The organism is Azospirillum sp., assembly GCF_035627195.1.
Taxonomy (GTDB): Bacteria; Pseudomonadota; Alphaproteobacteria; order Azospirillales; family Azospirillaceae; genus Azospirillum.
The window spans coordinates 1-56,665 of the sequence record NZ_DASPMG010000437.1; the positions used below are offsets into that span (position 1 = coordinate 1).

50 protein-coding genes and 1 pseudogene (1 of these 51 cut by a window edge) are annotated in these 56,665 nt (G+C 70.9%); 25 read left to right on the plus strand and 26 right to left on the minus strand.

Features of this window, described 5'->3' with window-relative positions; all coding sequences use genetic code 11:
- Both VED21_RS37190 and VED21_RS37195 read right to left on the minus strand, forming a co-directional pair.
- Positions 1-251: pseudogene (locus VED21_RS37190) on the minus strand (flagellin); the annotation flags it as partial.
- A 266-nt stretch (positions 252-517) separates the two neighbouring features.
- A complete protein-coding gene (locus tag VED21_RS37195) occupies positions 518-1,342 on the minus strand; it encodes a response regulator transcription factor (protein ID WP_324891277.1) in 825 nt (274 codons plus the stop codon).
- A gap of 378 nt (positions 1,343-1,720) precedes the next feature.
- Between VED21_RS37195 and VED21_RS37200 the strand changes: the two genes are divergently transcribed.
- A complete protein-coding gene (locus VED21_RS37200; RefSeq protein ID WP_324891279.1) occupies positions 1,721-2,185 on the plus strand; it encodes a hypothetical protein in 465 nt (154 codons plus the stop codon).
- On the opposite strand, the gene VED21_RS37205 is transcribed toward VED21_RS37200, so the two are convergent.
- The 3 genes from VED21_RS37205 to VED21_RS37215 are packed head-to-tail and all read right to left on the minus strand — an operon-like array spanning position 2,127 to position 4,240.
- Positions 2,127-2,828, minus strand: a complete 702-nt coding sequence (locus tag VED21_RS37205; protein WP_324891281.1) for a DUF6064 family protein — start codon at positions 2,826-2,828, stop codon at positions 2,127-2,129. The genes VED21_RS37200 and VED21_RS37205 overlap by 59 nt on opposite strands.
- Complete coding sequence (locus VED21_RS37210) at positions 2,828-3,751, minus strand: aldo/keto reductase (protein ID WP_324891283.1); 924 nt, start codon at positions 3,749-3,751, stop codon at positions 2,828-2,830. The genes VED21_RS37205 and VED21_RS37210 overlap by 1 nt, the downstream gene beginning before the upstream one ends.
- A 9-nt stretch (positions 3,752-3,760) precedes the next feature.
- The gene (locus tag VED21_RS37215; protein ID WP_324891284.1) at positions 3,761-4,240 is read right to left on the minus strand and encodes a hypothetical protein; all 480 of its coding nucleotides are present in this window, start codon (positions 4,238-4,240) and stop codon (positions 3,761-3,763) included.
- Positions 4,241-4,442: 202 nt separating this feature from the next.
- Between VED21_RS37215 and VED21_RS37220 the strand changes: the two genes are divergently transcribed.
- The 4 genes from VED21_RS37220 to VED21_RS37235 all read left to right on the plus strand — a co-directional run bounded on the left by VED21_RS37220 (position 4,443) and on the right by VED21_RS37235 (position 8,032).
- Positions 4,443-5,336 (plus strand): pirin family protein, encoded by an 894-nt coding sequence (locus VED21_RS37220; RefSeq protein WP_324891286.1) that lies wholly within the window; start codon positions 4,443-4,445, stop codon positions 5,334-5,336.
- A 112-nt stretch (positions 5,337-5,448) separates the two neighbouring features.
- Positions 5,449-5,820, plus strand: a complete 372-nt coding sequence (locus VED21_RS37225) for a YciI family protein (protein WP_324891288.1) — start codon at positions 5,449-5,451, stop codon at positions 5,818-5,820.
- Positions 5,817-7,079 carry an RNA polymerase sigma factor gene (locus VED21_RS37230; RefSeq protein WP_324891290.1) on the plus strand — a complete coding sequence of 421 codons (1,263 nt, stop codon included), beginning with the start codon at positions 5,817-5,819 and terminating at the stop codon, positions 7,077-7,079. The genes VED21_RS37225 and VED21_RS37230 overlap by 4 nt, the downstream gene beginning before the upstream one ends.
- 119 nt (positions 7,080-7,198) lie before the next feature.
- Positions 7,199-8,032, plus strand: a complete 834-nt coding sequence (locus VED21_RS37235) for an FkbM family methyltransferase (RefSeq protein ID WP_324891292.1) — start codon at positions 7,199-7,201, stop codon at positions 8,030-8,032.
- Here VED21_RS37235 and VED21_RS37240 read toward each other — a convergent pair.
- The gene (locus VED21_RS37240) at positions 8,019-9,008 is read right to left on the minus strand and encodes an NAD-dependent epimerase/dehydratase family protein (RefSeq protein WP_324891294.1); all 990 of its coding nucleotides are present in this window, start codon (positions 9,006-9,008) and stop codon (positions 8,019-8,021) included. The genes VED21_RS37235 and VED21_RS37240 overlap by 14 nt on opposite strands.
- Positions 9,009-9,103: 95 nt before the next feature.
- Between VED21_RS37240 and VED21_RS37245 the strand changes: the two genes are divergently transcribed.
- Together VED21_RS37245 and VED21_RS37250 are read left to right on the plus strand one after the other, a co-directional pair.
- A complete protein-coding gene (locus VED21_RS37245; RefSeq protein ID WP_324891296.1) occupies positions 9,104-9,997 on the plus strand; it encodes a LysR family transcriptional regulator in 894 nt (297 codons plus the stop codon).
- Between the two features lie 76 nt (positions 9,998-10,073).
- The gene (locus VED21_RS37250) at positions 10,074-10,559 is read left to right on the plus strand and encodes an SRPBCC family protein (protein WP_324891298.1); all 486 of its coding nucleotides are present in this window, start codon (positions 10,074-10,076) and stop codon (positions 10,557-10,559) included.
- Here VED21_RS37250 and fghA read toward each other — a convergent pair.
- From fghA to VED21_RS37275, 5 genes are all read right to left on the minus strand, one after another.
- The gene (fghA, locus tag VED21_RS37255) at positions 10,543-11,397 is read right to left on the minus strand and encodes an S-formylglutathione hydrolase (protein WP_324891300.1); all 855 of its coding nucleotides are present in this window, start codon (positions 11,395-11,397) and stop codon (positions 10,543-10,545) included. The two genes, VED21_RS37250 and fghA, sit on opposite strands and share 17 nt — an antisense overlap.
- 11 nt (positions 11,398-11,408) lie before the next feature.
- Entirely contained in the window at positions 11,409-12,527 is a 1,119-nt protein-coding gene (locus tag VED21_RS37260) for an S-(hydroxymethyl)glutathione dehydrogenase/class III alcohol dehydrogenase (protein WP_349256350.1), read from the minus strand.
- A gap of 326 nt (positions 12,528-12,853) precedes the next feature.
- A complete protein-coding gene (locus tag VED21_RS37265; RefSeq protein ID WP_324891302.1) occupies positions 12,854-16,036 on the minus strand; it encodes an efflux RND transporter permease subunit in 3,183 nt (1,060 codons plus the stop codon).
- 54 nt (positions 16,037-16,090) lie between these two features.
- Positions 16,091-17,275: an efflux RND transporter periplasmic adaptor subunit gene (locus VED21_RS37270; protein ID WP_324891304.1), complete on the minus strand. Its 1,185-nt coding sequence runs from the start codon at positions 17,273-17,275 to the stop codon at positions 16,091-16,093.
- Positions 17,276-17,676: 401 nt separating this feature from the next.
- Positions 17,677-18,684, minus strand: coding sequence for a LysR family transcriptional regulator (locus tag VED21_RS37275; protein ID WP_324891305.1), 1,008 nt, complete (start codon positions 18,682-18,684; stop codon positions 17,677-17,679).
- A gap of 183 nt (positions 18,685-18,867) precedes the next feature.
- Here VED21_RS37275 and VED21_RS37280 point away from each other — a divergent pair, with 183 nt between their 5' ends.
- From VED21_RS37280 to VED21_RS37315, 8 genes are all read left to right on the plus strand, one after another.
- Positions 18,868-19,893 (plus strand): ABC transporter ATP-binding protein, encoded by a 1,026-nt coding sequence (locus tag VED21_RS37280; RefSeq protein ID WP_324891307.1) that lies wholly within the window; start codon positions 18,868-18,870, stop codon positions 19,891-19,893.
- Positions 19,890-20,855, plus strand: coding sequence for an ABC transporter ATP-binding protein (locus VED21_RS37285; RefSeq protein WP_324891309.1), 966 nt, complete (start codon positions 19,890-19,892; stop codon positions 20,853-20,855). Before VED21_RS37280 ends, VED21_RS37285 begins: the two co-directional genes overlap by 4 nt.
- A 35-nt stretch (positions 20,856-20,890) precedes the next feature.
- Positions 20,891-22,453: an ABC transporter substrate-binding protein gene (locus VED21_RS37290; protein ID WP_324891311.1), complete on the plus strand. Its 1,563-nt coding sequence runs from the start codon at positions 20,891-20,893 to the stop codon at positions 22,451-22,453.
- A gap of 13 nt (positions 22,454-22,466) precedes the next feature.
- Entirely contained in the window at positions 22,467-23,423 is a 957-nt protein-coding gene (locus VED21_RS37295) for an ABC transporter permease (RefSeq protein ID WP_324891313.1), read from the plus strand.
- On the plus strand, positions 23,420-24,292 hold the full coding sequence (locus VED21_RS37300) for an ABC transporter permease (RefSeq protein ID WP_324891315.1): 873 nt from the start codon (positions 23,420-23,422) through the stop codon (positions 24,290-24,292). The genes VED21_RS37295 and VED21_RS37300 overlap by 4 nt, the downstream gene beginning before the upstream one ends.
- A 31-nt stretch (positions 24,293-24,323) precedes the next feature.
- Complete coding sequence (locus VED21_RS37305) at positions 24,324-26,033, plus strand: AMP-binding protein (protein ID WP_324891317.1); 1,710 nt, start codon at positions 24,324-24,326, stop codon at positions 26,031-26,033.
- On the plus strand, positions 26,030-29,365 hold the full coding sequence (locus VED21_RS37310; RefSeq protein ID WP_324891319.1) for a carboxyl transferase domain-containing protein: 3,336 nt from the start codon (positions 26,030-26,032) through the stop codon (positions 29,363-29,365). Before VED21_RS37305 ends, VED21_RS37310 begins: the two co-directional genes overlap by 4 nt.
- A 66-nt stretch (positions 29,366-29,431) precedes the next feature.
- Positions 29,432-30,223, plus strand: coding sequence for a GntR family transcriptional regulator (locus VED21_RS37315; protein WP_324891321.1), 792 nt, complete (start codon positions 29,432-29,434; stop codon positions 30,221-30,223).
- A 30-nt stretch (positions 30,224-30,253) separates the two neighbouring features.
- Here VED21_RS37315 and VED21_RS37320 read toward each other — a convergent pair whose 3' ends face one another.
- From VED21_RS37320 to pyk, 6 genes are all read right to left on the minus strand, one after another.
- Complete coding sequence (locus VED21_RS37320) at positions 30,254-31,141, minus strand: formate/nitrite transporter family protein (RefSeq protein ID WP_324891323.1); 888 nt, start codon at positions 31,139-31,141, stop codon at positions 30,254-30,256.
- 185 nt (positions 31,142-31,326) lie between these two features.
- Positions 31,327-32,304, minus strand: coding sequence for a DMT family transporter (locus VED21_RS37325; RefSeq protein ID WP_324891325.1), 978 nt, complete (start codon positions 32,302-32,304; stop codon positions 31,327-31,329).
- 20 nt (positions 32,305-32,324) lie between these two features.
- Positions 32,325-32,588, minus strand: a complete 264-nt coding sequence (locus VED21_RS37330) for a hypothetical protein (RefSeq protein ID WP_324891327.1) — start codon at positions 32,586-32,588, stop codon at positions 32,325-32,327.
- 91 nt (positions 32,589-32,679) lie between these two features.
- Complete coding sequence (locus VED21_RS37335; RefSeq protein ID WP_324891328.1) at positions 32,680-33,906, minus strand: acetate/propionate family kinase; 1,227 nt, start codon at positions 33,904-33,906, stop codon at positions 32,680-32,682.
- Between the two features lie 11 nt (positions 33,907-33,917).
- On the minus strand, positions 33,918-35,360 hold the full coding sequence (locus tag VED21_RS37340) for a bifunctional enoyl-CoA hydratase/phosphate acetyltransferase (protein ID WP_324891330.1): 1,443 nt from the start codon (positions 35,358-35,360) through the stop codon (positions 33,918-33,920).
- 536 nt (positions 35,361-35,896) lie between these two features.
- Complete coding sequence (pyk, locus tag VED21_RS37345) at positions 35,897-37,393, minus strand: pyruvate kinase (RefSeq protein WP_324891332.1); 1,497 nt, start codon at positions 37,391-37,393, stop codon at positions 35,897-35,899.
- Between the two features lie 410 nt (positions 37,394-37,803).
- Here pyk and VED21_RS37350 point away from each other — a divergent pair, with 410 nt between their 5' ends.
- Positions 37,804-38,883: a LacI family DNA-binding transcriptional regulator gene (locus tag VED21_RS37350; RefSeq protein WP_324891333.1), complete on the plus strand. Its 1,080-nt coding sequence runs from the start codon at positions 37,804-37,806 to the stop codon at positions 38,881-38,883.
- Positions 38,884-38,943: 60 nt separating this feature from the next.
- On the opposite strand, the gene VED21_RS37355 is transcribed toward VED21_RS37350, so the two are convergent.
- From VED21_RS37355 to VED21_RS37385, 7 genes are read right to left on the minus strand one after another with little or no spacing between them, the layout of a single operon-like run.
- A complete protein-coding gene (locus tag VED21_RS37355) occupies positions 38,944-39,699 on the minus strand; it encodes a class II aldolase/adducin family protein (protein WP_324891334.1) in 756 nt (251 codons plus the stop codon).
- Positions 39,700-39,710: 11 nt separating this feature from the next.
- Positions 39,711-40,571 carry a VOC family protein gene (locus VED21_RS37360; protein WP_324891336.1) on the minus strand — a complete coding sequence of 287 codons (861 nt, stop codon included), beginning with the start codon at positions 40,569-40,571 and terminating at the stop codon, positions 39,711-39,713.
- Between the two features lie 33 nt (positions 40,572-40,604).
- On the minus strand, positions 40,605-41,354 hold the full coding sequence (locus VED21_RS37365; protein ID WP_324891338.1) for an ABC transporter ATP-binding protein: 750 nt from the start codon (positions 41,352-41,354) through the stop codon (positions 40,605-40,607).
- 14 nt (positions 41,355-41,368) lie between these two features.
- Positions 41,369-42,130 (minus strand): ABC transporter ATP-binding protein, encoded by a 762-nt coding sequence (locus VED21_RS37370; protein WP_324891340.1) that lies wholly within the window; start codon positions 42,128-42,130, stop codon positions 41,369-41,371.
- Complete coding sequence (locus tag VED21_RS37375; RefSeq protein WP_324891342.1) at positions 42,127-43,116, minus strand: branched-chain amino acid ABC transporter permease; 990 nt, start codon at positions 43,114-43,116, stop codon at positions 42,127-42,129. Before VED21_RS37375 ends, VED21_RS37370 begins: the two co-directional genes overlap by 4 nt.
- Before the next feature lie 2 nt (positions 43,117-43,118).
- Positions 43,119-43,988 carry a branched-chain amino acid ABC transporter permease gene (locus VED21_RS37380; protein WP_324891344.1) on the minus strand — a complete coding sequence of 290 codons (870 nt, stop codon included), beginning with the start codon at positions 43,986-43,988 and terminating at the stop codon, positions 43,119-43,121.
- Positions 43,989-44,024: 36 nt separating this feature from the next.
- A complete protein-coding gene (locus VED21_RS37385) occupies positions 44,025-45,245 on the minus strand; it encodes an ABC transporter substrate-binding protein (RefSeq protein WP_324891346.1) in 1,221 nt (406 codons plus the stop codon).
- Between the two features lie 164 nt (positions 45,246-45,409).
- Here VED21_RS37385 and VED21_RS37390 point away from each other — a divergent pair, with 164 nt between their 5' ends.
- Entirely contained in the window at positions 45,410-46,381 is a 972-nt protein-coding gene (locus tag VED21_RS37390) for a LysR substrate-binding domain-containing protein (RefSeq protein ID WP_324891348.1), read from the plus strand.
- A 10-nt stretch (positions 46,382-46,391) separates the two neighbouring features.
- Here VED21_RS37390 and VED21_RS37395 read toward each other — a convergent pair whose 3' ends face one another.
- Positions 46,392-47,618, minus strand: coding sequence for an MFS transporter (locus tag VED21_RS37395; protein ID WP_324891350.1), 1,227 nt, complete (start codon positions 47,616-47,618; stop codon positions 46,392-46,394).
- A 161-nt stretch (positions 47,619-47,779) separates the two neighbouring features.
- On the opposite strand from VED21_RS37395, the gene VED21_RS37400 reads away from it, so the two are divergent.
- Positions 47,780-48,061, plus strand: coding sequence for a hypothetical protein (locus tag VED21_RS37400; RefSeq protein ID WP_324891352.1), 282 nt, complete (start codon positions 47,780-47,782; stop codon positions 48,059-48,061).
- Here VED21_RS37400 and VED21_RS37405 read toward each other — a convergent pair whose 3' ends face one another.
- Complete coding sequence (locus VED21_RS37405) at positions 48,062-48,748, minus strand: hypothetical protein (RefSeq protein ID WP_324891354.1); 687 nt, start codon at positions 48,746-48,748, stop codon at positions 48,062-48,064.
- 269 nt (positions 48,749-49,017) lie between these two features.
- Here VED21_RS37405 and VED21_RS37410 point away from each other — a divergent pair, with 269 nt between their 5' ends.
- The 7 genes in view from VED21_RS37410 to VED21_RS37440 are tightly spaced (at most 36 nt apart) and all read left to right on the plus strand, a layout consistent with a single transcriptional unit that may run on beyond the window.
- Positions 49,018-51,111 (plus strand): ATP-binding protein, encoded by a 2,094-nt coding sequence (locus tag VED21_RS37410; RefSeq protein WP_324891356.1) that lies wholly within the window; start codon positions 49,018-49,020, stop codon positions 51,109-51,111.
- Between the two features lie 36 nt (positions 51,112-51,147).
- Positions 51,148-51,591, plus strand: coding sequence for a response regulator (locus VED21_RS37415; protein ID WP_324891358.1), 444 nt, complete (start codon positions 51,148-51,150; stop codon positions 51,589-51,591).
- A 10-nt stretch (positions 51,592-51,601) separates the two neighbouring features.
- Positions 51,602-53,137 carry a sensor histidine kinase gene (locus VED21_RS37420; protein ID WP_324891360.1) on the plus strand — a complete coding sequence of 512 codons (1,536 nt, stop codon included), beginning with the start codon at positions 51,602-51,604 and terminating at the stop codon, positions 53,135-53,137.
- Positions 53,138-53,139: 2 nt separating this feature from the next.
- Positions 53,140-54,912, plus strand: a complete 1,773-nt coding sequence (locus tag VED21_RS37425) for a sensor histidine kinase (RefSeq protein ID WP_324891362.1) — start codon at positions 53,140-53,142, stop codon at positions 54,910-54,912.
- Positions 54,848-55,306 carry a response regulator gene (locus VED21_RS37430; RefSeq protein WP_324891364.1) on the plus strand — a complete coding sequence of 153 codons (459 nt, stop codon included), beginning with the start codon at positions 54,848-54,850 and terminating at the stop codon, positions 55,304-55,306. Before VED21_RS37425 ends, VED21_RS37430 begins: the two co-directional genes overlap by 65 nt.
- A gap of 20 nt (positions 55,307-55,326) precedes the next feature.
- Positions 55,327-56,640, plus strand: a complete 1,314-nt coding sequence (locus VED21_RS37435) for a diguanylate cyclase (protein WP_324891366.1) — start codon at positions 55,327-55,329, stop codon at positions 56,638-56,640.
- A gap of 13 nt (positions 56,641-56,653) precedes the next feature.
- Positions 56,654-56,665 carry the beginning of a response regulator gene (locus VED21_RS37440; protein WP_324891368.1) on the plus strand. The gene runs 2,028 nt beyond the window's last position, so the window shows 12 of its 2,040 coding nt (coding positions 1-12); it begins with the start codon at positions 56,654-56,656; its stop codon lies off the right edge, out of view.

The following is a 56,665-nucleotide window of genomic DNA, read 5'->3' on the forward strand; positions in this document are numbered from 1 at the left end:
ATGTTCTTGGCGGCCACCGACGCGGTGTTGGTGGTGCCGGTGCCGAGTTCCAGCGACTCCTTGACCGCCTTGAAGCCGGCGACGTCGGCCTTCATGGTCGTCGCGATCGACCAGTAGGCGGCGTTGTCCTTGGCGTTGTTGACCTTGAGGCCGGTCGAGATGCGGTCCTGGGTGGTGTCCAGATCGCCCGTGACGCGGCGCAGGGTCTGCAGCGCGGTCATCGCCGACGCGTTCGTCATAATCGAGGCCATGGGGTATCTCCATTCGTGAGATGCAGGGCGCCTTTCTGACGCCGGGGCCGGTGGCGCGGGCCTTCCCGTTCGTATCCGCGGGCGCGCCATCGGCAATTCGACTGTGACCGACCCGGTTTAAACCTGGGTAAAAGGATTCAGGTAAAACCGAGCCCCAAGTCCTGCCTTGCCGAAATAAAGACTGCTTTTGAATAAATGGATTTTTAAGAAAAAGCCGCACCCGACGGCGGAGGGCGGCGTCGTGGTGCCGCCCGGAACGCGGCTGCTCAGCCGCCGACCGCCATCAGGCCGGTCTTCGCCAGCGCGCGCCCATACGAGGCGGGGGTGAAGCGCACCACGTTGCCGGACCGTCGGGTCCGGTCGGCGACGGCGTCGCGCGCGGCGGGCTGGGTTACGGCCGCTTCGTGCTCCGGCGGGGCCTCGAACTTATAGCCGCGGCCATAGACGGTCTCGATGTACTTGGCGCCACTCGTGGCGGTGGCGATCTTCTTGCGAAGTTTGCAGATGTACACGTCGATGACCTTGTCCAGCGGGTCGGTGCCGGTCAGGCCGTAGACCTCGTCGTAGATGTGTTCTTTCGACACGACGCGGCGGTGGTTGGCGGCCAGCACCGACAGGATGGCGTGTTCGCGCTGGCTGAGGCGCAGGCGCTCGCCGTCCACCTCCGGGTCGCGGCCGTCCAGGTACACGGTCAAACGGCCGACCTTGACCATGTTGGAGGTCATGCCGCGCGACCGGCGCCGCGTCGCCTCGATGCGGGCGCACACCTCGGCGCTGACCACCGGCTTCACCAGCACGTCGTCCGCCCCGGCGCGCAGCAGGTCCACGGTGGTGGCCGCACAGCGCCGCTCGATCAGGCAGAGGACGACGGTGGTCACGTGCAGGGCGCGCAGGGCCGCGACGCAGGCGGCCGGATCCGCCACGCCGCCCACGATGATCGCGTCGCAGGGCAGGGAATCCGCACCCTGGTCGCGCAGCGTGGCGTCCAGTTCATCCCATGCCATTCGATCGAACCTGATCTTGCCAAGGTCCAGCTGCCGGCCAAGGGCGGCAGCAATCAGGTCGTCCGGTTCGATCAGGACTGCGCGCATGGGATTCTCCACTTCCATCAGTGCTGCAAGGAAAGGTGGCAATTTTAGGTAATTGCCAAAACCCTTTCTTGTCACAGACTCAGAAAACCAATCCTCGGCCCCATCGTCAATCGAATAGCTTAGGACTGGCGGAGTAATCACAGCCAAACGTTAGGCCCCTTTTAAAATTCGTTAAACCGCTCACTTCCGCCCAGATTATTTCGACTTTCGAAGCATTTTCAGCCGGCGATGGAAGCAAACGGCGCCTTGATGCAAAGGAGTGTTCCCGCAGCATGCGATCCATTTGACGCGCCCGGTCCGCGGGCGGTGGGCGCGTTTGAACCGTGCTTTAACCAGACCGTGGTGGACTGGACGGCGCCTCAACGCCGGAGAGGATCCATGCTGCCGCGCACCCGTCCCACCCCGCTGCTGCGCACGCTTGCCGCCCTGGCCGGTGCCGTCCTCGCCGCCGGCTGCGCGACCGCCCCGTCCACGCCGGACTCCGACTACCGCCGGGCGCTGGAGGCAGCCATCTCCGCCGGGAAATGCGAGGGCCCCGCCGTACAGGCGATGTGGACCGCTTATCACCGCTGGTATTCGGTGGCGGCAAGCATGCCCAGCTACCACCGGGGATCGGAGGCCGACGCGCTGCTCCAGCAGGGGGAGATGTTCCACATCCTCGGCTGTCGGGACGTGGCGCGCGCCTCGTTCGACATGGTGCTGAAGCGCTTTCCCGGCCCGTCCTACACCCCCCAGCGCGAGGGGGCGACCCGCGCCCTCGCCGCCATCGACCCGCCGTTGCGCCTCAACCGCGATCCGGACTCCCACGACTTTCCACCGCCGCGCAAGACCTGGGGCCTGTGACGGCGCGCGCCAGCGCGACCGTGAGCGCCAGCCCGCCCGCCGCCGGCAGCACCCAGGCGTCCGGCGCCTCCATCGTCCACAGGGTGGCGCCGCCCACCGCGCACCACGCCAGCGGGAGGACGAACAGCTCCCACCGCACCCGCTGCGCCGCCAGCAGCACGCCCAGGGTCGCCACCGCCGTCGGGTCGGGCGCCAGCGCGAACAGTTCCACCTGCGCCCACGTGCGCCCCGCCAGCGGGCCGATCAGCGGCTGGACGGCCACGGCGAACAGCACGAACGCGATCCCCACCCACGGACGCTGCCCGAATCGGAGCCGGCCGCCCAACACGCCGATGGCCACGAGCAGCAGCGCCTGCCCGACGAAGGCCATCGCCATGTACTCCGCCGCCCAGTTGATGGTGGCGTAGCGCGTGTACAGGTAGCCCCACGCCACCCACAGCCAGCACACGGCCAGGATCGCCGCCGCCATCCGCCCGCCCCACGACACCCGCAGGACCGGCAGCGCGGCCAGCGCCCCGCCCAAGGCCAGCGCCGGAACCTGACCCGGCCAGACGGCGGCGTTGTAGAGTTCGAAGAGGCGGTAGTAGGTGCGCGGGGAGAAGAGCAGGAAGTCCGACAGGGCGTAGGTCCACCACTCGGACATCACAGCCCCGCGACGTGGGCGGCCATGCGGCGGCGCGCCGCCTCGTCCGGCACGCGTCCATAGGCGGCGCCCATGTTCTCGCGCACGTGCGCCACGCGGGTGGTCGCCGGGATGGCGCAGGTGACCGCCGGGTGCGAGACGATGAACTTCAAAAGGAACTGCGCCCAGTCGGCGCAATCGGCATCCGCCGCCCAGGCCGGCAGCGGGTGCTTCTTCAGACGGCGGATCAGCGGCCCCTCGCGGTACGGCCGGTTGGCGATGACGGCGATGCCGCGCTCGCGCGCCAGGGGCAGGATCCGCTCCTCCACCTCGCGGTCGAGGATGTTGTAGGTGACCTGCACGAAGTCGAGCGGCCGGCTGCGCATGATCTGTTCGAATTCGCGATGGCGCCGCCCTTCCGAGGTGGTGATGCCGACGTAGCGCACCCGCCCCGCCGCCTTCATGGCGAGCAGCGTGTCCAGGTGCTCTTCCCAGGCCAGCAGGTTGTGCACCTGCAGAAGGTCGAAGCGCGGCACGCCCCACAGCCGGCGCGACCGCTCGATCTGGTCCGGCCCGCGGGCACCGGGCGAGATCCACACCTTGTCGGCCGAGAACAGGACCGGCGGCGTGCCCAGCGTGCCAAGCCCGGCGCCGATCACCGCCTGCGCCGAACCGTACATGGGAGACGAATCGATCATCCGGCCGCCGGCTGCGAAGAACTGCTTCATGATTTCGGCACAGGCGGCGCGGGCCTCCGGGTCGTCGCCCACGTTGAAGGTGATCCAGCTGCCGAGCCCGACCGCCGGCACCGCCTCGCCGCTCGACGGGATCCGCTTGTCGACCAGGGCGCGGGATTGGGACCGGCCCGGCGCCGGGCGCAGGACCACGGCGGCGGCCATGGCGCCGATCAGGGTGCGGCGGTTCAGGCCCGGCGCGCCACGCATCGCCGGCCCTTACAACCCGTCGAGCTGCAATTGTGCCGGCGGTTCGGCCGGCAGCACCTTGGCTTCCAGTGCCTTCTTCACAGGCACCTTCTTCTCCGCCGGTCCCTTCTGCGATGATTTCGCTGCCTTCGGGCGGCGCGGGGCGATGCCGACGCCGCGCTTGGCACGGTCCACCGCCTTGTCGCGGGCCACGGCTTCGGGCGACTCTGGGTTCCCGTCCAGCCACTTGGCGCGCTTGATCACCTCGTTCACCCGGCCCTGGTTGACGCCCAGGTGGAAGGCGATCTCCTGCTGGGTCATGTTGGTGGTGCGGTGGAAGTACAGGATCTCCGCCGCCAGTTCCGGCGTCATCTTCCGCCCGGTCAGGCGCCGGGCCGGGCGGATGGTGCGGCTGGCGCGGTCGCGCTCGCGCAGCTTTTCCAGGATCTCCAGCGCGGCGGTGTTGCCCGCCGCCTTCAGCGCCTCCTCGAACTCCTTCAGGGTCGCCATCCGATCCTCCCGCCGACGGAGTGAACGATGCACAAGAAAACGATGCAGAAGAAAACGATGCAAAAGACATGGGGTTGCAGGCGGCCTTAGGGAATTCCCGTCCGGCAATTATTCGGCCGACCTCTCCCAATGGCCGGCTTGGCGTGCGCCGCCGCCGGCTTCATTGTGGAACGCCGATGATCCATTCAAACGGGAGAGAAGGATGCTGGAGTTGGTGATCGAGCAGCGCCGGAAGGACCTCGGCGGATTCGAGGTCGGCCGGGTGCTTCCCTTCGCGCGCCGGCGCATGGTCGGTCCCTTCGTCTTCTTCGACCACATGGGTCCCGTCGACTTCCAGCCCGGCCTGCCGCGCGAGGTGGACGTGCGCCCGCACCCGCACATCGGCCTGTCCACCATCACCTACCTGTTCGAGGGCGAGATCATGCACCGCGACAGCGTGGGCTCCGAACAGCCGATCCGGCCGGGCGAGGTGAACTGGATGACCGCCGGGCGCGGCATCACCCATTCCGAACGGTTCGAGCGCGCCCGGATGGAAGGCGGCCGGATGAACGGCATCCAGGCCTGGGTGGCCCTGCCTGGACGCGAGGAGGAGACCGACCCCGGCTTCATCCACTACGGCGTGGAGGACCTGCCGGTGATCGAGGACGGCGGCGCCTGGGGCCGGCTGGTGGCCGGGGAGGCGTTCGGCGTCCGCTCCCGCGTCAAGACGCACTCCCCCATGTTCTACGTGCACTGGGAGCTGGCCGAAGGGGCGCGGGTCGAACTGCCGGCCGACCATGCGGAGCGCGCGGCCTACGTCGTCTCCGGCACGGTGGAGGCGGAGGGGCAGAGCTTCGGCGAGGGGCGGATGCTGGTCTTCGCGGCCGGGCAGCCGGCCGTCCTCACCGCCCTGGCGCCGTCCATCGTCGTCGCCGTCGGCGGCGAGCCGCTGGGGCCGCGCTTCATCGAATGGAACTTCGTCTCCTCCTCCAAGGAGCGGATCGAGCAGGCCAAGGCCGACTGGCGCGCCGGCCGCATGAAGCTGCCGGACCTGGACAGCGGCGAGTTCATCCCCCTGCCCCCCGATCCGGCCGCACGGCCGAACCCAATGTCGTAGGGTCCGATGTCATAAGGCCGATGTCCTAGCGGAACCGGCGGACTTTTTTGCCGACGCCCCTGTCGGCTGCGGGCATACTCGTTCGTCCTGAGGCAAGACGAGGGACGCCCGCATGCTCTACGCCATCCTCTGCTACGATTCCGAAGACGTCGTCGGCTCCTGGAGCAAGGAGGAGGACGCCGCCGTCATGGCCAAGCTGGCCGTGGTGGAGGACAAGCTGAGCCACGAGGGCCGCCTGGGCCCCGTCGCACGCCTGCTGCCGACCACGGCGGCCACCACCATCCGCAAGGGGGCCGAGCCGCTGGTGCTGGACGGCCCCTTCGCCGAGACCAAGGAACAGCTGCTGGGCTTCTTCATCGTCGACTGCGCCGACCTGGACGAGGCCATCGACACCGCCAAGGATCTGGCGCGGGCCAGCAGCTCCGCCGGGTCCTATGAGATCCGGCCGCTGGCCGTCTTCAAGCCGGGGAGTGCGGCGCCATGACCGACATCGCCTGGATCGAGGCGGCGCTGACTGCGGCGCGTCCCCAGGCGATGGGCGCGCTGCTGCGCTATTTCCGCGACCTCGACACCGCCGAGGAGGCGTTCCAGGAGGCCTGCCTGCGCGCACTGGGCCACTGGCCGCGCAACGGCCCGCCGCGCGACCCGGCGGCGTGGCTGATCTTCGTCGGCCGCAACGCCGCACTGGACGCCGTGCGCCGCCACAGCCGGCACGAGGCGCTGCCGGACGAGGAGGCGCTGTCCGACCTGGACGACGCCGAGGCCGCGCTGGCCGAGCGCCTGGACGGCGAGCATTACCGCGACGACGTGCTGCGCCTGATGTTCATCTGCTGCCACCCCGACCTGCCGGCGACGCAGCAGGTGGCGCTGGCGCTGCGCATCGTCTGCGGCCTGACGGTGAAGCAGATCGCCCGCGCCTTCCTGGTGGGCGACAGCGCCATGGAACAGCGCATCACCCGCGCCAAGGCCCGCGTCACCGCCGCCGCCGTGCCGTTCGAGGCGCCGGGTGCGGTGGAGCGGGCGGAGCGGCTGGCCGCCGTCGCCACCATGATCTACCTGATCTTCAACGAGGGCTATTCGGCCGGCCCCGACACCGGCGGTGCCCGTGCCCCGCTGTGCGACGAGGCGATCCGGCTGGCCCGCCTGCTGCTGCGCCTGTTCCCGGCCGAGCCGGAGATCATGGGGCTGGCCGCACTCATGCTCCTCCAGCACGCGCGCACGCCGGCGCGCTTCGATGCCGGCGGGTCCGCCGTGCTGCTGGAGGAACAGGACCGCACCCTGTGGGACCGGCGCATGATCGCCGAGGGGCTGGCGCTGATCGACAAGGCCGTGCGCCACCGACGGCGCGGCCCCTACCAGATCCAGGCCGCCATCGCGGCGCTCCACGCCCGCGCGGTGCGCGCCGAGGACACCGACTGGGCGCAGATCGACCGCCTCTACGCGGCACTGGAGACCGTGCAGCCCTCCCCCGTAGTCACGCTCAACCGCGCGGTGGCGGTGGCCAAGGTGCGGGGGCCGGCGGCGGCGCTGGACCTGATCGAACCGCTGGCGCCGCGCCTGTCCGGCTATTTCTACTTCCACGGGGCCAAGGGGGCGTTCCTGCTGCAACTCGGCCGCGCCGGGGAGGCGCGCGCCGCCTTCGACCGCGCCATCGCGCTGGCCCACACGGCGGCGGAGGCCGCGCACATCCGCCAGCACCTGGACCGCCTGATCGCCGATGCGTGCCCTAAGGACGTGCCCTAAGGATTAGCGCCGGAGAGTCGCTCCGCCGGCGCTATCCCCGAATGCGCGGTAGACCGCCCGGGGGGACGCAATTCTAATCGGACACCCCTGTTAAGCGCGGACGGGAGTGGAGAGGGACGATGCACGGCTGGAAAGACGCCTTTCAAATGATGTTCGCCCGCAAGGAGCTGCAGGGCATGTGGAGCCGCCTGCACAGCCTGAGCACGCGCGGGCTCGGCTACGGCAACTGGAACCCGGAGGCGAACGGGGAATTCCGCCTGCTCACCGCGTGCGCCAACCAGTGCGCGGCGGCCGGCGTGGACTTCGTCTTCTTCGACGTCGGCGCCAACGAGGGCGAGTTCGCGCGGCTGGTCCGCCGCCTGAGCCCGGACGCGCGGATCCACTGCTTCGAGCCGAACCCGCACACCTACGCCCGGCTGGCGTCGCGCTTCGACGGCGATTCGCGCGCCCGGGTGCACAACATCGGCCTGGGCGACAAGCAGGACCACATGGTCCTGTACGAACCGGCGCCGAGGCAGGGCAGCACCGTCGCCTCCTTCTACCCCGACGTCTTCCGCAACAGCGGCGATCTGGCCAAGCACGAGGTGGCGGTGGAGACGCTGGACGGTTTCGTGGCGGCGCAGGGGATCGACCGGATCACCTACCTGAAGCTGGACGTGGAGGGGTTCGAGGGCGCGGTGCTGCAGGGGGCCAAGGACACCATCGGCCGCGGCATGGTCGACCTGATCCACCTGGAGATGAACCACCACAACTGCATCGCCGGGCTGAACATCTACAAGCTGTCGGGCATGCTGGCTGACTATTCGATCTACAAGATCCTGCCCAACGGCCTCTACCCCATGGTCTCGCCGCAGAGCCCCTACCACGAGCGGATCGAATCCTACCGCTTGATCAACCTCGCCTGCATCCGCAACGCCTCGCCGTTGCACGCCGCGCTCGTCAAGGCGCATTGAGCGTTGCCGGCAGGCAGCCGAGGCCGGCCAGCGTGGCGCGGACGGCCTCGTCCAGCGGGGTGTGCGGCTCGGCGCCCAGGGCCTGCACGAGGCGGGCGTTGTCGAGCCGCACCGGCCGCGTCCACAGGTAGCGCACCTCCCGCAGCTCCCGGAAGAACGGCACGAAGGGGGAGGCCAGCGCCACCGCCCACCAGGGCAGGGCGCGCACCCTGGCGCGCGGGTTGCCGGCCGCCCGGCGGATCGCCTCCACCATCCGCGTGCCGTCGGCGTCCCAGTGGCCGTCCATGTGGAAGGTCGCGAAGGGGGCCAGCGTCTCCTCCCGCTCCACCAGCCGCACCATGGTCTCGGCCACGTCCGGCAGGTAGGCCCACTGGTGGCCGACGCCGCGCCGGCCCGGATAGCCGATGCCGGCGATCGCCCGGCCGGGCGTCACCATCCCCTGCGAGAACCAGCTGTTGCCCGCCTTCGGCCCGAAGTAGTCGCCGGCCCGCACGATCAGCACGCGCACACCGGTTTCCGCGGCGTCGCGCAGGCGGCGTTCCATGTCGCGCCGGATGGCGCCCTTGCGGGTGACGGGGTTCTGCGGCGCGGATTCATCGATCAGCGGGAACGCGTCGGGGCCGTAGTTGTAGAGCGTGCCCGGCAGCAGGATGCGCGCCCCGGACGCGCGCGCCGCGGCGATGGTGGCGTCCAGCATCGGCAGCACCAGCGTGCCCCAGTTCCGGTAGCCGGGCGGGTTCACCGCGTGCACGATGAGCGAGGCGCCGCGCGCGGCAGCCACGACGTCTTCGCCACGCATGGCGTCGCCCTGGATCCAGGTGAAGCCGTCCGTATCACCGGTCTTGGCGCCGATTTTGGCGGTGGCATTGCGGTGCAGGGCGCGCACCGTCCAGCCGCAGTCCCGCAGCCGCCGCGCCACCTCCCCGCCGATGCCGCCGGTGGCGCCGAGCACGAGGGCGATCCGATCCTGGGTCATGAAAAACTCTCCGTTCAGCGCTGTCGGCGCCACCATCGCGCGGCCCGGCACTGAACGGAATGGACGGAAGACGTGGGGTTACTATACAAGAATGTATGACACACCCCGACCCGAGCTGGGACCTCTACCGCACCTTCCTGGCCGTGCTGCGGGAGGGGTCGCTGTCCGGCGCCGCACGCTCCCTGGGCCTGACGCAGCCCACCGTCGGGCGCCACGTCGACGCGCTGGAGCAGGCCGTCGGCTTCCCGCTGTTCACCCGCTCCCAGCACGGCCTCGCCCCCACCCCGGCGGCCGGGGAGCTGCGCCCCTACGCCGAGGCGCTGGCGTCCACCACGGCGGCCCTGCTGCGCGCCGCGTCGGGCCAGCGCGGCGCCGTCAAGGGCGTGGTGCGGGTGAGCGCCAGCGAGATCATGGGCGTGGAGGTCCTGCCGCCGATCCTGGCGGAGCTGCGCGAGCGGCATCCGGGCCTGACCATCGAACTGGTGCTGTCCAACGCCGTCGAGGACCTGCTGCGGCGCGACGCCGACATCGCCGTGCGCATGGTGGAGCCGGCGCAGGCCGCCCTGGTGGCGCGGCGGCTGGGGTCCGTCACGCTGGGGATGCACGCGCACCGGCGCTACCTGGACCGGCACGGCGCGCCGGACAGCCTGGACGACCTCGCCCGGCACAGCGTGATCGGCTTCGACCGCGAGACGCCGGCCATCCGCGCGCTGCTGCGGCGGGTGCCGGGGATCGACCGCGGCCGCTTCGCGCTGCGCGCCGACAGCGACTTGGCGCAGCTGGCGGCGATCCGCGCCGGCTTCGGCATCGGCGTCTGCCAGGTGGCGCTGGCGCGGCGCGACCCCGACCTGGTCCGCGTGCTGCCCGACGGCTTCGAGCTGAAACTCGGCACGTGGCTGGCGATGCACGAGAACCTGCGCTCCACCCCGCGCTGCCGCGCCGTCTTCGACGCGCTGGCCCAGGGGCTGGAAGGGCACGTGGAGCGCTGAAAATTTTTTCGCGGCCGATGTCGGGCCACGTTCCCTCCCTTCGTCCTATGGGCACAACAACCCAGGGAGAGAACGCATGTCCTGCACCGCCGTCGCCGCCCCGACCGGAAACCGCGAGCTGGTCCTGACCCGCCTGATCGACGCCCCGCGCGAGAAGCTGTTCCGGGCCTGGACCGATCCGGAGCTGCTGAAGCAGTGGTTCGCGCCGCTGCCCTACACGACGCCGCACGCCGAACTGGACGTGCGTGCGGGCGGGACCACCACGATCACCATGCGCTCCCCCGACGGGCAGGACATGCCGCACAGCGGCGTCTACCTGGAGGTGGTGGAGAACGAGAAGCTGGTCTTCACCGATGCCTTCACCACCGCCTGGGAACCCTCGGGCAAGCCCTTCATGACCGGCATCATCACCTTCGAGGACGAGGGCGGCCGGACCCGCTACACCGCCCGCGTCCTGCACTGGACGGTCGAGGACTGCGAGGCGCACGAGAAGATGGGCTTCCACGAGGGCTGGGGGCAGTGCGCCGACCAGCTGGAGTCCCTGGTCAAGACCCTCCCATAGCCGTGGCGTGGTGGCGGAGGTGGTCGTCGATGAAGCTGGCGATGAAGAAGTAGCTGTGGTCGTAGCCCGGCTGCAGGCGCAGCTCCAGCGGGTGACCGGCCGCCGCCGCCGCCTTTTGCAGGTTTTCCGGGCGCAACTGCTGCTCCAGGAAGCCGTCGCGGTCGCCCTGGTCCACCAGGATCGGCAGGCGCTCCGGGGCGTTGGCGATGAGGGCGCAGGCGTCCCATTCCGTCCAGCGCTCCCGGTCGGGGCCGAGGAAGCGGGTGAACGCCTTCTCGCCCCACGGCACCGCCATCGGGTTGACGATCGGCGAGAAGGCGGAGACGGAGCGGTAGCGGCCGGGGTTGCGCAGCGCGCAGACCAGCGCCCCGTGCCCGCCCATGGAATGGCCGGCCACGCCGCGCCGGTCGGTGACCGGAAACTCCTTCTCCACCAGGGCCGGCAGCTCGTGCACCACGTAGTCGTGCATGCGGTAGTGCCGCGCCCACGGCGCCTCGGTCGCATTGACGTAGAAGCCCGCACCCAGGCCGAAGTCCCAGGCGCCGTCCGGGTCGCCCGGCACGCCCTCGCCGCGCGGGCTGGTGTCGGGGGCGACGATGGCGATGCCCAGCTCGGCCGCCGTGCGCATGGCGCCGGCCTTCTGCATGAAGTTCTCGTCCGTGCAGGTCAGGCCGGAGAGCCAGTAGAGCACCGGCACACGGCCTCCCCCCTCCGCCTGCGGCGGCAGGAAGACGGCGAAGGTCATGGCGCAGTCGACTTCCGCCGACAGGTGCCGGTAGCGCCGGTGCCAGCCGCCGAAGCACTTGTTCTCGGACACCAGCGTGATCGCGTCGGCCATCGCCGGTCTCCCTACTGGTTGTAGAGGATGACGGAGCGGATGCTCTTGCCCTCGTGCATCAGGTCGAAGGCGTGGTTGATGTCGTTCAGGCCCATGGTGTGGGTGATGAAGGTGTCCAGTTCGAACTCGCCGCGCATGTAGCGCTCCACATACTCCGGCAGCTCCGAACGGCCGCGCACGCCGCCGAAGGCGGAACCGCGCCAGACGCGCCCGGTGACCAGCTGGAAGGGCCGCGTGCTGATCTCCTCGCCCGCCCCGGCCACGCCGATGATGACGGATTCGCCCCAGCCCTTGTGACAGCATTCCAGCGCCGCGCGCATCACCTGCACGTTGCCGATGCATTCGAAGGAATAGTCGACGCCGCCGTCCGTCAGCTCGACCAGAACCTCCTGGATCGGGCGGTCGTAGTCCTTGGGGTTGATCACGTCGGTGGCGCCCAGCTGCTTCGCGATCTCGAACTTCGACGGGTTGATGTCGATGCCGATGATGCGCGACGCCTTGGCCATGACCGCGCCGATGATGGCCGACAGGCCGATGCCGCCCAGGCCGAAGACGGCGACCGTGGCACCCGGCTCCACCTTCGCCGTGTTCATCACGGCCCCCATGCCGGTGGTGACGCCGCAGCCCAGCAGGCAGACCTTTTCCAGCGGGGCGGCCTTGTTGATCTTCGCCACCGCGATCTCCGGCAACACCGTGTATTCGGAGAAGGTGGAGGTGCCCATGTAGTGGAAGATCGGCTGGCCCTTGCAGGTGAAGCGGGTCGTGCCGTCCGGCATCAGGCCCTTGCCCTGGGTGGCGCGGATGGCCTGGCACAGGTTGGTCTTGCCGGACAGGCAGAACTTGCACTTGCCGCATTCCGGCGTGTAGAGCGGGATGACGTGGTCGCCCACCTGCACGGAGGTGACGCCCGGCCCCACCTCCTCCACCACGCCGGCGCCCTCGTGGCCGAGGATGCTGGGGAAGACGCCTTCGGAATCCATGCCGGACAGGGTGTAGGCGTCGGTGTGGCACACACCGGTGGCGACGATGCGCACCAGCACCTCGCCCGCCTTCGGGGGCGCCACCTGGACCTCCTCGATCTCCAGCGGCCGCTTCGCTTCCCAGGCCACCGCCGCGCGCGACGTGATCATCCCTCTCCCTCCCGTCGTTCCATGTCGTTGGGGTCGTGTTCTTGCCAGACCGCCGAGCTTAACATCATACGCACGCCAACATCCCCGGAAAGATGGCGAGGATCCTCGCCGATTTGGCCTAAGCGGTCGGGGGACGGTTGGCGCCAGCCGGGGAAATGTTACCCAATGTTACCGGATGATACGGTTTGGGTGGGGGTGTCGCATCCGGCCATTCGCTTCATTTTCCGCAGCCCCTCGTTCCGATCTACCACCGTCACCATGGCGGTCGATAGGAAAATTGTCAATTCGAGAACGACACGGGCGGGGGCAAGCGCGCGGCGGGACCGTCACTCCGCCGGCGCCACCCCCATCCCGCCATGCGCCGGGGCCGCCGCCGTCCGCCCTGCGCCCACCAGATGGCGCAGCAGCACGTAGAACACCGGCGTCAGCACCAGACCGAACAGCGTCACGCCGATCATGCCGGAGAACACCGCCACGCCCATGGCGTGCCGCATCTCCGCCCCCGCACCCGTCGAGGTGACCAGCGGCACCACGCCCATGATGAAGGCGATGGACGTCATCAGGATGGGGCGCAGGCGCAGCCGGCTGGCCTCGATCGCCGCCTGCACGGCCGTGCGGCCGTGGTGCTCCAGTTCGCGCGCGAACTCGACGATCAGGATGGCGTTCTTGGCCGACAGGCCGACCAGCACCATGAAGCCGATCTGCGTGAAGATGTTGTTGTCCCCGCCGGTCAGCCACACGCCGGCCAACGCCGACATCAGGCTCATGGGCACGATCAGCAGGATGGCCAGCGGCAGCGTCAGGCTTTCGTACTGTGCCGCCAGCACCAGGAAGACCAGCAGCACGCTGATCGGGAAGACCCAGAGTGCCGCGTTGCCGGCCAGGATCTGCTGGTAGGTCAGGTCGGTCCATTCGAACTTCACGCCGCGCGGCAGCACGTCGGCCGCGATGCGCTCCGCCGCCGCCTCGGCCTGACCCGAGGAGAAGCCGGGGGCCGGGCCGCCGTTGATGTCGGCCGCGGTGTAGCCGTTGTAGCGCACGACCATCTCCGGCCCATAACTCGGGTGCACGGTGACGAGCGAGGACAGCGGCACCATGGCGCCCTGATCGTTGCGCGTCTTCAACAGGCCGATGTCGTCGGCCTGGGCGCGGAACGGCGCATCGGCCTGCACCCGCACTTGGTAGACGCGGCCGAAGGCATTGAAGTCGTTCACGTACAGCGAGCCCAGGTAGATCTGCATGGTGTCGAACACGTCGCCGATCGACACGCCCTGCTGCTTGGCCTTCACGCGGTCGAGGTCGACGTCGAGCTGCGGCACGTTGATCTGGTAGCTGGAGAAGGTCGGCCCCAGCTCCGGCGTCTGCGCGGCGCGCGCGGTGAAGGCAGCCACCGCCTGGCTCAACGCCTCGTAGCCGAGGTTGCCGCGATCCTCCAGCTGCATCTTGAAGCCGCCCAGCTGGCCCAGGCCCATCACCGGCGGCGGCGGGAAGATGGCGACGAACGCCTCCTTCAGACCGGCGTAGCGCTTCTGCAGGTCCATGGCGATGGCACCGGCCGACAGGCTGGGGTCGCCGCGCTCGGCGAACGGCTTCAGCGTGACGAAGACGATGCCGGCGCTGGAGCTGTTGGTGAAGCCGTTGACCGACAGCCCCGGGAAGGCCACCGCGCTCTGCACGCCGGGGCGCTTCAGCGCGATGTCGGTCATCTCGCGGATCACGGCTTCGGTGCGGTCCAGCGAGGCGCCGTTGGGCAGCTGGGCGAAGCTGATCAGGTACTCCTTGTCCTGCATCGGGATGAAGCCGGTGGGCACGGCGCGGCCCAGCATCACCGTGGCGCCCAGCAGCAGCGCGTAGACCGCCAGCATCGCCCCCTTGTGCCGCACCACCCCGCCCACGCCATGCCCGTAGGCGTCGGAGGAGCGCTGGAAGACGCGGTTGAACAGGCGGAAGAAGCCGCCGAACACGCGGTTCATGGCGCGCGTCAGCCAGTCCTGCGGCTGGTCGTGCCCGCGCAGCAGGATGGCGGCCAGGGCCGGCGACAGGGTCAGCGAGTTGAAGGCGGAGATGACGGTGGAGATCGCGATGGTCATCGCGAACTGGTTGTAGAACTGCCCCGACAGGCCGGACATGGCGGCCAGCGGGACGAAGACGGCGACCAGCGTCAGCGCGGTGGCGATGATGGGACCGCTCACCTCCTGCATGGCGCGGATGGTGGCGTCGCGCGCGGACAGGCCGGAGGCGATGTTGCGCTCCACGTTCTCGACCACGACGATGGCGTCGTCCACCACGATGCCGATGGCCAGCACCATGCCGAACAGCGACAGCGCGTTGATGGAATAGCCGAAGGCGTACATCAGCGAGAAGGTGCCGACGATGGACACCGGCACGGCCAGCAGCGGGATGATGGACGCCCGCCAGGTCTGCAGGAAGACGATCACCACCAGCACGACCAGCGCCACCGCTTCCAGCAGCGTGTGCACCACCGCCTCGATGCTTGAGCGGACGAACTGCGTGGGGTCGTAGACGATGGAGTAGTCGACGCCGTCCGGCATGTCGGCCTTCAGCTCCGCCATCAGCGCGCGCACCTCGTCGGAGATGGCGAGCGCGTTGGCGTCCGGCGTCTGGTTGATGCCCAGCGCCACCGCCGGCTTGTTGTCGAGCAGCGAGCGCAGGCCGTACTGGGCCGCCGCCAGCTCCACCCGCGCCACGTCGCGCAGGTGGGTGACGCCGCCGTCGGGGGCGGTCTTCAGGATGACGTCGCCGAACTCCTCGGCCGTCTTCAGCCGGCCACGGGCGTTGACGTTCAGCTGCAAGGGCACGTCCGGCGGGGAGGGGGAGGCGCCAATGACGCCGGCCGCCACCTGGACGTTCTGCTCGCGGATGGCGGCCACCACGTCGGTGGCCGTCAGGCCGCGCTGCGCCACCTTCTGCGGGTCGAGCCAGACGCGCATGGCGTAGTCGCCGGCCCCCCACACCTGCACCTCGCCCACACCGCCGATGCGGGACAGCCGGTCCTTGACGTTCAACAGCGCGTAGTTGCGCAGGTACGTCATGTCGTAGCGGTCGTCGGGGGAGAGCAGGTGCACGACCATGGTGAGCGTAGGCGAGCTTTTCACCGTGGTCACGCCCAGCCGCTGCACGTCGGCCGGCAGGCGCGGCATGGCCTGGGCCACGCGGTTCTGCACCAGCTGCTGCGCCTTGTCCGGGTCGGTGCCCAGGCGGAAGGTGACGGTCAGCGCCATGTTGCCGTCGCTGTTCGCCTGCGACTGCATGTACAGCATGTTCTCGACGCCGTTGATCTGCTCCTCCAGCGGGGAGGCGACCGTCTCGGCGATGACCTTGGGGTTGGCGCCGGGGAACTGGGCGCGCACGACGACGGAGGGGGGCACGACCTCCGGGTATTCGGAGATCGGCAGCCGGAACATCGCGATGGCCCCCGCCAGGAACAGGGCCACCGACAGCACGCCGGCAAAGATCGGGCGGTCGATGAAGAACTTGGAGATGTTCATGGTGGGGACCTTTTCTTAAATCCCTCTCCCGTCCCGGGAGAGGGGATTTGAGAATTACGGCACGGCCGCGGTCTGGGTCTTCTGGTTCCCCATGGCGACCATCTTCGGGCGCACCTGGGTGCCGGGGCGGGCGTGCTGGATGCCGTTGACGACGATGCGCTCGCCCCCCGTCAGGCCGGACGTCACGACGCGCAACCCGTCCTGCAAAGGCCCGAGCTTCACCGCCCGGTACTCCACCTTGTCCTCCGGCCCGACGACCAGGACGAACTTCTTGTCCTGGTCGGTGCCGACGGCGCGGTCGTCGACCAGCAGCGCGTCATACGACGTCGTACTGCCGACCTTGAGCCGCGCGTACAGGCCGGGGACCAGACGCCCCTCCGGGTTGTCGAAGCGGGCGCGCACGCGGATGGTGCCGGACACGCTGTCCAGGCGGTTGTCCACGTGCTCCACCACGCCCTCGCGCGGGTGGCCCTCCTCGTTGGCGAGGCCCAGGCGCACGGGGATGTCGGCGGCGTCCTTCACCGAGGCGATGTGGCGCAGGTACGTCTGCTCGTCCACGTCGAAGGCGGCGTAGATGGGGGTGACGGAGAGCAGGGTGGTCAGCGGCTCCGCCGCCGCACCGGCGGCGACCACGTTGCCCACCGTGCGCTCCGCCCGCGACACGCGGCCGGACACCGGGGCGGTCACCTGCGTGTGGCCGAGGTTGAGGCGGGCGATCTCCAGCGCGGCTTCCGCCGCCTGCAGGTTGGCGGCGGCTTCGCGGGCGGCGTTCTCCCGCTCGTCCATGGCGCTGCGGGAGATGGTGCTGTCCTTGATCAGGCGCCGTGCGCGCTCCAGGTCGGCGGCGGTGAAGCTGACGCGGGCGCGGGCGGCGGCGACCTGGGCTTCCGCCCGCGCCACCTCGGCCTGATAGGGGCGCGGGTCAATGGTGAACAGCGGGTCGCCTTGGCGAACCAGTGCGCCGTTGCGGAAGTGCACGGCGACGATGGTGCCGGGGACCTGCGGGCGAATCTCGACGCGGTCCACCGCCTCCAGCCGGCCGGAGTAGGACTGCCAGTCGGTCACCGGGCGGGCGAGGACGGGGGCGACGTCCACCTCAGCCACCATGGGGGCGGGGGCAGCCTTCTCGCTGGTCGTCTGGGCGTCGGCGGGGCTGCGCACGGTCATGAGGCCGGCGACGGCGGCGATGGACACACCGGCCGCCAGGAGAACTGCGAATCGTGCACGCGTTGCGGACATGGGTCTTCCTGCGGTTCGGAGGTGTGCGGGACGGGGAGCGCGGTCGCTCCCGCAGTGCAGCGCACAGCAATTTGTCCAAGCAGGGGGCTCGGATAAAGCGGCTGGCCCCGTGAACACAATTCAGCCGGGACGAACAATCGCCCCGTCCGAGCACGCTTCATTCATATCAGAGGGGATTACGGCAACGCGATTACCCGGCGGGTAACGGCGGGCATGAAAAGCGTCGGCTGTGCCGGACGTCAGGATCACAAAGCAACAAAGAGAACATAAGGGCACGAAGAGGCGCCGGCACAACCGTCGATACGCACCATGCCGAAACCGTCTTTGTGTGCTTGGTGACCTTCGTTGCTTCGTGAGAACCCCGACTTGGCACGGCGGCCCTTCCCGACAGGCTTCCGCCGTCACACGACGCAGTCGCACTCCGTGTCGCGTTCGCCGACCAGAACTGGCACGGGTGCCTTGGCCCCGGTGGTGGCGCAGTGGTCGTCGTCGATGTCCTCGCCCTGGAGCAGCGGGCAGCGCTCGAACAGCTCGGCCACCCAGTCGACGAACACGCGGACCTTGGGCGACAGGTGGCGGTTGTGCGGGTAGACGGCGGAGACGGGCATGCGCGGCGGACGCCATTGCGTCAGGATCTCGCGCAAGGCACCGCTGCGCAGGTGCGGCAGCACCATGAAACGGGCGGGCTGCAGCACGCCCAGCCCCTCCAGCCCGCAGGTGACGTAGGCGTCGGCGTCGTTGACCGCGACGGCGCCTTTCATCGCCACCTCGATCGTCTGGCCGTCGCGCTCGAAGCACAAGTTGAGGGCGCGGCCGGTGCGGCTGCCGAAGTAGTTCACCGCCACGTGGTGGTCCTGCAGCTCCTCGATGCTGGCGGGCTCGCCGTGCTTGGCGAGGTAGGCGGGGCTGGCGCAGGTGACCGGCTGCATGGCGCCGATGCGGCGCGCCACGAGGCTGGAATCCTCCAGCGCGCCGACACGGATGACGCAGTCCACCCCCTCCTGAATCAGGTCGATGGGCCGGTCGCTGAGGCCGATCATGATGTCGATGTCGGGATAGCGCTGGTGGAACTCGTGAATGGACGGGATGATCACCAGCCTCCCGATGGAGCCCGGCATGTCCACCCGCAGCCGCCCGCGCGGCGTGGTGCGCGCACTGGTGAAGGTCGATTCGATCTCCTCCAGTTCCGACAGGATGCGGTTGGCCCCTTCCAGGTAGGCCGCACCGTCCACCGTCAGGCTGAGCTTGCGCGTGGTGCGCTGGAGCAGGCGCACGCCCAGCGACGCCTCCAGGTTCTGGATCGTCGTGGTGACCGAGGCGCGGGGCAGGCCCAGCGTGTCCGCCGCCTTCGAGAAGCTGTTCGCCTCGACGACGCGGACGAAGACGCGCATGGCGTGCAGCTTGTCCATGGGATCCACCAGTCGGTCACGGTGTGCCTGCCGTCCCTTCTATCGGCAACCGTGGTGCTGCGCAATTCCGCCGGATGGAGAGGCGCACATTGTCGACGGTCAATTGTTGACAATTGTACGCTCGCTCCGCAGACTGTTTGGTACACGCACCAAACGAGCCCCCGGCCTCCCATGCGGACGACCATGCCCGACGCCCTCCCCTCCACCACGGCGCCCCCGGAGGGCGACGCGCTGCTTGCCGTCCGGGGCTTGGGCGTCAGCTTCCGCACCCGCATGGGCGAGACGCGGGTGACCCGCGACGTCAGCTTCGCCATCCGGCGCGGCGAGCGGGTCGGGGTGGTGGGCGAGACGGGGTGCGGCAAGTCGGTGACCGGCCTGTCGATCCTGCACCTGCTGCCGCCCGCCACCACGAGCATTGAGGGCAGCATCCTGTTCGACGGGCAGGACCTCGCCACGCTGCCGCCGCGCCGGCTGCGCGCCATCCGCGGGCGCGACATCGGCATGATCTTCCAGGAACCGATGAGCGCGCTGGACCCTGTCTTCACGGTAGGCGAGCAGATCGCCGAGACGCTGCGCGCCCACGAACCCGTCGGGCGGGCGGAGGCGCGGGCGCGGACGGTGGAGATGCTGGCCAAGGTCGGCATCCCGGCACCCGAGCGCCGCTACGACGAATACCCGCACCAGCTGTCCGGCGGCATGCGCCAGCGGGTGATGATCGCCATGGCGCTGATCTGCCGGCCCAAGCTGCTGATCGCGGACGAGCCGACGACGGCGCTGGACGTTACCGTGCAGGCGCAGATCATCGACCTGCTGCGGGACCTGAGCGAAAGCACCGGCACGGCGCTGCTGTTCATCACCCACGACCTGGGCGTGGTGGCCGAGACCTGCACGCGCATGATCACCATGTACGCCGGCGAGGTGGTGGAGGACGCGCCGGTGGACGACGTGCTGACGCGCCCGCGCCACCCCTACACCTCCGGCCTCATGCGATCCCTGCCGCGGCTGGCGGAACGGCGCCACGCGTTGCCCTCCATCCCCGGCCGGGTGCCGTCGCCGAACGCCATGCCGTCCGGCTGCCGCTTCCGCCAGCGCTGCGCCCATGCGGTGGCCGGCTGCGAGCAGGAACAGCCGATGCAGGCCGCCGGGCCGGACCGCCGCGTGCGCTGCTGGCGCCACGCCGACCTCGCCCTGCCGGGGGTGGTGCAATGACGCCGGTCCTGGGGGTCGACGACCTGCGCATCCGCTTCCCGACGAAGGACGGGGAGACGGTGAAGGCGGTGGACGGCGTTGCCTTCACCGTGCGGCCGGGCGAGACGTTCGGCATCATCGGCGAATCCGGGTCGGGCAAGACCACCATCGGCCGCGCGCTGGTCGGCCTCGTGCCCCCCACCACCGGCACCATCCGGCACGACGGACAGGATCTGCGGACGCTGGGTGCGCGGGAGCACCGGCGGCGGCGGCGCGACTACCAGATCGTCTTCCAGGACCCCAACGCGGCGCTGAACCCGCGCATGACGATCCTGCAGAGCCTGCTGGAGCCCCTGGAGATCGTCGGCGAGGGCGACGGGCGCACGCGCCGCGACCTCGCCATGGAGGCGCTGGAGCGTGCCGGGCTGGCGTCGGAGCTGGCGCTTCGCTACCCGCACCAGCTGTCGGGCGGGCAGAAGCAGCGCGCCAACATCGCCCGCGCGCTGACGTTGCGCCCGCGCCTGATCGTCTGCGACGAGGTGGTGGCGGCGCTGGACGTCTCCATCCGCGGCGACATCCTGAACCTGTTCGCCCGGCTGCAGCGCGAGCTGGGCCTGACGTACGTCTTCATCACGCACGACATCTCGGTGGTGGCGCACATCAGCGACCGGGTGGCGGTCATGTACCTCGGCCGCTACATGGAACTTGGCCCGGCCGAGGCGGTGACCGAGGCGCCGCTGCATCCCTACACGCAAGCGCTGCTGTCGGCGGAGCCGGTGCCCCTGCCCTCGCACCTGCGCGAGGACCGGCGCATTCGCCTGACCGGCGAGATCCCCAGCCCGATCGCCCCGCCGTCGGGCTGCCGCTTCCGCACCCGCTGCCCGCGCGCGACACCCCTGTGCGCCGAGCGCGAGCCGGAGTGGCGCGAGTTGGCGCCCGACCACTGGGTCGCCTGCCACTTCGCGGCGCCGGACGGGCGCTGACGACCAGGACACAAAAAACACGAAGGGAGGAAAGCATGAACCACGGTGACGAGTCCCGGCTGCCCGTCTTCGGCCGGCGCGACGTTCTCCAGCTTCTGTCCGGCACCGCGCTCGTCGGCCTCGCCGGCGGGCCGGCGTTCGCGCAGGGGGCGCCGGGCGGGGTGCTGCGGGTGGCGGCGAACGCCAACCCGTCCAGCCTGGACCCGGCGACCGGCGGTGCGGGGTCCGACCTCGTGTTCCTCTACACGCTGTACGACACGCTGGTGGAATGGGACTACGAGACGCTGAAGGCCAAGCCGGGGCTGGCGCAGTCCTGGGCCTTCCCCGATCCCACCACGATGGTGTTGACGCTGCGCGACGGCGTCACGTTCCACGACGGCACGCCGTGCGACGCGGAGGCCGTGCGCTTCAACCTGGAACGCGCGCGCAAGGACCCGCGCTCCAACATCAAGGCGGATCTGGTCAACGTCGCGGCGGTCGAGGTGTCGGGGCCGAACAGCGTCACGCTGCGCTTGAGCCAGCCGGACACGGCGCTGCCGCTGATCCTGTCCGACCGCGCGGGCATGATCGCGTCGCCCAAGGCGATCGAGGCGATGGGCAAGGACCACGACCGCAACCCCGTGGGCAGCGGCCCATGGGCCTTCGCCAGCTGGGCCGACGGCGAACGCATCACCGTCAAGCGCAACCCGCGCTACTGGAAATCCGGCCGGCCGCTGCTGGAGGGCATCGAGTTCCAGATCATCCCAGACGGGTCGACCAGCCTGCGCTCCGCCATCTCCGGCCAGACGGACGTGGCTTACCAGCTTTCCGAACGGCAGCGCCCGCTGATCGAGAAGTCGAAGGCGCTGACGCTGGTGTCCGGGCCGACGCTGTACGCCTTCCAGCTCTACATCAACTACGGCCGCAAGCCGCTGAACGACGTGCGGGTGCGCCAGGCGCTGAACCACGCCATCGACCGCAAGACCTTCGTGGAAGCCACCATGGCCGGCACCGGCGAGCCGGCGTACATGTGCCTGCCCAGCGCCCACTGGGCCTTCGACAAGGACGTTGCGACGCTCAGCGCCTACGACCCCGACAAGGCGAAGAAGCTGCTGGCCGAGGCCGGCTATGCCGACGGGCTCGATCTGGACCTGCGCGGCTACAACGACCAAGCGTCGGTGCAGCGGCAGGAGGTGCTGATGGAGATGTTCCGCAAGGTGGGCATCCGCGGCCGCTTCGTGAACGGCCCGATCGCCGAGGCGTCGGGGCGCTTCTTCGGCGCGGAGAAGCAGGGCGACCTCCTGCTGTCCGCCTGGACCGGCCGCCCGGACCCCAGCCAGGCCTACGCGCTGATGTTCCTGGAGGGCGCCTACTTCAATTCCGGCCGCGCCGCCCCGCCCGCCGGCTTCACCGAGGCGCTGGCGGAAAGCCGGCGCAGCAGCGACCTGGCGGAGCGCACGGCGGCGCTGGCCAAGGTGCAGCGCATCGTCATGGAGAACGTGCTGGCGATCCCGCTGGCCTTCCGCTTCGACATCATCGCCGCGTCGGGCAAGGTGCAGGGCTTCCGCTCCAACCTGCTCGGCAAGCCGAAGTTCGAGGACGTGTCGTTCAAGGCGTGAGCGGGAGCTACCCATGACCCGCCGCTCCCTCGCCATGCTGCCGCGCCGCCTGTTGCAGGCGGTGCCGGTGGTGTTCCTGGCGACCTTCCTGGTCTTCGGCCTCCTGAAGCTGTTGCCCGGCGACATCGCCGTGACGCTGGCCGGCGAGAACGCCACGGAAGCCCGCATCGCCGAGATCCGCAGCCTGTACGGCCTGGACCAGCCGTTCCTGGTGCAGTACGCGCAGTGGCTGTGGAACGCGCTGCACGGCGACCTCGCACGCTCGCTGCTGTCGGGCGAGAAGGTGGCCGAGACCATCGCGCGCTGCTACCCCAACACGCTGCTGATCGTCGGCCTCGCCATCGTCATTTCCGTGGTGGTGGCGGTGCCGCTGGGCATCCTGGCGGCGACGCGGCCGGGATCGCGCCTGGACGGGGCGGTCATGACGCTGGCGTCGGTGGGCGTGGCGCTGCCGAACTTCTGGCTGGCGATGCTGCTGGTGTCGCTGCTGGCGCTCGACCTCGGCCTGTTCCCGGCCACCGGCTTCGTGTCGCCGTTCCGTGATGTCGGGCAGGCGCTGTGGCACGCGGTGCTGCCCGCCCTGGCGCTGGCCGCCAGCGGCATCGCGGAGGTGGCGCGGCAGCTGCGCAGCGCGCTGGTCGAGGTGCTGTCGTCCCAGCACGTGCGCACGCTGGTCGCCAAGGGTCTGCGCCCGTCCAGCATCCTGTGGAAGCACGGGTTGCGCAACGTCGGCGTCACCATGCTGACGGTGGTCAGCCTGCTGGTGAACCGCACGCTGGCCGCCACCGTGGTGGTGGAGGCGGTGTTCGCCATCCCCGGCATGGGTGGCGCCATCGTCAACGCCGCCATCCAGCGCGACTTCCCCGTGGTGCAGGGCGTGGTGCTGGCGATGGTGGTGACGGTGATCATCGTGAACCTCGCCACCGACCTGCTCTACGGCGTGCTCGACCCGAGGATCAACCGCGCATGAGCGACGTGCTCTCCCTCCCCTCCCGCGCCCCGGTCCGCTACCGCGTGGTCGAATGGCTGCGGCGCGACCCGCGCGCGGCGCTCAGCGTCGCGGTGCTGGCCTGCGTGATCGCGGTGTCGGTGCTGGCCCCGTGGATCGCCCCCTACCCGCCCACCGCGCAGGACGTGCGCAACATGCTGGCGGAGCCGAGTGCCGCCCACTGGCTGGGCACCGACGACCTGGGCCGCGACGTGCTGAGCCGCCTGATCCACGGCGCCTCGGCCTCCGTCTACGCGGCGTTCCTGGCGGTGGGGGTGTCGATCGTCCTCGGCGTGCCCGTCGGGCTGCTGGCCGGGTTCAAGGGCGGCTGGGTGGACGACGTGATCAGCCGCGGCATCGACACGCTGCTGTCCTTCCCGGCCATCGTGCTGGCCATCGCCGTGACCGGCGCCATGGGCATCGGCCTGACCAACGCCATGATCTCCGTCGGGATCGTCTTCTCGCCGCAGCTGGCGCGGCTGGTGCGCGCCCGCACGCTGGTGGTCCGGCAGGAACTGTACGTGGACGCGGCGCGCTGCTTCGGCGCCTCCACATGGCGGATCCTGACCCGCCACGTGCTGCCCAACGCCGTCCAGCCGGTGATCGTGCAGGTGGCGCTGCTGCTCGCCACGGCATTGCTGGCCGAGGCGAGCCTCAGCTTCCTCGGCCTCGGCATCCAGCCGCCGGACGCCAGCTGGGGCGCCATGCTGGCGCGCGCGTACCTCTACATGGAGATCGCACCCGAGCAGATGGTGCCGCCGGGCCTTGCCATCCTGGTGACGGCGCTGGCCTTCAACACCCTGGGCGAATCCCTGCGGATGGCGCTCGACCCCACCCTGAAGGGGCGCTGACGCCCCAATCCGCCGACCAAGGAAGAACTCGATGACGAGCGAAGCGGAGTATCTGGCCCGCCTGCGCGACCTCCACCGCCGGTCCTGGCCCAAGGGCATGCCGACCGAGGTGCGTTACCCGCACGGCGAGCGGCCGTTGACCGACTATCTGCGCGCCTGGGCGCGGCAGCGGCCGGACAAGGCGGCGGTGGTCTACTACGGCGCCACCATGACCTATGCGGAGCTGGACGCGCTGAGCGACCGCTTCGCGGCCCTGCTGGCGGCGCACGGCGTCGGGCGCGGCGACCGGGTGGCGGTGTACCTGCCCAACTGCCCGCAGTTCCACGTCGCCTTCTACGGCATCCTGAAACTGGGCGCGGTGCACGTGCCGGTCAGCCCGCTGGCGAAGTCGGCCGAGCTGGAATACCAGCTGTCCGACGCCGGGGCGACCGCCGTCCTGGCGCTGGACCAGCTGATGCCGGAGGTGCGCGCGGTGGCGCCGGCCGTGGGCCTGCGCACCCTGTTCGTCACCAGCCTGGCGGAAGCGCTGCCGGAGGAGCCCTCCATCCCCGTGCCGGACGCGCTGCGCGCGCCGCGCGTGCCCTGCCCGGACGCGGTGGACCTGCTGCCGGCGCTGGCCGCCGTGGCGGAGATCCCCGGCCTGGAGCCGGGGCCGGGCCTGGACGACGTCGCCGTGCTGAACTACACCGGCGGCACCACCGGCCTGCCCAAGGGCTGCATCCACACCCAGCGCGACATGCTGCACACGGCGGCGGTCAACTGGTCGATCCCCATGCAGGCCGACCCCGACATCGTGACGCTGAGCTTCCTGCCGGAATTCTGGATCGCCGGGGAAAACGCGGCGCTGATCCTGCCGGTGTTCACCGGCTCCACCCTCGTCCTCATGACGCGCTGGGACCCGGTGGGCGTGCTGGCCGCCGTCGAGCGGCACAAGGTGACCAGCACCGTCCTGCCGGTGGACGGTGCCGTCGAGCTGATGGAGCACCCGCGCTTCCACGACTTCGACCTGGGCACGCTGACGCGGGTGCGGGTGGTGTCCTTCGTGAAGAAGCTGAACCTGGAGTACCGGCGGCGCTGGAAGGCGATGGCGGGCTCCACGCTCATGGAATCCGCCTGGGGCATGACGGAGACGCACACGTCCGACACCTTCACGGTGGGCATGCAGGACGACGATTTCGACCTGAAGAGCCAGCCGGTGTTCGTGGGCCTGCCGCTGCCGGGCACCGAACTGGCGATCCGCGACTTCGCCACCGGCGAACTGATGCCGCTGGGGGCGGAGGGGGAGATCTGCGTGCGCACGCCCTCGCTGTTCAAGGGCTACTGGAACCGCCCCGACGCCACGGCGCAGGCGGTGCGGGACGGATGGCTGCACACCGGCGACATCGGCGTGATCGACGAGGGCGGCTACCTCCACTACCTCGGCCGCCGCAAGGAGATGCTGAAGGTGAAGGGGATGAGCGTCTTCCCGGCGGAGATCGAGGCGCTGCTGGGCCAGCACCCGGACCTGCTGGGCTCCGGCGTCGTCGGGCGCCTTGACGCCGAGCGCGGGCAGGTGCCCGTGGCCTTCGTGCAGCCGAAACCGGAAGCGGCGGCGCGGCTGACCGCCGACGCCCTGGCCGCGTGGTGCCGGGAACGCATGGCCGGCTACAAGGTGCCGGAAATCCGCATCGTGGAGCGGCTGCCGATGACGGCGACCGGCAAGGTCCGCAAGGGCGATCTCGCCAAGGAAATCGACGCATGACTTCACCGTCCGCCACCCTGACGCAGCCCGCGACCGGTGCCGCGCACCGCCCGATCCGCGCGCTGCTGATCGCCAACCGCGGCGAGGTCGCCATCCGCATCGCCCGCGCGGCCGGCGAGATGGGCATACGCACCGTCGCCGTCCATTCCGACGAGGACGCGCTGTCGCTGCACGTGCGCAAGGCCGACGCCGCCCTGCCGCTGGGCCGCGCCCGCGCCGCCGCCTACCTGGACGGCGAGCGCATCGTGGCGCTGGCGCTGGAGGCCGGCTGCGACGCGGTGCACCCCGGTTACGGCTTCCTCAGCGAGAACGCGGACTTCGCCCGGCGCTGCGCGGAGGCGGGGCTGACCTTCGTCGGGCCGGCGCCGGAGGCGCTGGACCTGTTCGGCGACAAGGTGCGGGCCAAGGCGTTGGCGCAGCGTTGCGCCGTGCCGGTGCTGCCCGGCACCGCCGGGGCGACGACGCTGGAGGAGGCGCGCGCCTTCCTGGTCGCCCTCGGCGACGGCGGGGCGGTGATGGTGAAGGCGCTGTCCGGCGGCGGCGGGCGCGGCATGCGGCCGGTGCACCGGGCCGAAGACCTGGAAGGCGCCTTCGCCCGCTGCCAGTCGGAGGCGCGGGCGTCCTTCGGCAACGGCGACGTGTACGTGGAGCGGCTGATCCGCGACGCCCGCCACATCGAGGTGCAGGTGATCGGCGACGGCACCGGCGCCGTCACCGCCGTGGGCGAGCGGGAGTGCACGCTCCAGCGCCGCAACCAGAAGCTGGTCGAGATCGCGCCCAGCCCGTCCTTGGACGACGCCACCCGTCCCCGCCTTGTCGAGGCCGCGCTGCGCATGGCGGCGGAGGTGCGCTACGCCGGCCTGGGCACGTTCGAGTTCCTGGTGGACGCCGGAAGCAACGATTTCGCCTTCATCGAGGCGAACCCGCGCCTGCAGGTCGAGCACACGGTGACCGAGGAGGTGTACGGCATCGACCTCGTGCAGACGCAGATCGCCATCGCGGGCGGGCGGACGCTGGCCGAACTGGGGCTGCTTGAACCGAGGCGGCCGAACGGCTTCGCCATCCAGCTGCGCGTGAACATGGAGACCATGGACGCCGACGGGAACGCCGCGCCCTCGGCCGGCGGCACGCTGGGCGTGTTCGAGGCGCCGTCGGGGCCGGGCATCCGCGTGGACACCTTCGGCTACGCCGGCTACCGCACCGTGTCGTCCTTCGATTCCCTGCTGGCGAAGGTGATTGCGCATTCGCCCTCCCCCACCTACGCCGATGCCGTGCGGCGCGCTTACCGTGCGCTGTGCGAGTTCCGCGTCGAAGGGGTGGCGACCAACATCCCGTTCCTGCAGGCCCTGCTCTCCCACCCGGACGTCGCCGCCAATCGGGTCAACACACGCTTCGTCGAGGAGCGCATCGGCGAGTTGCTGGCGTCCGGCGGGCACCGCCAGCTGTACTTCGGCGAAACGGCCGCGGCAGCCGACGCTCCGGCGGCCATGGTCGCCGCACCGCCCGGCACGGTGCCGGTCCGGGCACCCATGCAGGCGACCGTGGTGGCGATCGACGTGGCCGACGGCGAACTGGTCCGGCCGCGCCAGCAGGTGGCGGTGCTGGAAGCCATGAAGATGGAGCACGTCGTCCTGGCCGAGGCCGGCGGCATCGTCCGCCGCGTGGCGGCCGCCCCCGGCGACACGCTGATGGCCGGCGGCGCCCTGGTCTTCATCGAACCCATGGAGGTCGAGGCGCTGGCGGAGGAGGATGCCGGCGCGCTGGACCCCGACCACATCCGCCCGGACCTCGCCGAGGTGCGCGCCCGCCATGCGATTGTCCAGGACGCCGCCCGGCCGGACGCCGTGGCGCGCCGCCGCCGCACCGGCCAGCGCACCGCGCGCGAGAACGTGGCCGACCTGTGCGACGACGGCAGCTTCAACGAATACGGGTCGCTGAGCATCGCCGCGCAGCGCCGCCGCCGCTCGCTGGAGCACCTGATCAAGGCGACGCCGGCCGACGGCGTCATCGCCGGCACGGGCACGGTCAACGCCGGCCGCTTCGGGCCGGACAGGGCGCGCTGCATGGTGGTGGCCTACGACTACACGGTGCTGGCCGGCACGCAGGGCCAGATGAACCACAAGAAGCAGGACCGCATGTTCCGCCTGGCCGCGGAACTGCGCATCCCCGTGGTCCTGTTCGCCGAGGGGGGCGGCGGCCGGCCGGGCGACACCGACCGGCTAGGCCTGACGGGCCTGGACAGCCGCACCTTTGCCGACTTCGCGGTGCTGAGCGGGCTGGTGCCGCTGGTGGGGGTGGTGTCCGGGCGCTGCTTCGCCGGCAACGCCGCGCTGCTGGGCTGCTGCGACGTCATCATCGCCACGGCGGACGCCACCATCGGTATGGGCGGCCCGGCGATGATCGAGGGCGGGGGCCTGGGCGTCTACAAGCCGGAGGAGGTGGGACCGGTCGCCATGCAGGCGCCCAACGGCGTCATCGACGTGGTGGTGGCCGACGAGGCGGAGGCGGTGCGCGTCGCCAAGCAGTACCTGAGCTACTTCCAGGGGCCGGTGGCGGACTGGTCCTGCGCCGACCAGCGCCGGCTGCGCCGCGCCATCCCGGAGAACCGCCTGCGCGCCTACGACGTCCACGCGCTGATCGAGACGCTGGCCGACGAGGGCTCGGTCCTGGAACTGCGCCGCCGCTTCGGCGTCGGCATCGTCACCGCGCTGGCGCGGATCGAGGGGCGGCCGGTCGGCATCATCGCCAACAACTCCCGCCACCTGGGCGGCGCCATCGACGCCGACGCCGCCGACAAGGCGTCGCGCTTCCTGCAGCTGTGCGACGCACACGACATCCCGATCCTGTCGCTGTGCGACACGCCCGGCTTCATGGTGGGGCCGGAGGCGGAGAAGACCGGGCTGGTCCGCCACGTCTGCCGCCTGTTCGTGACCGGCGCCAGCCTGAGCGTGCCGGTCTTCACCGTGGTGCTGCGCAAGGGCTACGGCCTGGGCGCCATGGCGATGGCGGGGGGCGGCTTCCACGCCTCCGTCTTCACCGTGGCGTGGCCGACGGGGGAGTTCGGCGGCATGGGGCTGGAGGGTGCCGTCAAGCTCGGCTACCGCAAGGAGCTGGAGGCCATCGCCGACCCGGCCGAGCGCAAGGCGCTGTACGACAAGCTGGTGGCGCAGTTCTACGAGAACGGCAAGGCGACCAGCATCGCGTCGGTGCTGGAGATCGACGAGGTGATCGATCCCGTCGACACGCGCCGCTGGATCACCGGCGGCCTGCGCTCCCTCCCCCCGCCCACGCCGCGCACCGGCAAGAAACGGCCGCTGGTGGATACGTGGTAGGGCGGCGGGCGTTGACAATTTCCGGGAAGGCACCGCAAATGCCGGGAGGTAGGACACACGGCCGCCATGCTCATGAATCGCAACGCCTTTCCCCCGGTCAGCGGCCTTCCCGACCAGGCGTCCCCGCCGGACAGGCCCGCGCGGGGGCGCGCACCGGCGCCGCGCACCATCCCCGAGCAGATCGCCGACGAGATCGGCGCGCTGATCATCGCCGGCGACTACAAGGTCGGCGACCGGCTGATCGAACAGGACCTCGCCACCCGCTTCGGCGTCAGCCGCGGGCCGGTGCGCGAATCCCTGCGCATCCTGGAGCGGCGGCGCATGGTCGACATGGTGCCGCGGCGCGGCGCCTACGTCCGGCCGCTGTCGCTGGAGACCTTCGTCGACCTGTTCAACGTCCGCATCGCGCTGATGAGCCTCGCCGTGCGCCTGATGGCGGCCGGGCCGGTGCCCAGCTATCTGGAGACGCTGCGCCGCCGTGTCGCCGAGATCGAGGCGATGGCGGCGGACGACGCCACCGACCCGCGCGTCTTCGCCCACGCGACCGCGCGCGCGGCCAAGACCATCGCGCACGGCTCGGCCAACGACCTGATCGTCTCGCTGCTGACCGACCTGACGAACCAGACGCTGTGGACGACGATCTGGACCAAGCCGGTGATCTACCGGACCCGCGCGGAGCGCGAGCAGTACGCCAAGGACATCCGCGCCATCCTCGGCCACATCGAGGCGGGCGAGGGGGTGGCGGCCGACAGCATCATCCGCCGCGCGCTGGAGGACGGCCGCGATGCCGCGCTGAAGGCGCTGATGGCCGGACGTACCGACACCGTCGACCCGCAGAAGCTGCTGCGCACGGCCTGAACAGTCGAGCCTGAACCGCCGACGTGACGGTCAATGGTCGGCGGTGTGGCCCCTGATGGCCGGGCGTCGATAGATGAACCAGTAGACCGCCCCCACCAGCACGGCGCCGCCGATCCAGTTGCCGAGCGTCACCGCCCCCAGGTTGACCAGGAAGTGGCCGGCGTCGATGGGCGGGACCGTCCGCCCCAGCTCATGCCAGAAGCTGTCCGGCGCGCCCCACTGGATGAGCAGCCCCAGCGGCACGAAGTACATGTTGGCGACACAGTGCTCGAACCCGGCGGCCACGAAGGCGCTGACCGGCAGCGTGATGGCCAGGATCTTGTCGGTGACGCTCCGCGCCCCCAGCGCCAGCCACACCGCCAGACAGACCAGAACGTTGCACAGGATGCCCAGGAAGAACGCCTGCCCCACCGGCAGCCCGCTCTTTGCGGTGGCGAAGTACAGGGCTGTCGCCCCCACCGCGCCGTGGCCGAAGGTGTACTGCCCGGACAGGAACACCAGCGCCGCCGTGCCGAGGGCACCGGCGAAGTTGCCCAGCCACACCAGCGTCCACACCCGCAGCATCTGCCGGAAGGTCAGCCGGCCGCTGGCCCAGGCCATGACCATCAGCGCGTCGCCGGTGAACAGCTGCGCCCCGCCGACGATGACCAGCACCAGCCCCAGCGAGAACACCAGCCCACCCAACAGGCGCGTGATGCCGTAGGGCATCATGCCCTCCGCCCCCGACATGGCGACCGTGGCGAACAGCCCGCCCAGCGCGATGAAGGCGCCGGCCAGCACGGCCAGGGCCAGCAGCGTCGGCGTGTCGTAATGCGCCTTCTTGACGCCGAGATCCTCGGCGGCGAGCGCGATGGCGTCGGGCAGACGGGCGTCCAGGGTGAAGGGCGCGTCCAGGTTCGGCAGTCGATGCGTGTCCATGATCCTCGGTCCTCTCATACCGGCGGCGCTTGATGGCCCCCATTGAGCACCGCCGGTCAAACCCGGCAGATCAATGCGATAGCATTGATTGAAAGGGTGATACGGACGACGCCTTCAGGCGCCGTCCGTATCACGCCGTACGCAGGCCGTGCAGGCCATGCGCCGTAAACACATGGCCTGCGTTTTCAACGCGTGCCCTCGATGCCTGGCATGGCCCTCATTGCTTGGCATGCGTTCATCGTGGCTGGTCCTTTTGCATCTTTGCATGGAAGTGGCGGGCGGCGCGCCTCGCGGAACAGGATCATCAGGCCGCTGGCGGTGACGATGCCGGCCCCGGCGACGACCGGCAGCCCCGGAACGTCGTCCCAGACCAACCAGCCGAACAGCGCCGCCCACAAAAGGCCGGCGTAGCTGAACGGGCTGACCACGGCGGCCGGCGCCTGGGCGTAGGCGCGGGTGATGAAGTACTGCGACCCGCCGCCCGCCAGACCCATCAGCGCCATCAGGCCGAAGCCCTCCCACGTCGGGGTGGTCCAGGCGAACGGCAGGGTCAGGCCGCTCAACACCGTCGCGATGGCAGTGAAGTAGAACACGGTGGTCACCGGCCGCTCCGTCCGGCCCAGTTGGCGCATGGCGATCTGGGCGAGCGCGTAGGCCACCGCCGCGGCCAGCGCCACCGGCGCGCCCGTGTCCAGCACCATGCCGCCCGGCTGGACCATCACCAGCACGCCCGCGAAGCCGACGGCGACGGCCCCCCAGCGGTAAGGGCCGACACGCTCGCCCAGCAGCGGCACCGAGAGTGCCGTGAGGAACAGCGGTGCGGAATAGGAGATCGCCACCGCGTCGGCGAGCGGCATCAGGTGATACGACCAGAACAGCAGCACCATCGACGTCAGACCGATCACCGCCCGCCAGAGGTGGCCGGGCAAGTGGTCGGTGCGCAGGGGCCGGCCACCGGCCGCCGCCAGCATCGCCACCGCCGGCAGCAGGGCGAAGAGGTTCCGGAAGAACGTCACCTCGTTCAGCGGATAGCTTTCGGCCAGAATCTTCGCCGCGGCGTTCCCGACCGCCATGAGGACCATGCCGGCCAGCATCGAGGCGATTCCCAGCCGGACGTTTTCCGTCAGGACGGGCTTCGGCGGGGAGTCGAGGGGGATGGGCATGGCTTCGGCCGCCGGAACGCTCAGTGGCCGCGCACGACGGAAAGGCGCCGCTCGACCACGGCGAAAGCCGCCAGGACCACGGCGAGCAGGGCCATGACCTGCACGACCAGCGCGCCGGCCGAAAGGCCGAAGCCGGCGGTGGTGAGCAGGCTGGCGAAGATGGCGCAACCGCTCAGCGCGTTGATCGTCCCGCGCCGCGTCGTCGCCGCGCGGGGAAGCTGCCGCAGCGCCAGCACGAAGCAGGCCAGGCCGGTCAGGTACAGAACGGCGTTCAGGGTTTCCATGGCACCCATGCTCCTGGTGATCGGTGCGCCGGGCCCCCGGAAGGGGAAGCGGGAGCAAGAACCCCTCCCGGGCGGTCCGGACGCCCTTCCGCTACGCCGCCCGAACGATGTCGGGGGCGATGCGGGAGGTCTTGGAAAGAAGGTCCAGCGTGTGGCTGGCGATCATCCGCTCCTCGTCGGTGGGGATGACGAACACGGGGATGCGGCTGCCGGCGGCGGAGACCCGCGTCGCCTTGGCCCGGTTCGCAGCGGCGTCCAGCGCCACGCCGAGCCACGCCAGCTTCTCCGCCACGCGGGCGCGCACGGGGGCCGAGTGCTCGCCGATGCCGGCGGTGAACACCAGCGCGTCCAGCCCGCCCATGGAGGCCGCCAGCGCCGCCGCCTGCTTGGCCACACCGTGGCAGAACAGCTCCACCGCCTCGGCCGCGCGGGGATCGTCGGAGTCCAGCAGGGCCCGCATGTCGTTGGACAGGCCCGACACGCCCAGCAGGCCGGACTTGTGGTACAGCAGCTTCTCCAGCTCGTCGGCGCCGTAGCCCTTCTCGCGCATCAGGTAGATCAGGACGCCGGGGTCCAGCACGCCGGGGCGCGTGCCCATCGGCACGCCGTCCAGCGCGGTGAAGCCCATGCTGGTGTCCTGGCTGCGGCCGGCGCGCATGGCGCACAGGCTGGACCCGTTGCCCAGATGGCAGACGACGACGCGCGCGTCGTGCAGCGCCGGCTCGATCTCCGGCAGGCGGCGGGCGATGTACTCGTAAGACAGGCCGTGGAAGCCATAGCGCCGCACCCCCTCCGCCGTCAGCTCGCGCGGGATGGCGAAGGTCTGTGCCTGCCAGGGCTGCGTCTGGTGGAAGGCGGTGTCGAAGCAGGCCACCTGCGGCAACTCCGGGTACGCCTCGGCCAGCGCGCGGATGGCGGCGAGGTTGTGCGGCTGGTGCAGCGGCGCCAGCGGCACCAGCGCCTCCAGCTCCGTCAGCACGGCCGGCGTCAGGGCCACCGGGGCGGCGAAGAGGGTGCCGCCGTGCACCACCCGGTGTCCGGCGGCCACCAGCTTCGCCCCGTCCAGGCGCGCCGCGATCCAGTTCAGCAGGAAGCCGAGCATGGCCGCGCGTTCACCGTGCCCGGTGCGGGCGAGGTTTTCCTTGGCGAGCGGGCGCCGGGCGGCGTCCTTGGCCTCGAACAGCGGCTCGGTGCCGATGCCGGAGATCTGGCCGGTGATGACCGCCTCCAGGTCGGCCTTGCCGGCCCCCTGGAAGACGGAGAACTTCAGGCTCGACGAGCCGGCGTTGACGACGAGGCAGGCGTTGCGGTTCGGCATGGCGGCTCTCCTCACTCGGCGGCCAGGGCGAGCGCCGGGGCGCGGCGCGAAGCGGCGACCAGGGACGCCACGGCGCAGCTGGCGAGGCGGGTGCGCACGTTGTCGGCGCGGCTGGTCAGGATGATCGGCACGCGCGCCCCCAGCACGATGCCGGCGGCGTCCGCGTTGGCCAGGAAGGACAGCTGCTTGGCCAGCATGTTGCCGGCCTCCAGGTCGGGCACCAGCAGGATGTCCGGCCGGCCGGCCACCTCCGACACGATGCCCTTGGTGCGCGCGGCTTCCACCGAGATGGCGTTGTCGAAGGCCAGGGGGCCGTCCAGGATGCCGCCGGTGATCTGCCCGCGGTCGGCCATCTTGCACAGCGCCGCCGCCTCCAGCGTGGTGGCGATCTTCGGATTCAGCGTCTCCACCGCCGACAGGATGGCGACGCGCGGCGTCTCCACGCCCAGCACCTTGGCGAGGTCGATGGCGTTCTGGACGATGTGCACCTTGTCTTCCAGCGTCGGCGCGATGTTGATCGCGGCGTCGGTGATCAGCAGGGCCCGCGGGTACGTCGGCACGTTCATCACGAAGACGTGGCTGAGCCGGCGGCCGGTGCGCAGGCCGGTGTCCTTGCGGACCACCTCGCTCATCAGCTCGTCCGTGTGCAGCGAGCCCTTCATCACCGCTTCGGCCCTGCCGGCGCGGGCCAGCGCCACGGCGGCCTGGGCGGCGGCGTGGCTGTGCTCGACGTCGACGATGTGGTAGGGCGTGATGTCCAGGCCATGGGCCGACGCAAGGGCACGGATCTTGGCCTCCGGGCCGACCAGGATGGGGTCGATCAACCCAGCCTCGGCGGCTTCGACGGCACCCTTCAGCGAGCTTTCGTCGCACGGGTGCGCCACGGCGGTGGGCACCGGCGGCAGGGCGTCGCAGCGGTGCAGCAGGGCGTCGTGCTTGTCGTGGCGGATCATCTGCACCTGCGGCAGTTCGTGCGCGGCGTGGCGGACCTTGCGGGTGGGGGCGATGACCTGGGCGGTGCCGGTGGTGACCACCTCGCCGTCCTGGTTGACGCACACGCAGTCGAAGACGACGAGGTTCCTGTCGGCCCGCTTCTCCGTGACGGTCACGGTGGCGGTGACGACGTCGCCGAGCGCCACGGGGCGGCGGAACTGCAGGTCCTGCCCGACATAGAGGGTGCCGGCGCCGGGCAGGTGGGTGCCCAGCACGCCGGAAATCAGCGACCCGGACCACATGCCGTGGCCGATGACCTTGTGGAAGCGGCTGTCGGCGGCGAACTTGGCGTCGAGGTGGGCGGGGTTGATATTGCCCGACACCATGGCGAACAGCTCGACGTCCATCAGGGTGAGCTGGCGCGCCATGCTCGCCGTCTGGCCGACACGGATCTCGTCGAAGGGGACGTTCTCGATGGCCGCCGCGTGGGTGCCGTTGTTGGCTTCACCAAGGACGTGCATGGGTTCGGTACTCCGATTGCGGAAAGTGAAGGCGCTGTCCCCGTCGGGGTGCGCATGCGGGGTGCACGGCGGCGCGTGTTCGGCCCAGCTTATGCGGACCGCGACATGAGTGGGGCGCGTCGGCCGGGAGCGGCGGTATGCGGTTGCGAGCGGCTGTCTGGGGGGCATGAGCGGCGGGCGGCGGTATCGCGCGCACCGTTCCGAAAGGCGATGATGGTGTCCATTGCAGGACGCTCCAGGGAAGGAACAGGACGGGGCGGCGTGGTCCGCCGGGCCGGCGCATCGCATCCGCGCCGGGCGTCGGCGGGTTATGACAGCGCTATCATATGCCGGCTTGTACCGGGGGAGTTGGTACTGCCGGACAGCGCTGCTTGAACCCGCCTGCCACCCATGCGCGGGGCGGCCGCCCCGCTCAGGGATACTAGTATATTAGTCACTTGGACACTACACCGCCCGACGCTCCCTGTCGATGATATCGCGGTGCGGCATTCTGGCGCAAAGGCCCGTCGGAAACGCCGCCCGGTCGGGATGCCGCGTCAGTCGCCCACCTCGTCCAGCACCTGTTCGGCTTGTTCGGGGACCACGCGCCGGGTGGGGCGTTCGACCCAGGCGATGCGCAGGATGTTGGTGTTGCCGGGCATGCCGAACGGCACGCCGGCGGTGATCACCAGCCGTTGCCCGTCCCCGGCCAGACCGTCGGCGTAGGCGATGCGCGTGGCCTTCTGCACCATCTCGGCAAAGGTTTCGATGTCCCTCGTGTGCACCGCGTGCACGCCGTAGGCCATCTGCAAGCGCCGCGCCGTCTCCATGCGCGAGGTCAGGCAGAGGATCGGCACCTCCGGCCGCTCGCGCGCGGCGCGCAGCGTCGTCGAGCCGGAGGTGGTGTAGGTCACGATGGCCGCCGCCTGCACCGTGTGCGCCACTTGGCTGGCCGCCGCGGTGATGGCGTCGGCCGAGGTCTGCTCCGGATCCGGGTGCTGGGCGTCCATGATGGTGCGGTACAGCGGGTCCTGCTCCACCCGGCGCGCGATGCGGTCCATGATCGACACCGCCTCGATCGGGTAGGCGCCCGAGGCCGTTTCGGCCGACAGCATCACCGCGTCCGCCCCGTCGAACACCGCAGTGGCGACGTCCGACGCCTCGGCCCGCGTCGGCGCCGGGGCGGCGATCATGGATTCCAGCATCTGCGTGGCGACGATCACCGGCCTGCCGGCCAGGCGCGCCTCGCGCACGATGCGCTTCTGCAAGGACGGCACGTCTTCCGGCGGCATCTCCACGCCCAGGTCGCCGCGCGCCACCATGACGCCGTCCGACAGCTCGACGATGCGTTCCAGGTGCTGGATGGCCTGCGGCTTCTCCAGTTTGGACAGCAGGGCGGCGCGCCCGGCGATCAGCCGGCGCGCCTCGGCCACGTCGTCCGGCCGCTGCACGAACGACAGCGCCACCCAGTCCACGCCCAGGTCCAGCGCGAAGTCCAGGTCGGCGCGGTCCTTGGCCGTCAGCGGCGACAGCGGCAGCACCACGCCCGGCACGTTGACGCCCTTGCGGTCGGACAGCCGGGTGCCCGAGACCACCACCGTGTCGGCGTGGCCGGGACCGCAGGACACCACGCGCAAGCGGACCTTGCCGTCGTCCAGCAGCAACTCGGCCTCCGGCTCCAGGGCCGCGAAGATCTCCGGGTGCGGCATGCCCACGCGCGTCGCGTCGCCGGGTTCCCCGGAAAGGTCGAGGCGGAAGCTCTGGCCGGCGCTCAGCGTGACGGGGCCGTCGGCGAAGGTGCCCAGGCGCAGCTTGGGACCCTGAAGGTCGGCCATGATGGCGATGGGGCGCCCGGTGTCGCGCTCCACGTCGCGGATCGCCTGAACGCGCGCGCCGTGGTCGTCGTGGCTGCCGTGGCTGAAGTTCAGGCGGAAGACGTCGACGCCCGTCTCGACGAGCTGGCGGATCAGCGCGGGCGTCGAGCTGGATGGGCCCAGCGTGGCGACGATCCGGGTCTTGCGCTGGCGGGGCGGGATGCTGGTGCGCGGGGGCATGACCGGTCACTCCGGAAGGAATTCGGGAAAGGACGGGCCGCAGCGAAGACGCCACGGCCCGGAGTGCGCGACGGCGGACCCGCGGGGGTGAAGCCCACCATCACCAGGAGAGCGAAGCCGGCGGCGTGCGGCGGCCGGCGGTACGGGCCGCGCACGGCAGGACGGGATGCTCTCCCGTCCTCCGGCGGAATTCAGCGGCGGACGCGGTGCCGCCGGACGCATTTGATAGCGCTGTCACGAAGCGGTGAAAAGTACCTTTTTGCCGCACCGCACACCACCACGGTCCGTGCTGTCATGCGCAGGAAGCGGAGCAGTGCCACGGTTGTCCCGGAAGACGGTGGAACGGGCCGCCCGGCGGCACTATGATGGCGATGCGTCTCCCCGCCCTCCCGCAAGCTTCCGGTGCTGCCGTGTCCAGCTCCTCCCCCGTGCCGCCCAAGAAGGCGGCCCGCAAGGACCCGCCGCCCAAGCCCCGCGAGGGTGCGCGCACGTCCAGCCGCTCGTCCGGCAGCGTGACGCTGGAGGACGTTGCCAAGCTGGCCGGCGTCGCCCCGATCACCGTCTCGCGCGTGCTCAACCGGCCGGAGCTGGTGACGCAGGAGACGCTGGAACACGTGCGGAGCGTCATCGCGCGCACCGGCTACGTGCCGAACCTGCTGGCCGGGGGCTTGGCGTCGAAGCGCAGCAGGCTGGTGGCCGCCATCGTGCCGACCATCGGCGATTCCGTCTTCGCCGAGGCGGTGGAGGCCCTGACCGACCGCCTGGACGAGGCCGGCTACAAGGTGCTGCTCGGTCTGTCCGGCTACCCGGCAACGCGCGAGGACGACCTGATCGCCGCCGTGCTCAGCCGCCGACCCGACGCCATCTTCCTGACCGGCATCACCCACTCGGCCGAGACGCGGCAGCGGCTGCTGGCCTCCAGGGTTCCGGTGGTGGAAACCTGGGACATGACGCCGACGCCGCTGGACATGCTGGTCGGCTTCTCGCACGAGAAGGTCGGCCGGGCCGTGGGCGAATACCTTTGCAAAAAGGGCTACCGGCGCTTCGGGCTGGTGTGGGCGGGCGGCGAGCGCGCCGCCGTGCGCCGCAAGGGCCTCGCGGCGGCGCTGGCCGAACACGGCGTCGCCGACCTGCCGGCCGCCGTCGTCCAGGCCCCCGGCAACCTGAAGATCGGCCGCGAGGGCCTGACGCAGCTCCTGGAGTCCGGGCCGTGCCCGGAGGTGGTCGTCTGCAGCTCCGACGCGCTGGCGCACGGCGTGCTGACCGAGGCGAAGGCGCGCGGCCTGACGATCCCCGGCGATCTGGCGGTCATGGGCTTCGGCGACCTGGAGTTCGCGCCCTACACCTACCCCGCCCTGTCCACCGTGCGCATCGACCGCCGGGGCATCGGCCTGCGCGCCGCCGAAGCCATGCTGGCACGCTTCGACGGCAAGCCGGTGGAGAGCGTCGTCGACATCGGCTTCGAGGTGATCGAGCGGGAGAGCACCTGAGCGGCTTCGGGACGCGAGCGGGAAAGCCCCGCCCGATGCCGCGCCCTGCCGGGGCGCCGTTCAGCCCGGAACGGGGGCGGCGTGTTCCGGGTCGCCGTCGGTCAGGAAGTCCCACATGCGCTCGAAGATCCGCCCGGCCTCGGTGGCGCGCTCGGCGGCTTCCTCCAGCGACAGCTCGGCCCCGCGCAGGCCGGTCTTCAGCACCTCCAGCTCCACGCGGGCGGCGTCCTCCAGGTACCAGGTGAGCACGACCGCCTGCATCAGGTCGCGCCCGGCGGTCACCGCGCCGTTGCCGCGCATCACCACGGCGCGCGCCATGCCCAGCGTCTCCGCCACCGCCGCCGCCCGCTCGTCGGAGCGGATGAGCTGCGGGTCGTCCCACAGCGGCACGCCCGGCGCGAAATAGGCGCCGAAGCCGTGCCGCGGCCGCGGCGTGCGGCGCAGCGTGCCCAGCGCCATCACGTTGGGCGGCATGGAGCGGCAGATGCCGCCGACGTCCGGCCGGGCGGCGTAGATGCGCTGGTGGATGCGCACCTCGCCCAGCACGCCGTCGGGCAGCGGCCCCGCCACCGGCACCACGACGCCGCATTCGCCGGCCGCGATGGAGCCCATGGGCCGCGCCGCGCAGACCAGGAAGCGGTCCGCGTCCAGGCGCTGGCTGCAGTGCCCATAGGCGTGGACCAGACCGGCGCGCGCCAGCGCGCGGGCGGCGACCCGGACCAGCCGGTCCTGCTCCATCCATTCCTCTTTTATCGGGGCCTCTTCCATCGGGGCCTGTCCCATCGGCTCCTGCTTCATCGGGGCGGGTGCGAGCATGGTTGCGGACCTCAATCGCGGAACGCCGGGATGTCCGGCTTGGAACCCCACATGCAGAAGCCCTCCGGGGTGAAGGGGAACTGGCGGGGCACGTGGTTCGTCTCGTCGGTGATGCGCTTCACGCCGGTGGAGTATTCGTAGACCATGCCGTCCGGCCCTTCGAAATACAGGAAGATGGCGCCCGACGTCGGGTGCCGGCCGGGGCCGAAGACGATGCGGACGTTGCGTTCCTTCAGGAAGTAATAGGCGCGCATGATGTCGTTGAAGTCGGCGACCTGATGGTTGATGTGCTGCACCCCCGGCGTCTTGGAGGGGAACAGCGCCATCTTGTGGTGCACCTCGTCGATGCGCAGCAGCGGGGCGGCGCCGATCCAGTCGCTGACGCGGGCGTTGCACACCCGGGTCCAGAACGCCTCGTCGCGCACGGGGTCGGTGGAGCACAGGCCGATGTGGCTGAAGTCGGTGATGCCGGCGTCGCGGCCGGGGAAGTAGCGCCGGCCGCTGCCGTCGAACGGGCGCCAGACCAGCTCGATCCGGTTGCCGCTGGGGTCGCGGAAGGCGATGTAGCGCTGGCAGCGGCGCATCTCGCAACCCTCCGGCGTGCCCCACTCCACCCGGTGCCCGCCGTTCTCCAGCTCGCTGGCGGCGGCGTCCAGCTCGGCGGCGGTGCGCAGCTCGAAGCCGACGGTGTGGTCCGCCGGGTCGCCTTCGAAGTAGCACAGCGTGTGGTCGCGGTTGTCGCCGCGCAGGTAGACCCGGTTGCCCTCGCGCCGGGCGAACTGCAGGCCGACCATCGTCGTGGAGAATTCGACCGCCGAATCCAGGTCGCGCGTGCCCAGGTAGACGTAGCGGATGTCGTGCAGGTTGATCATGGGGGTTTCCTCCGATCCGGTCGTGGCTGGGGCTCACACGCCCAAGTATTCGTTCTGGATGTCCTCGCGCCGGCGCAGAGTCTCGGCCGAGCCGCAGAAGACGATGCCGCCGTCCGCCAGCACGATCGCCTCGTCGGCCAGATCGAGCGCCAGCGCAAGGTTCTGCTCCACCAGCACCACGGTGACGCCCTCGCGCCGCAGGGTGCGGATGTTGTCGACGACGACCTCCTCGACGATCAGCGGGGCCAGCCCCTCCGTCGGTTCGTCGAGGATCAGGATGTCGGCCTGCGTCAGCAGGGCGCGCGCCATGGCGGCCAGCTGCCGCTCGCCGCCGCTCAGCGACCCGGCCAGGGTGCCGCGCCGCTGCGACAGCTTGGGGAAGCTGTCGTACACGCGCTCCAGCGTCCAGCCGCCGGGGCGCGCGGCGCGCGCACCCAGCACGGCGAGGCGCAGGTTGTCGGACACCGACAGGTTGGGGAACATGCCCCGCCCCTGCGGCACGATGCCGATGCCCAGCCGCACGATGCGGTGCGTCGGCCAGCCGGCGACCGCGTGCCCCTTCACGGTGACGCTGCCGCGCACCGTGGGGCCGAGGTTGAGCAGCGCACCCACCAGCGTCGACTTGCCCACCCCGTTGCGGCCCAGCACCCCCAGCACGGCGCCCTTGCGCACGGTGAAGCCGACGCCGGACAGCACGCGCGCCCCGCCGTAGCCGGCCTCCAGCCCGCGCACCTCGATCACGTCGTCCAGTCCGGCGTCGGGCGCGGCGATGGCCTGCATCATGGCTGTCCCCCTTCTCAATGGACGGCGTGGGCGCCGCCGTGGGCGCCGAGATAGGCGGTGCGCACCTCGGCGTTGGCGCGCACCGCCTGCGGGTCGCCGACGGCCAGCAGCGCGCCCAGGTTCAGCACGGCGATGCGCTCGCACACGCTGAACACCACGTCCAGGTCGTGGGCGATCAGCACCACCGTGGTCGCCGCGTCGTGCCCGCGCACCAGCGACAGCACGCGCGCCGTCTCCTCCCGCGTCAGGCCGGCGGTCGGCTCGTCCATCAGCAGCAGGCGCGGGCGCATGGCGAGCGCGATGGAGATGTCCACCATCCGCTGCTCGCCGTGCGAAAGAGTACCCACCGGCTGGCCGGCGCTGCGCTCCAGCCCCACGGCGCGCAGCAGGCGCCGCGCCTCGACCAGCGCCCGTTCGGCCGCCTCGCCGCCGCGCCACCAGCGGTACCCGTCGCCGTGCCGGGCGCGGCAGGCCATGGCGAGGTTCTCCTCGGCCGACAGCTCTGGGAAGACCATGCTCTTCTGGAAGGTGCGGACCAGCCCGCGCCGCGCCCGTTCGGCCGGGCCGAGGCGGGTCACGTCGGCGCCGTCGAACAGCACCTGCCCCTCGTCCGGGCGGACGAAGCCGGTGACGATGTTGAACAGCGTCGTCTTGCCGGCCCCATTCGGGCCGATCAGGCCCAGGATCTCGCCCGGTGCCACGTCCAGCGTCACGGAATTGACCGCCACGTAGGACCCGAAGGCCTTCTGCACCTTGCGCAGCGACAGCGCGGTCATGGCACCCTCCTCTTCTCCGCGCCGGCCACCGCGGCGCCGGATCCTTGCGGGCGGAACGACGCCGCCAGGCTCTTCAGGGAGCGGCCCAGGCCGCCGGGGACGAACAGCACCGTCGCCACGAACAGCAGGCCGATCACCAGCTGCCAGCGCTCGGTGTAGGAGCTGATGTAGGTCTGGAAGCCCAGGTAGATCGCCGCCCCGACGTAGCCGCCGTACAGCGTCGCCACCCCGCCCAGCACCAGCATGATGAACAGGCTGGCCGACGTGGTCCAATGCGCCACCTGCGGGCCGACGTACTGGTTGACGAAGGGGTACAGCGCCCCCGCCGCTCCCGCGATGGCGGCCGACACCACGAAGGCGGTCAGGCGGATGCGCGGCACGCTGTAGCCCAGCGCCGTCATGCGGAGCGGCTGCTCGCGCGTGCCGATCAGGGCGCGCCCGGCCGGCGCCTCGATGAAGGAGCGCGCCAGCACCGTCGCCGCCACCGCCAGCAGGGCCGCCAGCGCGTACAGCGCCACCGGGCCGCCCAGCGCGAGATGCCCGCCGGGCAGGGTCAGCGCCAGCTCCGGAATGCCGCGGAAGCCGTCGGCGCCACCGGTCACCGCGCGCCAGCGGAACACCACCTCCCACACCATCTGCGACAGCAGCAGCGTGAGGATCAGCAGGAACAGGTTGGCGGAGCGGACGACCAGCGCCCCCATCACCAGCGCCGCCGCCATGGCGGACAGGACGGCGACCGGGACGACCAGCAGGATCTCCGCCGACACGTGGGTGGCGAACAGGGCGGCGGCGTAGGCGCCGACGCCGAAGAACGCCGCGTGGCCCAGCGACACCAGACCGCCGAAGCCGATCAGCAGGTCCAGGCTCATCACCGCGACGCCGTAGATCAGCACCTCGGCGATCAGGCGCAGGTGGTAGTCGGGCACGCCCAGCAGCGGCAGGGCGGCCAGCGCGGCAAGCGCCGCGAGGGGTGCGAAGGGCTTCATGGCTACACCTGCCGCGTGACCGGAGCCACCAGCCCGTTCGGCCGGACGATGAGGATCGCCGCCGCCGCGCCCAGGCTCATGAGGTTGGAGAATTCCGGATCGATCATCTTGGAGAACGTCATGGCGAAGCCCAGCACCAGCGAACTCAGCGCCAGCCCGCTGAAGGACCCCAGCCCGCCGACCACCACGACGATGAAGGCGAGGATCAGCACCTCCTCGTCCAGGCCCGGGTAGGCGGCCATGATGCCGCTGCCCAGCGCCCCGCTCAGCGCCCCCAGCCCGCAGGCCAGCGCCAGCACCAGCGTGAAGACGTGCTGCGTGTTGATGCCCAGCGATTCGACGGCACCCCGGTCGACCACGCAGGCGCGCACCACGGCCCCCCAGATCGTGCGGTCGAACAGGTACCACAGGCCCAGCGCCAGCAGCGCCCCCGCCCCCAGCACGAACAGGCGGTAGACCGGGAACGGCGTGTCCAGGATGAAGACGACGCCGCGCAGCACGTCGGGCAGCCGCGGCGTGGCCACGCCGGCGCCGAAGCCCCAGCGCATCAGGTCGGCGAACACCACCGACAGCCCGAAGGTCAGCAGCACCTGCATCAGGTGGGTGCGGGCGTAGAACAGGCGGAAGGGAAAGCGGTCGAGCACGGCGCCCGCCACCGCGCCGCTGAGGAAGGCGGCGGGGAATGCCAAGTACCACGGGGCGCCGATGGCGAGCCAGAACACCGCCACGTAGCTGCCCAGCAGGACCAGCGACCCGTGCGCCAGATTGATGAAGTTCATCAGGCTCATCACCACGGTGAGGCCGAGCCCGCTCATCAGCAGGATCACCGCGAAGACGAGCGCGTTGATGGACTGGATGACGACGTATTCCACGCCCGTCTCCTCCTTGGGGTTCCGGCGGTCGAAGCGTCAGGCCTTGTCGCCGGGGTCGCTGACCTTGGGATAGGCGTGGACCACCTGGTTCACCGGCTTGCCGTCCGATCCCACCCGCACCTCGTTGATGTAGACGTCGAGGATCGCCTGGTTGTTGGCGGGGTCGAAGCGCATCGGCCCGTAGGCCGTCTGCAGGTCGAGCGCCAGAACGGCGTCGCGCACCTTGTCCTTGTTGGTCAAGTCGCCCTGCACGGCGTCGACGGCGGCGGCGATCACCTGCCCCGTGGCGTAGCCGGACGTGCTCATCTCGCCGGGCAGGCGGCCGTGCGCCTTGCGGTACAGTTCCACGAACGCCTGGGCGCCCGGCGCCGGGGCGGTCGGCGATTGGTGGAAGGCATTGACTGCGCCCTTGATGCCGGGGCCGACGGCCGGCAGCACGTCCTCCTGGTCGAAGACGGCGCCGGTGCCGATCAGCGGGATGCGCCCGGCCAGCCGGTAGTCCTGCCACTGCTGGAGGAAGCGCACGGCGTCGCTGCCGGCGAAGAAGCAGTACACGAGGTCCGGCTTGGCCATCGCGATGTCGGTGAGCAGCGGGGCGAAGTCGGTGGTGCCGAAGGGCGTCCACATCTGCCGCGCCACCTGCCCGCCGCCGGCCTTGTAGGCGCCGATGAAGTCCTCCACGTACTCGCGCCCGGCGGCGTAGTCGGCGGCGATGGTGATGGCGTTCTTCTTCGAGATCTTCTCGGCCGCCCAGGTGCCGGCGGTGCTGCCCAGCATCCAGTTCGTCTTGGTCGGGCGAAAGATGAAGCGGCTGGCCGCCTTGCGCGCCAGATTGTTGGCCGACCCGTTGGAGATGAAGGTCAGCGCGTTGGCGGAGGCCAGCACGTCGCGGATCGACAGCGCGACACCCGAGTGCACGACGCCGCAGACGATGTCCACCCCGTCCTGCGTCAGCAGCTTGCGCACCTTGCGCACGCCTTCCTCGGGCTTGGCGTGGTCATCCTCGACGATCAGGCGCACGGGCCGCCCGGCGAGGCTGCCGCCGACGCCCTGGAGGTGCAGCTGCAGCCCGGTGCGCATGCTCTCGCCCAGGGCCGCGAAGGGGCCGGAAAGGGAGGTGAGCAGCCCGATCTTCAGCTCGTCCCGGCCGGCCTGGGCCAGCGCGCGGCCGGCCAGCGGGCCGGAAACGGCGGCCCCGGCCGCCAGTGCCGCCGATGACGCGAGAAAACCGCGACGGCCGATACCCCGTCCCAACATGGCTTGTGTCCTCCCTTGATTTCTTGCCCTTGATTTCTTGCCGCCGGCGCGCCGGGCGCCGTCTTTATCGCCCTGGAGGATAGCAAGCGCTTCTATGAGCGGATAATGAATTGTCGTGATCTGGATATAACTGCTAGATATAGCTGAAACGGGGGAGCGCCCACATGAAGGCCGTGTCGTGGACGCAGCGCGTCCGGTTGCAGCAGCTGCGCGTCGTCACCGCGGTCAAGGAGCACGGCAGCCTGCTGAAGGCGGCGGAAACGTTGGGCCTCACGCAGCCGGCGGTGTCGAAGGCACTGAAGGAGATCGAGGCGGAGCTGGGCGTCACGCTGTTCCGCCGGACCAACCGGGGGGTGGAGGCCACCCCCTACGGCGAGGCGATGCTCCATCACATCCGCCAGATGTTCTCGCAGCTGGAGCAGGCCGCCGACGAGGTGGCCGGGCTGAAGCAGGGTGTCGGCGGCCGGGTCGCGGTGGGCACGCTGATCTCCGCCTCGGCCCGCCTGCTGCCGCGCGCCATCGCGCTGATGCGCCGCGACCGTCCGCGCATCGTCACCACGGTGCTGGAGGGCACCTGGGACCTGCTGGCCCCGGCGCTGCTGCGCGGCGACCTGGACCTGACCGTCGGCCGCCTGCCGGAATTCCAACACCGCGAGGGGCTGGAGCTGGAGCCCTTCTACGAGGAGATGGTCGCCTTCGTGGTCCGTGCCAGCCACCCGCTGGCGGAACGGCCGCGCCCGTCGCCGATGGAGCTTCTGGAATGGCCCTGGCTGCTGCCGCCGCGCGAGACGACGCTGCGCCGCCTGATCGACCGCGCCTTCCGCGACGCCGGCTGCGAACCGCCGATCCCGTCCTGCGAATCCCTGTCCCAGCTGACGAACCGGCGTCTGCTGCAGGAGACCGACATCATCGGCGTCTGGCCGGAGCGGGTGGCGCGCGACGACATCGACTCCGGCCTTCTCAAGCGCCTGGACGTCCCGCTGATCGTCTCCTTCGGACCCGTCGGCATCGCCCGGCGCCGGGGGACGACGCCGTCACCGGCCGCCGCCGCCCTGATCGAGGCGCTGCGCCTGACCGCCGCACAGGAAGGCGGACCGGCCGCGCCGCCGCGAGGCGTATCCGGCGAGGATCCATGACGGCCGGGCGTCACGCCTTGCCGGCGCGGACGGGCAGCGGGGCGGCCACCGGCGTGGTCTGCGGCACGGGGCAGAAGATGCACTGCTCCTCCGCCGGCACCGGCGGGCGCATGCGCATGCGCCACAGGCCGTAGAGCGTGGCGGCGAAGGCAGCGGTGCCGGCGAAGGCGAACAGCCCCTCCGGCCCCACGGCCGCCATGGCCGCCGAGGCGCACAGCGGCCCCAGGACCGCCCCCATGGAGTTGGCGAGGATCAGCCCGCCGCTGGCCGACACCAGATCGGCCTTCCCCACATGGTCCACCGTGTGGGCGAGGCTGACCGGGTAGAGGGTGAAGGACAGGCCGCCGAACACCGCCGCCACGCCGAGTGCCAGCGCGCGGTCCCGCCCCGCCGCCTCGATCATGGCGAAGCTGGCCACCACCAGCGCGGTGGACAGGCCGATGAGCACGGCGCGGCGGTCGAACAGGTCGGACAGGCGGCCCAGCGGCCATTGCAGCGCCACGCCGCCCAGGATCAGCACCGTCATGAACAGCGCCGTCTCCGCCACGCCGAACCCGGACAGGGCGCCGAACACGGGGGCGAGGCCATAGACGCCCCCGGTGATGACGCCGCTGACGAAAACCCCCGCCACGCCGAGCGGCGAGGCGCGGTACAGCCGCCCCAGGCCGAAGGAGGCGACGTCCGGCAGCCCCGGCGGCGCCGTGCGGGTCAGCGCCACCGGCACCAGCGCCAGCGACAGCAGGATCGAGATCACCAGGAACGGCGTCGTCCCGGAATCGTCCAGGTTCAGCAACTGCTGCCCCGCCGCCGTGGCGCCGTAGAGCGTGACCATGTAGAGCGACAGCACCCGGCCGCGCGTCTCGTTGGTGGCCGTGTCGTTCAGCCAGCTCTCGATGCACATGTAGAGGCCGGCCATGCAGAATCCCTCCGACAGGCGCAGCGCCGCCCACAGGGCCGGGTCGGCGGCCAGCGCGTGCGCCAGCGTCGCCGCCGACAGGATGGAGGCGAAGGCCGAGAAGGCGCGGATGTGCCCGACGCGGAGGACGACGCGGTAGCCGTACAGCGACCCGGCGGTAAGCCCGGCGAAGAAGGCGGCGGTGACCAGCCCCACCGTCAGCGTGCCGGCGGCGTCCCCGGCGAGGCGCAGGCCGATCAGCGACCCCAGGGCGCCCCCGCCGACCATCAGCAAGGCGACCCCGGACAGGAGCGAGAGGATCGGTCCCGCCACCGCATGCATGCCGCTCCCCCCCAAGTTGCAACGCAGGTTGCCACGCAGGTTGCCACGCGCCCGAGTGCGAACAGGCGTCCGGAAGGCTCGTTCCCGCCGGAACCGAAGCGCGGCCGGGGGTGTTGGACCGGCACAGTCCAAGCGAAGACAGTCCGAGCGAAGAGGAAGCCATGACCCCGGAGACCAACAGGCCGGATCAGGACCGGCTGGGCGAGGCGCTGCACGACGCCGGCCCCACCCCCAACCGCGACCGTGCCCCCGGCCAGAACGCCGACAGCCGTGCCCCGGCCGACCGCCCGGCGCCGGAGCAGCCGGGCGACGAGAACCTGGACAAGACCCGCACGCCCGGCGACGGCACCCTGGACGGCTCCACCCCCGCCGGCCTCACCGTCGACCAGTTGCGCCAGCGCGCCGAGGACACCGAAGGCTCCAGCGAGCCCGGCACCGGCTGATCACTTCCTGCCCTTGGCCTTCCTGGTGCCGGCGACGATGGCGGTGACCTCGTCCAGGTGATGGGGCGGGAAGCGCACGCCGACGGTCACGGCGATGTCCGGCTTGCCCTTGCGGACCACCTCCGTGCCGTCCTCGTCATAGTCCTCGTTCAGGTCGTGGGCGCCGGCCGACAGGTCCCAGACGTTGCGGTCGTCCAGCAGGAACGGATGCCCCCGGCGCGAGCAGGCGGCCTGCGCGCCCCAGGCGACGTCGGCGGAGCCCTTGCGCGCCACCAGCGTCAGGAACTTCTCCACGTCGTCGCCCGGCATCTCCACCCAGATCCAGCCGCCGTCGTCCTCGCAGCTGTTGAAGGTGGTCCAGCCGTTCTTCCACATGGCGCCGATCAGCGGCGCCACCCCTTCGTCGATCTCCACCATTTCGCCGTCCGGCGCCTCGACCGGCACCGTGGCGTGCTTCGCACGCCGCGTGATGCCCTGGTAGACGCGTGCGTACAGCGCGTCGAGCAGCGCCATGGCGCCGTCGATCAGCATCTCCTGCTGCGCGGTGGGCAGCGTGTCGACGATGGCCGCCGCCCGGGCGGCGACGTCGGCGTGGCCGAGGCCGTCGCGCTTCCACGCGGCGACGGTGCCCAGCAGCGGTTCGACCGCTGCGGCGGCCGGCTTCGGATCGGAATCATGTTCGGTCATGGCGGGATAGATAGCAGGCCTGGCCGGTGTTGTCTGCCCGGCGGAGTAGGCGCCGGCCCGGCTCGGTCGACTATCACTTGCGACAATTTGAGACAAAGCACTATTATGACGAAAGTCGTATGATGGGGCACGCGGGCAGGACCGGCGGGCGCAGTCATGCACGCGTCCGCTCCCCCTCCGCCGTGCGGCCGGTTACTCCAGCGAAAGTTCTACGACGTGCGAACGGCGCGCCCCTCCCGGAACGCCCCCCGGAACGCTCAGGACAGATCATGAGCGGCGCCGACCTGCGCGGTGCCGTCCTGCGGCGCACGCCGGCCCTGGTGGCGCTGGCGGGCGTGCTGCTGGTGGCCGCCGGCGCCTACCTGACGCACCGGATGATCGAGCGCGAGCGCGCACTGGCCGTGCGCGCCGTGGAGCAGGACGCCGCCAGCCTCGCCCGCACCTATGAGGAGCACGTCTTCCAGGTGGTGCGCCGGCTGGACCAGGCGCTGGCCCACCTGCGCGACGAGTACGAACACAGTCCCGAGGCCTTCATGGCAAAGGCCATGTGGCGCTCGCCGCTGCTCACCGACCTCGCCTTCCAGGTGGTCGGCGCCGGCCCGTCGGGCGCTTTGCTGTTCAGCAGCCAGAAGACCGACCCGTCGGCCCTGAACTTCGCCGACCGCGACTATTTCCGCTTCCACCGCGACAACGAGGACGACGCGCTGCACATCAGCAAGCCGCTGGTCGGCCGCATCTCCGGCAAGCTGACGGTGCAGTTCACCCGCCGCCTTCGCAACTTCGCCGACGGCGCGTTCAACGGCGCGCTGGTGCTGTCCGTCGAGCCCGGCCGGCTCGCCTCCTACTTCGGCCCGGACGAGGTGGGGCGGGAGGGGGCGGTGACGCTGGTGGGCATGGACCGGGTGGTGCGCGCCCGCTCCTCCTCCATCGCGGCACCCCGCCAGCCGGTGGGCAGCATCCTGCCCGACACTCCCATGTTCGACCCGGCGCAGCCGGCGGCCGGCGTGTACCATATGGTCAGCCCGATCGACGGCGTGGCGCGCGTCACCGCCTACCGCCGGCTGGCGAACTACCCGCTGATCGCCGTCGTCTCGCTGGGCGAGGCGGAGGCCATGGCCGGCTTCGAGGAGCACCGCCGGACGGCCATCGCCACCGCCGTCCAGGTCTCCGTCGTGGTGCTGGGCGCCATGTTCCTGCTGGCCTGGCTCGCCCACCTGCAGGTCCGCCAGCAGCGCCGACTGGAGGCCGCGCAGTCGCAGGTCGCCCGCGCGGAGGAGCGGCTGCGCCTCGCGCTGGAGGCGGTGGGCGACGGCGTGTGGGACTGGGACGCCGCCACGGACGAGACGTTCCTGTCCACCGGCTGGAAGGGGATGCTGGGCTTCGCCGACGCCGAGCTGCCGAACCGGGGGGAGGAATGGCGCAGCCGCATCCACCCCGACGACCGTAACGTGATACGCCATGACGCGGCGTCGCGCTTCTACGCCCACACCTACCGCGTGCGCTGCAAGGACGGGAGCGACAAGTGGATCCTCGACCGTGGCGCCGTGCTGGCGCGCGACGCGGCGGGCGCGCCGCTGCGCGCCATCGGCACGCTGACCGACGTGACCGAGCGCCACCGGGCCGAGGACACGCTGAAGCGGCAGGCGGCGGAGCTGGAGCGCTCCAACGCCGAGCTGGAGGCCTTCGCCTACGTCGCCTCGCACGACCTGCGCCAGCCGCTGCGCACCATCAACAGCTACCTGGGTCTTCTGGAAAAGGACCTGGACGGCAGGCTGGACGACGAAAACCGCGAATACATCACCTTCGCCCGCGACGGCGCCCAGCGCATGGACCGGCTGATCGTCGATTTGCTGGAGTACAGCCGCGTCGGGCGCAAGGCGAAGCCTTTCGAGATGCAGCCCACGGCGGAGATCGTCGCCGCAGCCCTGCGCAACCTGGAGGTCGCCATCGCCGAGGCCGGCGCGGCGATCAGCGTCGAGGCCGGGCTGCCGGCCGTGTGGGGCGACCGCAACGAGCTGGAGCGGCTGTTCCAGAACCTGATCGGCAACGCCGTGAAGTACCGCGCCGCCGACCGCGCCCCGGCCATCCACATGGCCTGCGCGGCGGACGGGGACGTCTGGCATTTCACCGTGCGCGACAACGGCATCGGCATCGCCCCGCAGCACTTCGAACGGATCTTCGGCATCTTCCAGCGCCTGCACGGCCGCGACGCCTACGAGGGGACCGGCCTTGGCCTGGCGCTGTGCCGCAAGATCGTCGAACACCACGGCGGGCGCATCTGGGTCACCTCGGATGCCGGCGCAGGTGCGCCCGGCAGCGTCTTCCACGTCACCCTGCCGCGCCGCGAGGCGCCGGCTGCCTGAGCGACCACAAATGATCAACCTGAAGGGTTCCGCGTCATGACTCCCGAGTTCCGCACCGCCTTCAACATCCTGCTGGTCGAGGACGACCCGGCCGACGCCGGGCTGGCCAAGCGCGCCATCAAGACCGGCAAGATCCTGTGCGAGGTGCACCACGCCAAGGACGGCGTGGAGGCCATGGAGTACCTGCGCCGCCAGGGCGACCGCTTCAAGGACGTGCCCAAGCCCGACCTGATCCTCCTCGACCTCAACATGCCGCGCAAGGACGGGCGCGAGGTGCTGGGCGAGCTGAAGGCCGACCCGGAGTTCAAGAGCATCCCGGTGGTCGTCCTGACCACCTCCGACATCGAGCGCGACATCGAGGCCAGCTACCTGCACGGCGCCAACAGCTTCATCACCAAGCCGATGGACGTGCAGGATTTCTTCGACGTCATCAGCCAGCTCGGCAACTACTGGTTCCAGGTGGTCAAGCTGCCGAAGTGAGCCCAGCCGCATGAACGCCGCCCACGCCCAGCGCTTCGACCACGCCCCGGCACCGGCCCTCCCGGCCGCGACGCCCGAGGCGCTGGCCGGGCTGGGCCTGCTGCGCAACCCCGTCTGGGTGTTCGACATCGACGCCGGCCGCATGGCCTGGGCGAACGCCGCGGCCGTGCGCATGTGGGGGGCGGACAACCTGGAGGTGCTGCTGGCGCGCGACTTCTGCCCGTCCATGTCGGAGGCGACGCGCACGCGGCTGCGCGCCTACCAGCGGGCGTTCGCCGACGGCGCGCTGCGCAAGGAGCGCTGGACCTTCTATCCCAACGGCCGGCCCTGCGTGGTGGACTGCGACTGTTCGGGCGTGATTCTCGCCGGCGGGCGGATCGGCATGCTGGTGGAGGGGCGCATCCTGGCCCCTGACGGCGTCGACCCCGACACGCTGCGCATGGTGGAGGCGCTGCGCCACACCGGCGCCATGGTGTCGCTCTACGCCACCGACGGCACGCCGCTGCTGCGCAACCCGGCGGCCATCCGCGCCTATGGCGAGGCGCACGGGGCCGACCCGCTGTGGTCCCTGTTCGCCGACACGCGGGCCGGCGAACGGCTGCGCGCGGAACTGGCGCAGGGCCGGGCCTTCGGCGGCGAGACGCCGATGCGGACGGCGGCGGGGCCGCGCTGGCACGCGCTCGACGCACGCACCACCACCGATCCGGCGACCGGCGACGACGCCATCCTGGTCAACGAAACCGACGTGGAGGAGCGCATCCGCGCCGAACGCCAGGTGGCGGAGGATCGCGACGCGCTGCGCCGGGCGTCCGACGACCTCGCCCGCTCCAACGCCGAGCTGGAACAGTTCGCCTACGTCGCCTCGCACGACCTGCGCCAGCCGCTGCGCACCATCGCCAGCTTCCTGACGCTGCTGGAGCGGCACCTGCGGGACACCCTGGACGAGGACGGGCGCGAGTTCCTGGAGTTCGCGCGCGGCGGCGCGCAGCGCCTGGACCGCATGATCGTCGACCTGCTGGAATACTCCCGCGTCGGGCGCAAGCTGCGCCAGAGCGAGCCGGTGCCGCTGGCCGACGCCGTGGCCGAGGCGCTGCTCGACCTGGAGGCGGCGGTCGCCGATGCCGATGCCGAGGTGCAGGTGGAACCCGGCCTGCCGACGGTGTCGGCCGACCGTACGGAAATGGTGCGGCTGTTCCTGAACCTGATCGGCAACGCGCTGAAATACCGCGCGGCCGGGCGCCGCCCGGTGGTGCGCATCGGCGCCGATTGCCACGGCGCACGCTGGCGGATTTCGGTCGCTGACAACGGCATCGGCATCGCGCCCGAACACCACGAACGGATCTTCGGCGTCTTCCAGCGCCTGCACGGCCGCGACGCCTACGAGGGAACGGGCATCGGCCTCGCCATCTGCCGCAAGATCGCCAGCCGGCACGGCGGCTGGATCACCGTGTCGTCGCAGGACGGCGAGGGCGCCGTCTTCACCGTGGAACTGCCCGCCGACGACGCCGGATCCCCGGCGGACCCCGTGGCGGCCAGAGAGGATTGAGCATGCGCAACCGCCACCTGCGAAACTACGCGTGGTCGCTGCTGGCTGGGCTGGTGATGGTGGCCGCGCTGTGGGGCGCCATCGTCGTCGTCACCGCCCACAACCGCGCGGCCCTGCGCGCCGAGGCGCGGGTGGAGGCCGGCAACATGGCCCGCGTCTTCGCCGAGCACATCCGGCGCACGGTCACCATGATCGATCTGGCGCTGCAGGACTACCGCGCCTACCAGCGCTCCAACCCCGGCTCCCCGCCGGCCGAGGGGTGGCGGGACGCATACCTGAAGGAGGGCGGCGTCTTCCAGTGGGCCACCATCGACGAGCGCGGGATGATGGCCTTCTCCAACCTGGCCCCCGTCACCAAGCCGGTGGATCTGAGCGACCGCGAGCATTTCCGCGTGCACCGCGATTCCGGCCGGGACGAGCTGTTCATCAGCAAGCCGGTGCTGGGCCGGGTGTCGCAGCGCTGGTCGATCCAGTTCACCCGCCGCCTGTCCAGGCCGGACGGGTCGTTCGCCGGCGTCGTCGTGCTGTCGGTCGAGCCGGACTATTTCATCGCCAACTTCGAGGCCATCGACACCGGCGCGCATGGCGTGACGCTGCTGGCCGGCATGGACCGCATCGTCCGCGCCCGCTTCAGCCGGCAGGAGGCCGACACCCGCGGCCTGGGCGAGGCGCTGCCGGCCGACTATCCCTTCTTCGACCCGGCCAGGCCGGTGGGGGCCGCGCCCGTGACCAGCTTCGTCGACGGCGTCGACCGCCACAGCGGCTGGCGGCAGGTGAAGGGCTATCCGCTCGTCGTCGCCGCCCAGGTCGCCGACGACGACGTGATGGAGCGCGCCGTGGTGGTGGAGCGCAACCTGCATCTGGTCGGCGCCCTGGTCACCGCCGTGCTGCTGGCCGGGGCGCTCGCCATCGGCCACCTGCTGGAACGGCGCGCGCGCGCCCAGCGGCTGCTGGAGCGGCAGGCGGACGAGTTGCGCATCGCCAACGGCGAGGTGGAGCGGCTGGCCTACGTCGCCGCCCACGATCTGCAGGAGCCGCTGCGCGCCATCACCAGCTACAGCCAGCTGGTCGCCATGACCTACGCCGACGCCCTGGACGACGAGGGGCGGGAATGGCTGGGCGAGGTCACCGCGGCGGCGGCCCGCATGAAGCACCTGCTGCGCGACATCCAGCTTTATCTGGCGGAAAAGTCGCTGCCGCTGCCGACCGCCCCCTTGGCCGCCGATGCCGCGCTCAAGGCAGCGCTGGCCCGGCTCGCCCCCATGGTCGCGGAGACGGGGGCGGAGATCGACGCCGCTCCCCTGCCCGAGGTGATGGCCGACGCCCGACGCCTGACCGAGGCGTTCTGCGTGCTGCTCGCCAACGCGCTGCAGTACCGCGCGCCCGGCCGGCCGCCGCGCATCCGCATCGCCGCGCGCCGGGAAGGCGGCTTCCACGCGCTGGAGGTCGCCGACAACGGCATCGGCATCGCACCGGACTACCACGAGCGCATCTTCGAGGTGTTCCAGCGCCTGCACAGCCGCGCCGACCACCCCGGCACCGGCATGGGGCTGGCCATCGTCCGCAAGATGATCCAGCGCCTGGGCGGCCACATCCGCGTGGCCTCCACGCCGGGCGAGGGAAGCACCTTCACCATCCTGCTGCCCGACCCCGCCCTTCCGCCCGGTCACACCACGCCATCGACCCGCACCACGCTCACCGAGGCCCGCCATGACCCAGCCGACCACGCCCCCGAAGGACGCGAAGACGTTCACCGTGCTGCTGGTGGAGGATGATCCGGCGGACGCCAACCTCGCGAAGCGGGCGCTGAAGCAGGGGCCGGTCCCCTGCGAGGTGCACCTCGTGCGCGACGGCGTCGAGGCCATGGAATTCCTGCACCGGCAGGGCGAGCGCTTCGCCGCGGCGCCGCGGCCGAACCTCGTGCTGCTCGACCTCAACATGCCACGCAAGGACGGGCGCGAGGTGTTGAGCGAGATCCGGGCGGACGAGGCGCTGAAGACCATTCCCGTCGTGGTGCTGACCACCTCCGACGTCGAGCGCGACATCGAGGCGAGCTACATGCGCGGCGCCAACAGCTTCCTGACCAAGCCGATGGACGTGGAGGACTTCTTCACCCTGATCCACACGGTCCAGCACTACTGGTTCGACATCGTCACGTTGCCGAAGTGACCGGCGGAGAGGCGCCCCCCATGCCCGAGACCCGCAACATCGACGTGCTCCTGGTGGAAGACGACCCGGCCGACGCCGGTCTGGTCCGCCACGCGCTGCGCACGCTGGGCAGCCGCTTCGCGCTGACCCACCGCGCTTCCCTGGACGACGCCCTGGCTTGGCTGGCGGACCACGGCTGCGACGTCGTCCTGCTCGACCTGTCGCTGCCGGATTCCAGCGGCTTCGACACCATCCGCCGCATGCGCGAGGCGTTCCCCGCCATGCCGCTGGTGGTGCTGACCGGCCACGACGACGAGGACTTCGCCATCGAGGCGATGGCCGCCGGCACCCAGGACTATTTGTTCAAGGGGGCCACCGACGGCCCGGTCCTGCAGCGTGCCATCCGCTACGCCATCGCGCGCAAGCAGCTGGAGGAGAAGCTGCGGCATTCGGAACAGCGGCTGCTGTCCATCGTGACGCTCGCCCAGGACGCCATCCTGTCGGTCGACGCCCGGCACCGCATCGTCCTGTTCAACCCGGCGGCCGAGCGGATGTTCGGCTACGCCGAGGCCGACGTGCTGGGCCGGCCGCTGGACATGCTGATCCCGCCCCGCCTCGCCGCCGCCCACCGGGCGCACGTCGCCGATTTCGTGATCGAGGGGCCGAGTTCGCGCAGCATGGCCGACCGCAACGAGGTGGTGGGCCTTGCCCGCGACGGGCGGGAGTTCCCGGTGGAGATCTCCATCTCCAAGGACCTGCAGCCCGACGGCATGCTGCTGACCGCGGTGATCCGCGACATCACCGAGCGCAAGCGCTTCGAGAACGAGCTGCGCCACCTCGCCACCACCGACCCGCTGACGGGGCTGGCCAACCGGCGGCAGTTCCTGGCGGCGGCCGAGCGCGAGCTGGTGCGCGTGCGCCGCTACGACCGGCCGGCCACCGTGCTGATGTTCGACATCGACCACTTCAAGCGCATCAACGACACGCACGGCCACGCGGCCGGCGACGAGGCGCTGCGCCACGTGGCCGCCGTCTGCCGGGACCTGCTGCGCGAGACCGACATCGTCGGCCGCCTGGGCGGCGAGGAGTTCGGCATCCTGCTGCCGGAGACCGACGTGCCCTCCGCCCGCGAGGCGGCGGAGCGGCTGCGCCTGGCGCTGGCGCGGGCGGAGATCCCGCGCCCGGACGGCGGCACGCTGCGCCTGACCGCCAGCATCGGCATCGCCGCCTGCATGCCGGGCGACGCCGGCATCGAGCAGGCGCTGAGCCGGGCCGACGACGCGCTCTACCATGCCAAGGCGAACGGGCGGAACCGCGTCGAGGTGAAGGCGCCCGAACTGTCCGCCGCGTCCTGAGCGAGCCGCCGCCATGCCCGCCGCG

Excerpts from the sequence above, each read along its gene's own strand:
- VED21_RS37310 (WP_324891319.1), top strand. The coding sequence starts at position 26,030 with ATGACTTCACCGTCCGCCACCCTGACGCAGCCCGCGACCGGTGCCGCG.
- VED21_RS37410 (WP_324891356.1), top strand. The coding sequence starts at position 49,018 with ATGAGCGGCGCCGACCTGCGCGGTGCCGTCCTGCGGCGCACGCCGGCC.
- VED21_RS37220 (WP_324891286.1), top strand. The coding sequence starts at position 4,443 with ATGCTGGAGTTGGTGATCGAGCAGCGCCGGAAGGACCTCGGCGGATTC.
- fghA (WP_324891300.1), bottom strand. The coding sequence starts at position 11,397 with ATGGCCGACGCGATCACGCTGGTGTCCGAGAACAAGTGCTTCGGCGGC.
- VED21_RS37430 (WP_324891364.1), top strand. The coding sequence starts at position 54,848 with ATGACCCAGCCGACCACGCCCCCGAAGGACGCGAAGACGTTCACCGTG.
- VED21_RS37195 (WP_324891277.1), bottom strand. The coding sequence starts at position 1,342 with ATGCGCGCAGTCCTGATCGAACCGGACGACCTGATTGCTGCCGCCCTT.
- VED21_RS37315 (WP_324891321.1), top strand. The coding sequence starts at position 29,432 with ATGCTCATGAATCGCAACGCCTTTCCCCCGGTCAGCGGCCTTCCCGAC.
- VED21_RS37355 (WP_324891334.1), bottom strand. The coding sequence starts at position 39,699 with ATGCTCGCACCCGCCCCGATGAAGCAGGAGCCGATGGGACAGGCCCCG.
- VED21_RS37305 (WP_324891317.1), top strand. The coding sequence starts at position 24,324 with ATGACGAGCGAAGCGGAGTATCTGGCCCGCCTGCGCGACCTCCACCGC.
- VED21_RS37320 (WP_324891323.1), bottom strand. The coding sequence starts at position 31,141 with ATGGACACGCATCGACTGCCGAACCTGGACGCGCCCTTCACCCTGGAC.
- VED21_RS37405 (WP_324891354.1), bottom strand. The coding sequence starts at position 48,748 with ATGACCGAACATGATTCCGATCCGAAGCCGGCCGCCGCAGCGGTCGAA.
- VED21_RS37340 (WP_324891330.1), bottom strand. The coding sequence starts at position 35,360 with ATGCACGTCCTTGGTGAAGCCAACAACGGCACCCACGCGGCGGCCATC.
- VED21_RS37300 (WP_324891315.1), top strand. The coding sequence starts at position 23,420 with ATGAGCGACGTGCTCTCCCTCCCCTCCCGCGCCCCGGTCCGCTACCGC.
- VED21_RS37425 (WP_324891362.1), top strand. The coding sequence starts at position 53,140 with ATGCGCAACCGCCACCTGCGAAACTACGCGTGGTCGCTGCTGGCTGGG.
- VED21_RS37395 (WP_324891350.1), bottom strand. The coding sequence starts at position 47,618 with ATGCATGCGGTGGCGGGACCGATCCTCTCGCTCCTGTCCGGGGTCGCC.
- VED21_RS37335 (WP_324891328.1), bottom strand. The coding sequence starts at position 33,906 with ATGCCGAACCGCAACGCCTGCCTCGTCGTCAACGCCGGCTCGTCGAGC.
- VED21_RS37250 (WP_324891298.1), top strand. The coding sequence starts at position 10,074 with ATGTCCTGCACCGCCGTCGCCGCCCCGACCGGAAACCGCGAGCTGGTC.
- VED21_RS37415 (WP_324891358.1), top strand. The coding sequence starts at position 51,148 with ATGACTCCCGAGTTCCGCACCGCCTTCAACATCCTGCTGGTCGAGGAC.
- VED21_RS37435 (WP_324891366.1), top strand. The coding sequence starts at position 55,327 with ATGCCCGAGACCCGCAACATCGACGTGCTCCTGGTGGAAGACGACCCG.
- VED21_RS37280 (WP_324891307.1), top strand. The coding sequence starts at position 18,868 with ATGCCCGACGCCCTCCCCTCCACCACGGCGCCCCCGGAGGGCGACGCG.
- VED21_RS37285 (WP_324891309.1), top strand. The coding sequence starts at position 19,890 with ATGACGCCGGTCCTGGGGGTCGACGACCTGCGCATCCGCTTCCCGACG.
- VED21_RS37215 (WP_324891284.1), bottom strand. The coding sequence starts at position 4,240 with ATGGCGACCCTGAAGGAGTTCGAGGAGGCGCTGAAGGCGGCGGGCAAC.
- VED21_RS37330 (WP_324891327.1), bottom strand. The coding sequence starts at position 32,588 with ATGGAAACCCTGAACGCCGTTCTGTACCTGACCGGCCTGGCCTGCTTC.
- VED21_RS37230 (WP_324891290.1), top strand. The coding sequence starts at position 5,817 with ATGACCGACATCGCCTGGATCGAGGCGGCGCTGACTGCGGCGCGTCCC.
- VED21_RS37245 (WP_324891296.1), top strand. The coding sequence starts at position 9,104 with ATGACACACCCCGACCCGAGCTGGGACCTCTACCGCACCTTCCTGGCC.
- VED21_RS37365 (WP_324891338.1), bottom strand. The coding sequence starts at position 41,354 with ATGATGCAGGCCATCGCCGCGCCCGACGCCGGACTGGACGACGTGATC.
- VED21_RS37200 (WP_324891279.1), top strand. The coding sequence starts at position 1,721 with ATGCTGCCGCGCACCCGTCCCACCCCGCTGCTGCGCACGCTTGCCGCC.
- VED21_RS37275 (WP_324891305.1), bottom strand. The coding sequence starts at position 18,684 with ATGGACAAGCTGCACGCCATGCGCGTCTTCGTCCGCGTCGTCGAGGCG.
- VED21_RS37375 (WP_324891342.1), bottom strand. The coding sequence starts at position 43,116 with ATGAAGCCCTTCGCACCCCTCGCGGCGCTTGCCGCGCTGGCCGCCCTG.
- VED21_RS37385 (WP_324891346.1), bottom strand. The coding sequence starts at position 45,245 with ATGTTGGGACGGGGTATCGGCCGTCGCGGTTTTCTCGCGTCATCGGCG.
- VED21_RS37235 (WP_324891292.1), top strand. The coding sequence starts at position 7,199 with ATGCACGGCTGGAAAGACGCCTTTCAAATGATGTTCGCCCGCAAGGAG.
- VED21_RS37240 (WP_324891294.1), bottom strand. The coding sequence starts at position 9,008 with ATGACCCAGGATCGGATCGCCCTCGTGCTCGGCGCCACCGGCGGCATC.
- VED21_RS37325 (WP_324891325.1), bottom strand. The coding sequence starts at position 32,304 with ATGCCCATCCCCCTCGACTCCCCGCCGAAGCCCGTCCTGACGGAAAAC.
- VED21_RS37265 (WP_324891302.1), bottom strand. The coding sequence starts at position 16,036 with ATGAACATCTCCAAGTTCTTCATCGACCGCCCGATCTTTGCCGGCGTG.
- VED21_RS37420 (WP_324891360.1), top strand. The coding sequence starts at position 51,602 with ATGAACGCCGCCCACGCCCAGCGCTTCGACCACGCCCCGGCACCGGCC.
- VED21_RS37225 (WP_324891288.1), top strand. The coding sequence starts at position 5,449 with ATGCTCTACGCCATCCTCTGCTACGATTCCGAAGACGTCGTCGGCTCC.
- VED21_RS37210 (WP_324891283.1), bottom strand. The coding sequence starts at position 3,751 with ATGCGTGGCGCGCCGGGCCTGAACCGCCGCACCCTGATCGGCGCCATG.
- VED21_RS37270 (WP_324891304.1), bottom strand. The coding sequence starts at position 17,275 with ATGTCCGCAACGCGTGCACGATTCGCAGTTCTCCTGGCGGCCGGTGTG.
- VED21_RS37290 (WP_324891311.1), top strand. The coding sequence starts at position 20,891 with ATGAACCACGGTGACGAGTCCCGGCTGCCCGTCTTCGGCCGGCGCGAC.
- pyk (WP_324891332.1), bottom strand. The coding sequence starts at position 37,393 with ATGCCCCCGCGCACCAGCATCCCGCCCCGCCAGCGCAAGACCCGGATC.
- VED21_RS37295 (WP_324891313.1), top strand. The coding sequence starts at position 22,467 with ATGACCCGCCGCTCCCTCGCCATGCTGCCGCGCCGCCTGTTGCAGGCG.
- VED21_RS37260 (WP_349256350.1), bottom strand. The coding sequence starts at position 12,527 with ATGATCACGTCGCGCGCGGCGGTGGCCTGGGAAGCGAAGCGGCCGCTG.
- VED21_RS37390 (WP_324891348.1), top strand. The coding sequence starts at position 45,410 with ATGAAGGCCGTGTCGTGGACGCAGCGCGTCCGGTTGCAGCAGCTGCGC.
- VED21_RS37360 (WP_324891336.1), bottom strand. The coding sequence starts at position 40,571 with ATGATCAACCTGCACGACATCCGCTACGTCTACCTGGGCACGCGCGAC.
- VED21_RS37400 (WP_324891352.1), top strand. The coding sequence starts at position 47,780 with ATGACCCCGGAGACCAACAGGCCGGATCAGGACCGGCTGGGCGAGGCG.
- VED21_RS37370 (WP_324891340.1), bottom strand. The coding sequence starts at position 42,130 with ATGACCGCGCTGTCGCTGCGCAAGGTGCAGAAGGCCTTCGGGTCCTAC.
- VED21_RS37205 (WP_324891281.1), bottom strand. The coding sequence starts at position 2,828 with ATGTCCGAGTGGTGGACCTACGCCCTGTCGGACTTCCTGCTCTTCTCC.